Source organism: Clostridium tertium (genome assembly GCF_017873245.1).
GTDB classification, from domain to species: Bacteria; Bacillota; Clostridia; order Clostridiales; family Clostridiaceae; genus Clostridium; species Clostridium tertium.
The window spans coordinates 57,672-115,342 of sequence record NZ_JAGGJY010000013.1 but is presented as its reverse complement, the minus strand read 5'-3'; the positions used below and the strand labels follow the sequence as shown (position 1 = coordinate 115,342).

49 protein-coding genes and 1 riboswitch (2 of these 50 cut by a window edge) are annotated in these 57,671 nt (G+C 29.0%); of the genes, 46 read left to right on the top strand and 3 right to left on the bottom strand.

Annotation, left to right across the window (positions count from 1 at the left end; genetic code table 11):
• A protein-coding gene (locus J2Z25_RS14195; protein WP_209741062.1) for a cyclase family protein crosses the window boundary here: on the top strand, nt 1-423 show its 3' portion. Its footprint begins 210 nt before the window's first position; 423 of the gene's 633 nt are visible here — the last part of the coding sequence; its start codon lies beyond the left edge, outside the window; it ends in the stop codon at nt 421-423.
• 171 nt (nt 424-594) lie between these two features.
• Here the strand turns inward: J2Z25_RS14195 and J2Z25_RS14190 are convergent, their stop codons facing one another.
• Nucleotides 595-1,473 (bottom strand): aldose 1-epimerase family protein, encoded by an 879-nt coding sequence (locus tag J2Z25_RS14190; protein ID WP_209741061.1) that lies wholly within the window; start codon nt 1,471-1,473, stop codon nt 595-597.
• Nucleotides 1,474-1,698: 225 nt separating this feature from the next.
• Between J2Z25_RS14190 and J2Z25_RS14185 the strand changes: the two genes are divergently transcribed.
• Nucleotides 1,699-2,541 carry a YihY/virulence factor BrkB family protein gene (locus J2Z25_RS14185; RefSeq protein WP_008676230.1) on the top strand — a complete coding sequence of 281 codons (843 nt, stop codon included), beginning with the start codon at nt 1,699-1,701 and terminating at the stop codon, nt 2,539-2,541.
• 146 nt (nt 2,542-2,687) lie between these two features.
• Complete coding sequence (locus J2Z25_RS14180; protein WP_008676231.1) at nt 2,688-3,059, top strand: single-stranded DNA-binding protein; 372 nt, start codon at nt 2,688-2,690, stop codon at nt 3,057-3,059.
• 95 nt (nt 3,060-3,154) lie between these two features.
• Here J2Z25_RS14180 and J2Z25_RS14175 read toward each other — a convergent pair whose 3' ends face one another.
• Nucleotides 3,155-5,788 carry an FAD-dependent oxidoreductase gene (locus J2Z25_RS14175; RefSeq protein WP_209741060.1) on the bottom strand — a complete coding sequence of 878 codons (2,634 nt, stop codon included), beginning with the start codon at nt 5,786-5,788 and terminating at the stop codon, nt 3,155-3,157.
• A gap of 486 nt (nt 5,789-6,274) precedes the next feature.
• Here J2Z25_RS14175 and J2Z25_RS14170 point away from each other — a divergent pair, with 486 nt between their 5' ends.
• The 39 genes from J2Z25_RS14170 (at nt 6,275) to J2Z25_RS13980 (ending at nt 52,708) form a co-directional block, all read left to right on the top strand.
• Nucleotides 6,275-6,580, top strand: a complete 306-nt coding sequence (locus J2Z25_RS14170) for a DUF6514 family protein (RefSeq protein ID WP_142419327.1) — start codon at nt 6,275-6,277, stop codon at nt 6,578-6,580.
• A 69-nt stretch (nt 6,581-6,649) separates the two neighbouring features.
• Entirely contained in the window at nt 6,650-7,018 is a 369-nt protein-coding gene (gene acpS, locus J2Z25_RS14165) for a holo-ACP synthase (RefSeq protein WP_142419326.1), read from the top strand.
• Nucleotides 7,018-8,514: an NAD(P)H-hydrate dehydratase gene (locus tag J2Z25_RS14160; RefSeq protein ID WP_209741059.1), complete on the top strand. Its 1,497-nt coding sequence runs from the start codon at nt 7,018-7,020 to the stop codon at nt 8,512-8,514. The genes acpS and J2Z25_RS14160 overlap by 1 nt, the downstream gene beginning before the upstream one ends.
• 73 nt (nt 8,515-8,587) lie before the next feature.
• Nucleotides 8,588-9,199, top strand: coding sequence for a germination lipoprotein GerS-related protein (locus J2Z25_RS14155; RefSeq protein WP_209741058.1), 612 nt, complete (start codon nt 8,588-8,590; stop codon nt 9,197-9,199).
• A gap of 332 nt (nt 9,200-9,531) precedes the next feature.
• On the top strand, nt 9,532-9,774 hold the full coding sequence (locus J2Z25_RS14150) for a hypothetical protein (RefSeq protein ID WP_008676240.1): 243 nt from the start codon (nt 9,532-9,534) through the stop codon (nt 9,772-9,774).
• Between the two features lie 8 nt (nt 9,775-9,782).
• Nucleotides 9,783-10,136 carry a type II toxin-antitoxin system PemK/MazF family toxin gene (locus J2Z25_RS14145; RefSeq protein ID WP_035284811.1) on the top strand — a complete coding sequence of 118 codons (354 nt, stop codon included), beginning with the start codon at nt 9,783-9,785 and terminating at the stop codon, nt 10,134-10,136.
• A gap of 260 nt (nt 10,137-10,396) precedes the next feature.
• Nucleotides 10,397-11,221 carry a transketolase gene (locus tag J2Z25_RS14140; protein WP_195624176.1) on the top strand — a complete coding sequence of 275 codons (825 nt, stop codon included), beginning with the start codon at nt 10,397-10,399 and terminating at the stop codon, nt 11,219-11,221.
• Complete coding sequence (locus J2Z25_RS14135) at nt 11,221-12,165, top strand: transketolase family protein (protein WP_209741057.1); 945 nt, start codon at nt 11,221-11,223, stop codon at nt 12,163-12,165. Before J2Z25_RS14140 ends, J2Z25_RS14135 begins: the two co-directional genes overlap by 1 nt.
• A 238-nt stretch (nt 12,166-12,403) precedes the next feature.
• Nucleotides 12,404-13,249, top strand: a complete 846-nt coding sequence (locus J2Z25_RS14130) for a YitT family protein (protein ID WP_008676250.1) — start codon at nt 12,404-12,406, stop codon at nt 13,247-13,249.
• Between the two features lie 45 nt (nt 13,250-13,294).
• On the top strand, nt 13,295-14,131 hold the full coding sequence (locus J2Z25_RS14125) for a YitT family protein (RefSeq protein WP_008676253.1): 837 nt from the start codon (nt 13,295-13,297) through the stop codon (nt 14,129-14,131).
• A 153-nt stretch (nt 14,132-14,284) separates the two neighbouring features.
• Nucleotides 14,285-14,971, top strand: coding sequence for a cell division ATP-binding protein FtsE (ftsE, locus tag J2Z25_RS14120; protein ID WP_209741056.1), 687 nt, complete (start codon nt 14,285-14,287; stop codon nt 14,969-14,971).
• Nucleotides 14,961-15,851: a permease-like cell division protein FtsX gene (ftsX, locus tag J2Z25_RS14115; RefSeq protein ID WP_209741055.1), complete on the top strand. Its 891-nt coding sequence runs from the start codon at nt 14,961-14,963 to the stop codon at nt 15,849-15,851. The genes ftsE and ftsX overlap by 11 nt, the downstream gene beginning before the upstream one ends.
• A gap of 138 nt (nt 15,852-15,989) precedes the next feature.
• A complete protein-coding gene (locus J2Z25_RS14110) occupies nt 15,990-17,252 on the top strand; it encodes a S41 family peptidase (protein ID WP_008676257.1) in 1,263 nt (420 codons plus the stop codon).
• An 11-nt stretch (nt 17,253-17,263) separates the two neighbouring features.
• Nucleotides 17,264-18,532: a PDZ domain-containing protein gene (locus J2Z25_RS14105; RefSeq protein WP_099346682.1), complete on the top strand. Its 1,269-nt coding sequence runs from the start codon at nt 17,264-17,266 to the stop codon at nt 18,530-18,532.
• 235 nt (nt 18,533-18,767) lie between these two features.
• Nucleotides 18,768-20,738 (top strand): excinuclease ABC subunit UvrB, encoded by a 1,971-nt coding sequence (uvrB, locus tag J2Z25_RS14100; protein WP_209741054.1) that lies wholly within the window; start codon nt 18,768-18,770, stop codon nt 20,736-20,738.
• A 15-nt stretch (nt 20,739-20,753) separates the two neighbouring features.
• Nucleotides 20,754-21,650 carry a radical SAM protein gene (locus tag J2Z25_RS14095; protein WP_209741053.1) on the top strand — a complete coding sequence of 299 codons (897 nt, stop codon included), beginning with the start codon at nt 20,754-20,756 and terminating at the stop codon, nt 21,648-21,650.
• 298 nt (nt 21,651-21,948) lie between these two features.
• A complete protein-coding gene (gene uvrA / locus J2Z25_RS14090; protein WP_209741052.1) occupies nt 21,949-24,774 on the top strand; it encodes an excinuclease ABC subunit UvrA in 2,826 nt (941 codons plus the stop codon).
• 76 nt (nt 24,775-24,850) lie between these two features.
• On the top strand, nt 24,851-25,303 hold the full coding sequence (locus J2Z25_RS14085) for an FHA domain-containing protein (protein WP_008676267.1): 453 nt from the start codon (nt 24,851-24,853) through the stop codon (nt 25,301-25,303).
• 10 nt (nt 25,304-25,313) lie between these two features.
• On the top strand, nt 25,314-26,549 hold the full coding sequence (locus J2Z25_RS14080) for an FtsW/RodA/SpoVE family cell cycle protein (protein WP_008676270.1): 1,236 nt from the start codon (nt 25,314-25,316) through the stop codon (nt 26,547-26,549).
• Nucleotides 26,550-26,695: 146 nt separating this feature from the next.
• Nucleotides 26,696-28,693 (top strand): methyl-accepting chemotaxis protein, encoded by a 1,998-nt coding sequence (locus J2Z25_RS14075; protein ID WP_209741051.1) that lies wholly within the window; start codon nt 26,696-26,698, stop codon nt 28,691-28,693.
• 159 nt (nt 28,694-28,852) lie between these two features.
• Nucleotides 28,853-30,319 (top strand): peptidoglycan D,D-transpeptidase FtsI family protein, encoded by a 1,467-nt coding sequence (locus J2Z25_RS14070; protein WP_008676274.1) that lies wholly within the window; start codon nt 28,853-28,855, stop codon nt 30,317-30,319.
• Nucleotides 30,320-30,493: 174 nt separating this feature from the next.
• Nucleotides 30,494-31,039 carry a dTDP-4-dehydrorhamnose 3,5-epimerase family protein gene (locus J2Z25_RS14065; RefSeq protein WP_008676276.1) on the top strand — a complete coding sequence of 182 codons (546 nt, stop codon included), beginning with the start codon at nt 30,494-30,496 and terminating at the stop codon, nt 31,037-31,039.
• A 215-nt stretch (nt 31,040-31,254) separates the two neighbouring features.
• A complete protein-coding gene (gene uvrC / locus J2Z25_RS14060; protein ID WP_209741050.1) occupies nt 31,255-33,126 on the top strand; it encodes an excinuclease ABC subunit UvrC in 1,872 nt (623 codons plus the stop codon).
• A gap of 118 nt (nt 33,127-33,244) precedes the next feature.
• The gene (gene murB / locus J2Z25_RS14055; RefSeq protein WP_209741049.1) at nt 33,245-34,165 is read left to right on the top strand and encodes a UDP-N-acetylmuramate dehydrogenase; all 921 of its coding nucleotides are present in this window, start codon (nt 33,245-33,247) and stop codon (nt 34,163-34,165) included.
• A gap of 187 nt (nt 34,166-34,352) precedes the next feature.
• Complete coding sequence (locus J2Z25_RS14050; RefSeq protein WP_008676283.1) at nt 34,353-34,835, top strand: LURP-one-related/scramblase family protein; 483 nt, start codon at nt 34,353-34,355, stop codon at nt 34,833-34,835.
• An 83-nt stretch (nt 34,836-34,918) separates the two neighbouring features.
• A complete protein-coding gene (locus tag J2Z25_RS14045) occupies nt 34,919-35,707 on the top strand; it encodes a TIGR00266 family protein (protein ID WP_195624178.1) in 789 nt (262 codons plus the stop codon).
• Nucleotides 35,708-35,803: 96 nt separating this feature from the next.
• A complete protein-coding gene (gene hisC, locus J2Z25_RS14040; protein ID WP_342451350.1) occupies nt 35,804-36,919 on the top strand; it encodes a histidinol-phosphate transaminase in 1,116 nt (371 codons plus the stop codon).
• Nucleotides 36,920-37,118: 199 nt separating this feature from the next.
• Complete coding sequence (rapZ, locus tag J2Z25_RS14035; protein WP_008676286.1) at nt 37,119-38,003, top strand: RNase adapter RapZ; 885 nt, start codon at nt 37,119-37,121, stop codon at nt 38,001-38,003.
• Nucleotides 38,000-39,355 (top strand): gluconeogenesis factor YvcK family protein, encoded by a 1,356-nt coding sequence (locus J2Z25_RS14030; RefSeq protein ID WP_209741048.1) that lies wholly within the window; start codon nt 38,000-38,002, stop codon nt 39,353-39,355. The genes rapZ and J2Z25_RS14030 overlap by 4 nt, the downstream gene beginning before the upstream one ends.
• Before the next feature lie 185 nt (nt 39,356-39,540).
• Nucleotides 39,541-40,788, top strand: coding sequence for a sensor histidine kinase (locus J2Z25_RS14025; protein ID WP_097033492.1), 1,248 nt, complete (start codon nt 39,541-39,543; stop codon nt 40,786-40,788).
• 95 nt (nt 40,789-40,883) lie between these two features.
• A complete protein-coding gene (gene whiA / locus J2Z25_RS14020) occupies nt 40,884-41,834 on the top strand; it encodes a DNA-binding protein WhiA (protein WP_209741047.1) in 951 nt (316 codons plus the stop codon).
• Nucleotides 41,835-41,850: 16 nt separating this feature from the next.
• On the top strand, nt 41,851-45,408 hold the full coding sequence (locus J2Z25_RS14015; RefSeq protein WP_209741046.1) for a DNA polymerase III subunit alpha: 3,558 nt from the start codon (nt 41,851-41,853) through the stop codon (nt 45,406-45,408).
• A gap of 376 nt (nt 45,409-45,784) precedes the next feature.
• On the top strand, nt 45,785-46,744 hold the full coding sequence (gene pfkA / locus J2Z25_RS14010) for a 6-phosphofructokinase (RefSeq protein ID WP_008676294.1): 960 nt from the start codon (nt 45,785-45,787) through the stop codon (nt 46,742-46,744).
• Nucleotides 46,745-46,843: 99 nt separating this feature from the next.
• Nucleotides 46,844-48,262, top strand: a complete 1,419-nt coding sequence (gene pyk, locus J2Z25_RS14005) for a pyruvate kinase (RefSeq protein WP_195959718.1) — start codon at nt 46,844-46,846, stop codon at nt 48,260-48,262.
• A gap of 470 nt (nt 48,263-48,732) precedes the next feature.
• Nucleotides 48,733-50,097 (top strand): 23S rRNA (uracil(1939)-C(5))-methyltransferase RlmD, encoded by a 1,365-nt coding sequence (gene rlmD / locus J2Z25_RS14000; RefSeq protein WP_209741045.1) that lies wholly within the window; start codon nt 48,733-48,735, stop codon nt 50,095-50,097.
• A 205-nt stretch (nt 50,098-50,302) separates the two neighbouring features.
• Nucleotides 50,303-50,452: a hypothetical protein gene (locus J2Z25_RS13995; protein ID WP_209741044.1), complete on the top strand. Its 150-nt coding sequence runs from the start codon at nt 50,303-50,305 to the stop codon at nt 50,450-50,452.
• 410 nt (nt 50,453-50,862) lie between these two features.
• On the top strand, nt 50,863-51,420 hold the full coding sequence (locus tag J2Z25_RS13990; protein WP_176494822.1) for a sigma-70 family RNA polymerase sigma factor: 558 nt from the start codon (nt 50,863-50,865) through the stop codon (nt 51,418-51,420).
• On the top strand, nt 51,413-52,120 hold the full coding sequence (locus tag J2Z25_RS13985) for a DUF4367 domain-containing protein (RefSeq protein WP_209741043.1): 708 nt from the start codon (nt 51,413-51,415) through the stop codon (nt 52,118-52,120). Before J2Z25_RS13990 ends, J2Z25_RS13985 begins: the two co-directional genes overlap by 8 nt.
• A 21-nt stretch (nt 52,121-52,141) precedes the next feature.
• Nucleotides 52,142-52,708 (top strand): hypothetical protein, encoded by a 567-nt coding sequence (locus J2Z25_RS13980; protein ID WP_209741042.1) that lies wholly within the window; start codon nt 52,142-52,144, stop codon nt 52,706-52,708.
• 100 nt (nt 52,709-52,808) lie between these two features.
• Here the strand turns inward: J2Z25_RS13980 and J2Z25_RS13975 are convergent, their stop codons facing one another.
• Nucleotides 52,809-53,018, bottom strand: coding sequence for a cold-shock protein (locus J2Z25_RS13975; RefSeq protein ID WP_008676302.1), 210 nt, complete (start codon nt 53,016-53,018; stop codon nt 52,809-52,811).
• A gap of 254 nt (nt 53,019-53,272) precedes the next feature.
• Here J2Z25_RS13975 and J2Z25_RS13970 point away from each other — a divergent pair, with 254 nt between their 5' ends.
• The 4 genes from J2Z25_RS13970 to J2Z25_RS13955 form a co-directional block, all read left to right on the top strand.
• Entirely contained in the window at nt 53,273-54,874 is a 1,602-nt protein-coding gene (locus J2Z25_RS13970; RefSeq protein WP_209741041.1) for an N-acyl-D-amino-acid deacylase family protein, read from the top strand.
• 172 nt (nt 54,875-55,046) lie between these two features.
• Nucleotides 55,047-55,230: riboswitch (Lysine riboswitch) on the top strand.
• Nucleotides 55,231-55,377: 147 nt separating this feature from the next.
• The gene (locus tag J2Z25_RS13965; RefSeq protein ID WP_209741040.1) at nt 55,378-56,202 is read left to right on the top strand and encodes a transporter substrate-binding domain-containing protein; all 825 of its coding nucleotides are present in this window, start codon (nt 55,378-55,380) and stop codon (nt 56,200-56,202) included.
• Nucleotides 56,203-56,277: 75 nt separating this feature from the next.
• Nucleotides 56,278-57,054, top strand: coding sequence for an amino acid ABC transporter permease (locus tag J2Z25_RS13960; RefSeq protein ID WP_035284828.1), 777 nt, complete (start codon nt 56,278-56,280; stop codon nt 57,052-57,054).
• A 13-nt stretch (nt 57,055-57,067) separates the two neighbouring features.
• A protein-coding gene (locus J2Z25_RS13955) for an amino acid ABC transporter ATP-binding protein (RefSeq protein ID WP_097033538.1) crosses the window boundary here: on the top strand, nt 57,068-57,671 show its 5' portion. It continues 137 nt past the right edge of the window; the window shows 604 of its 741 coding nt (coding positions 1-604); the start codon lies at nt 57,068-57,070; the stop codon falls past the right edge of the window.

The window sequence follows — 57,671 nt, the reverse complement described above, 5'->3', positions numbered from 1 at the left end:
GAATTTATAGGAATAGCATTTATGATTGATATTTCTAATATTAAGGAAGTAACAATTAGTGATTTAACTCAATATGAAGAAGAGTTAAGGAACTGTGATTTCTTAATATTAAAAACAGGATGGGAAAGGCATTGGGGAACAAAAAGCTATTTTAATGATTTTCCAAGTCTAACTGAAGAGGCAGCAAAATGGATTTGTGATTTTAGTTTAAGAGGTATAGGCATAGATGCTATATCAATTGATAAGTTTGATAGTATAGATTTTGAAATACACAATATTGTGTTATCTAGAGGCAAGCTTATAATCGAGAATTTAACAAATTTGGATGATATAAATAGTGACAAATTTACTTTAGTAGCTACTCCATTAAAGATAGAGGATGGAGATGCTTCACCTGTTAGAGCAATTGCACTAACGAATTAATGTTTAAAGTGTACAAATATAATTATGTTTTAATTATTAGGCAGGAATATAAGAAATATCGATATCATGTATAAACTTAATACTTAATATCGATATTTTAGTTTTAAAATAAGTTAATGTAATTTTAGTATTATAAATTAAAATATAGTGTATAAAATAAAATAGCTAAAATTAATCTATATATAAGTCGTAGCTGGCTTTAAATGATTCTCCAACGCTAAGTTTTTGAATTCCTTCTTTATCTTTAAATTCTCCATTAAAATTATAAAAATCTGCATGTCCATACCAAGGCTCGATACAAACAAAAGGTGCGCCTGTTGGTTTAGTCCATATAGCTAAATAAGGGAATCCTGAAAAATCCATGGATAAGCTCTTATTATGATTTTTAGATTTTAGGCTTATTATATTTGATTCCAAATCACCAAAAACTATAGCATCATCTTTAAATAAGTCTAAAGATAAGTTTATAATATTTTCATTATTGAAAAATGGCTTCTTAGTACCTGTAAAGTATCCTAAATTACTATTAAGTTCCATTAAATCAGAAGTTTCTTTTTTATTTAACTCAAAGTAATAATCTTCAAATTTTTCTCCATCCATTAATGGACACATAAATGCAGGATGGCCACCAATTGAGAAGTAGATATCTTTGTCATCAAGATTTGTTACATTATAACCAACTTTAACTCCATTATCTAAAAGTTCATATGAAAGCTTTAAAGAAAATTTATATGGATATACTTTTAATATATCTTCAGACCATAAAAGTTCAAAGACGATATAATTATCATCTTTTTCAATCATATTAAACTCTCTAGTTCTTGCTAGACCGTGTTGTGGTAATTCATATTCTTTATTATCAACAATATACTTTCCATCTTTAACTTTTCCAACTATAGGGAATAAGATTGGAGAATGATATTTCCAGTACGCTTCATTTCCATTCCATAAATACTCAATTGAGTTTTTTTTACTGAACAAGTTATTAAGTTCTCCACCAAAGGTATCAGTAGAGATTTTTATGTTTTCGTTTTCTAAAAAATACTTCATCATAAACACCCTTTCTGTTTTATATAGCTTACATAGAAATTATACTATATTGGAAGTTTTTTAGAAAGAAATAGATAGCTTTGCTTATATATTTTAAAGTATTGTAGTATTATATATAAAGTAACAGTAAAATAAGATAGAATATTATAAATTAATATATTTAATATAATTTATATGTTTGATATATAATATAAAAGATTAAATAATAAATAATGTGGTGATTTAATGAGTAAGGATAAGAAGGAGAATAAGAGATCTGTAATAGATAGTATAATATATTTCATTGTAAAAATTAATAATGATGATATATTTGCTTTAGGAGCTCAGCTTGCATATTATTTAATATTAGCCTTTTTCCCATTTTTAATATTTTTATTAACTTTAATAGGATTTAGTAGACTAAATTCAGCAGATATTTTAGATGGATTAAGGACTATATTACCAAATAATGTTTTTACTTTAGTAGATACTACAGTAGTTGAAATAGTAGATACTCAAAATGCAGGTTTATTAGGAGCATCTATTGTTCTTTCAATGTGGTCTGCATCTTCAGGATTCAGAGCTGTAATAAAGGGGGTTAACAAGGCTTATGATATTAGAGAACATAGATCTTTTATAAAAAGAGCATTTATAGCAATATTTTTTACATTAGCTTTAGCGTTAATAATAATGTTAACTTTAGCTATGTTAGTATTTGGAGAGATAATAGGTAAATATTTAATATCAGTATTTCCATTTCAGAATATATTAAGGAATATATGGAATATAAGCAGGTATATAGTAGTTATACTTGCGATGATTTGGATATTTGCATGTATATATAGATATACTCCAGCTAGAAAAATTCCTTGGAAAGAGGTCTTTCCAGGTGCCATTGTAAGTACTTTAGGATGGATAGTAGTTTCACTAGCATTTTCATATTATATAAATAATATAGCTAATTATTCTAGGTTATATGGAAGTGTGGGAGCTGTATTTATATTAATGACTTGGCTTTATATTACATCAATGATATTAATTTTAGGGGCTGAGATAAATTCAGTTTTATCAATAAGAAAATCAATGTAGATTCAAAGATTAAGAAGTTAAATAGTTTCTTAATCTTTGAGCATATAACAAAATGTTTATTAGAAATATATAATATTTTGTTTATTTTTGTATAGAAAAATACTAAGTGGATATACTCAAAGAAGAAATATTCAGGAGGTGCAAAAATGAATAAAATAGTATTATTAGGAAAATTAATAAGGGACCCTGAACTTAGAGCACTAGAGGGAAGTGATAAAGTATTCACTAGATTTATAATTGCAGTAGATAGAAATTTTAAAGCACAAGATGGAACAAGAAAAGCAGATTTAATCCCAGTTACAGTTTGGGGAAGAAAAGCTGAGGTAGTCTGCCAATATATGAGGAAAGGAAGTTATATAAGTTTAAGCGGAAGATTAAGAACTGGAAGCTATGAAGATAAGGATGGAAATAAAAAGTATATAGCAGAAGTTGTAGCAGAAGATTTTAAATTTGTAGGAAATAGAAGGACTGATAAAGAATTAGAACAAGCAGAAAATTTAGATGATTTTGCAAATTAAAGCTTAAAATATAAATTAAAATAAATAGTGTAAAAGGGTAAGCAATAACTTAGAGCTTACCCTTTTACATTTAATATAACATTTGAAATTAAGACTTAAATTGTACCTTTACTTAATACAGTTGCCTTATCTTCTTCATTTTGAATTCCATTAATTATCTTAACTGAAGAAGATATATCACCAATTAATATTCCACCTACAAGTTTATTGTTAGCAAAGAATAGTTTTGAATATTTATTATTTGTATTATCAACATAACCTATTTTTTCTAGATTAGGATCATCGAAGTTTATAGTTCCAGCAGAGAATATTTGAGTATTCATTGCTGCAAAGACTGTTGATGAAACAAATTTTTCGAATTTAATATTATCACCAGTAGAATTAGCACCAGCAACTTTTCCCATTTCTATTGCAGCTGGCCAGTTTCCATAATAAACTCCATCTAGTTCAGCTACATCACCACAAGCATAAATATCTTCTACATTTGTTTGCATATATTGGTTAACAACAATACCTCTATTACATTCAATTCCTAAAGGCTGAGCTAAGAAGATATTAGATCTAACTCCAACTGAGTATATAATAGTATCTACATCAATTAACTTTCCACTCTTCAATTGAATTGATTTAACTCCAGACTCATCTGCATTTATAAAATCAACAGCTTCTCCTAATAAGATATTTACAGGAGTTTTATTTACTAAGCTTTCAAATAATTTAGATCCTTCTGAGTCTAATTGACGAGGAAGCATTCTTTCTGCTAATTCAACTACTGTAACATTAATATTACGTTTTTGAATTTCCCAAGCAGCTTCTAATCCTAATAATCCACCACCAATAACAACAACATTTTTTGAGTTTGGTAATTCATTTTTAAGAGACTCTACATCAGAAAGCTTTTTGATTGTATGAATGCCCTTAACAGTATTATAAGTCCAAGAATTTATTTCTACTTCTGAATCATTAAATTTAACTTTAGTTGGAGGAACAAAATTGTAGCTACCATTTGCTAAAACTAGTTTATCATAACGAATTCCTTGCTTATTATCTAACTTTATTGTTTTTGTTTCTTTATCTATGCTATTTACGTTAGCTCCAAGAATTTCAATTATATTATTTTCTTTATACCAATTTGTTTTTGCAAGGTAGAAAGTATCATCAATTTCTTCAGTTATTAAATCTGAAAGTTGAGTTCTAACATATGAATGTTCTGGCTCATTTGATATAATCTTAATAATAGCACTTTCATTTCTTTCTTTTATAGCTTTTGCAGCATAGAATCCTGCAGCACCATTACCTATGATTACATAGGTTTCTTCCTTATCGATTGAGTAATTTGTATCTTCTCTCTTAATTTCAATAAATTGATCACTTCCAGCTCCACATACAGGACAAACTTCAGGAACAGTTTCAGATTCAAAAATTTCTCCACAAATTACGCATTTCCATAATTTTAAACCACCATTTGTAGGTATTTCTTCTATTGTTGTTTTAGCTTTTGTCATAGGTGTAAAAGCCTTTTTACCTACGATAATTTCTCCAAATCCTAAACCAAATTCATAAGCTTCTTTTAATTCATCATCAGATGGCTTGAAGTTTATTTTTAGGCTCGGGCCATAAAGTTTCATATTTAATTCTTTAAATCTTACTTCCATTCTAGGAATAGCTTCACCACTCCAACCGTATGATCCAAATGCAGCTGCCAATTTTCCGCCGTGAACAACTGGGTTTAACTTTGAAAGTATGTCACGAATTGGTTCAAGTAATTCACCAACTATAGTAGGTGAACCACATAATAATCCATCAGATTCTCCTATGCTGTTAACTATATCACCTATCTCATGATGTATAACGTTAAATAATCTAACTTCAATGTTACCAGCAGCCTCTATGCCTTTGGCTATTTCTTTAGCTAGTGTTTCAGTGTATCCGTATGCTGAAACATAAGGAATCGTAACAATCTTCTTTCCATCTTTGGCTGGACTTTCAGGAGTACTCCACTTTCTATAAGTTTCAACTATTTTCATTGGTTCTTCCACTAGAACTGGACCATGTCCTGGTAAAATCATATCAATTTCTAAATTTTCAATCTTCTTAATGGCTTTTAATACATATGGCTTATATGGTCCAAAAATACAATCAAAGTAGTATTTTAGTGCTTCCATGTAATGATCTTTATTTTCAACTTTACTATTTATTATTGCTTCAGATGAATAGTGAGATCCAAATGAATCACAAGTTATTAAAACTTCATCTTCAGGGACATAAGTGTATATTGAATCTGGCCAATGTAAGAAAGGAGCTGAAATAAATTGTAATGTTTTATTTCCCAAGCTTAATGTATCTCCATCACCAACAGTTATAGATTCAAAATCTCTATTTGCAATTTTTTTCATAAATTTAATCGCGGGAGCTGAACCGACTACTTTAGCATTTGGTGAAATTTCTAACAACTTAGCAACTGATCCAGCGTGGTCAGGCTCCGTATGGTCAACAACGATATAGTCAATATTAGTAATATCTAAATCTAAATCTTTTAATCTTTCTATATATTCATCAAAAAATTCAACCTTAACAGTTTCAAATACAGCGGTCTTTTCGCTACCTTTAACTACATATGAGTTATAGCTTGTTCCATAAGGTGTGTACATAATAATATCAAAAATTCTTAAATTTGGGTCAAGAGCTCCAACCCAATGTATATTTTTTTTTAACTCTAAAGATTTCATAAATCGACACCTGCCTTAAATTAATATTATATAATAATAATTATTATAAAAGTTACTATAAAAAATATTATATGTCTAATTATTAACAATATCAATAACTATTTAAAATATTTATTATAAATTTGCATTTTATATTCTTAATTCAAATAAAATATTTTTTTATATCAAAAAATTATAATTAAATGTAGTTTAACAATAATAAGCTAATATTATTACTAAATCAGCAATATAACTATAAATTAGATAAACCTAATAATAGGAAAATACTTAAATCGACAAATGAACTATAGGTTTTTTGAGTGAAAATTTAATTGAAATTAATTGATGTTATATATCTGAAATCTACAAAGAAAATATTGTAAAAATATAAAGGAATATTTTATATATGAAACAAACAATGTTTGACATTGTTTTAATATTATCTATGTTATGTTTTTAATGTAGTGGTTAATAAATTAATTAATAGCTGATAAAGGGGGGAATAAAATGTATATTGTTGATAGCTTGTACAATGTTACAAAAAATGAAGAAAAAGAAAGCAGATATGCTTATAGGATTATAAGTGAGGACTTCTATGGTGGACAAGCATTTGGTATAGAGGCAGAGAGGCAAGATTTAATAGAAGGAAATGTAGTAAATATAGAGAGGGATGAAATCAGAAAGATTTCAAATATAGAAGAAAAAGTTAAAGAACTTCTTAGTTTGATACATGATAATCAAGTATCTCCAATACACCTTGTTGACATATTAGGAGAGTATGTTGATGAATATGTATCAGATTTTAATTTATAATTTTAAAGTATGGGTAAAAATCATATAAAATCTAATATTTATAGTAAAATATATTTAGAGGTGATTTTTATGATAATTGGAATAGGAACGGACATAATTGAAATAAATAGAATAAGAAAAGCTGTGGATAAAACAAATGGGTTTGTGGAAAAGGTATTTACAAATAAAGAAATAGAAATGTTTAAAGAGAGAAATATGAGATATGAAGTAATTGCAGGAAATTTCGCAGCTAAAGAAGCAATAAGCAAATCATTTGGTACTGGTATAAGGGGATTTTCATTAAGAGAAATAGAGGTTTTAAGGGATGAGTTAGGAAAGCCAATAGTATTTTTAAGTGATAATATAGATAGATTAATAGGAAAATCATATAAATTGAATTTATCAATATCACATAATAATACATCAGCAATAGCCTTTGCTATTTTGGAGGAATCATAATGTATATAATGTCAACAAATAAATGTAAAAAGGTAGATAGATACACTATAGATGAGATTGGGATACCAAGCATAGTCCTCATGGAAAATGCAGCAAATGAGATAGTAAATAAAGTAGTCAACTTAGGAGAAAAATTTATTGTTTTTTGTGGAAATGGAAATAATGGTGGGGACGGATTAGCTATTGCAAGAAAATTAATTTTAAAAAATAAAGATGTTTATGTAGTTATTATAAACAGAGCTGGTAAATGTTCTAGCGATTTTTCTATTAATCTAAATATATTAGAAAAGATTACAACTAATATTGCCTATATAAAAACTGATGAAGATATTAAAAGTTTAATACCTACATGTAACAATTATAATATTGCGATAGATTGTATTTTTGGAGTAGGATTAAATAGAAATTTAGATTCTTTTTATATAAAATTAATTAATATCATAAATGAATGCGTTGGTATAAAAGTGAGTATTGATGTTCCATCAGGCCTAAATGCAGATAATGGGGAGATAATGGGGGCATCTATAGAAGCTGATATAACTTATACGTTTGAAGTTATAAAAAGGGGATTTATTGAGTATAAAGCATTAAGTTATTTAGGGGAGCTTAATGTTTTGAATATAGGCATTCCAGAGGATGCTAAGAAAGTTAATTCGGAAAATATATTTATTTTAGATAGGGATCAATATGCACAAATATTAAAAAAGAGAAGTTTATATGGTCATAAAGGAAAGTACGGAAAAGTTGCAATTTTAGCAGGTAGCAAAGGATATACGGGAGCAGCATATATAGCTACTGAAGCATGTGTTAAATCAGGGGCCGGTTTAACGACTTTAGTGTCTTCGAAATATGTACAAGATAAATTAAGTTGTAAGTTAATTGAAGCAATGACTTTAGATATAGAGGAGAGAGATAAGGTAAAAAAACTATTGAATGATTCAGATGTAATTGCAATAGGACCTGGCATGACTGAAGAAAAAGTATATAAAGATATATTGAGTGATATAGGGAATCATGGAGATAAGTTTTTCGTAGTCGATGCAGGTGCACTTCAATTAATAGCAAGAGATAAGAGCATGATGAATGCTTTAAAAGGAAAAGCGATATTTACTCCACACCCAGGAGAAATGGCAAGGCTTATAGGTAGATCTATATCATTTGTTGAAGATAATAGACTAGAGGTAGCTAAGAGATATGCAAAGGAAAATGAGATTATAGTTGTATTGAAGGGATATAATACTGTAATCACAGATGGGAATAATGTTTACATAAATAATTCAGGTAATAGCAAAATGGCTTCAGGAGGCATGGGGGACTGCCTAACTGGAATTATTTCAGCGTTAATAGGACAGAGTCATTCACTTATAAATTCAGCCTTGCTTGGCACATATATACATGGAGTAGCAGGAGAATTTGCATCCCATGAAAAATATTGTACAGTAGCATCTGAAGTTATAGAAAATATATCTAAAGTTATGAATTATATAGTTGGTTAAAGATTAAAGTATGAATAAAATCTGATTAAGGCTAATATTAGTAATTATAAATAGTAAAGCTTTAGGAGGGTTTATGAAAAAGAAATTATTATTAATACTTATGGTGTGTATACCTTTTATATCAATTATTTTAGTAATATTATTTAGAGCTACAGCAGAGCCAACTAATGAGGAAATAATAAAATCTTTAAAAGAGATAAAGTGTTATAGTACAAGAGTAGAATATATAATAAAAAATACGAGAGGAGAAGAACGGGAAGAAACTACACAATATTATTCAAAGGATATTGGTGGTAGAATTGATTTTGGAGAAGATAGATCAAAAATATATAGAGATAATAAAGTGATAGTAAAGGATGGTATTTCGAATAAAGAATATACTATGGAAAATGATATGGATGAGATACATTCGTTAGCCTTTTTAAATAAATTATTATCATATCCTATAGACGAAAATGGAATTAAAGAAGGACAAGAAGAGTGGGGAGATACAGCTTATATAGAGTTTACATGTGAAGTGTTTTTAAAAAATGATCATCTAGATAAAGTCAAAATTTTTATTGATAAACAAGAAAAAACTCCAATAGGAGCTATTATTTATGATAAGGATGGAAAAGACAGAATAAGAATTGTATATAGGGATTTTGAAAAATTAAAGCAATTAGATAGCGGATTGCTAGAATAAGTAAAATAAAAATAACCAGTTCAATATTTAAGTTTGATATTAGTACACGTTAAGAAATTAGAGAAAATGGAGTACATAAGTATAAACAATAGTTTTAACATTAAGAAAAAAATAAAAAGCCAGGTAGATAAGAATTAAATAAATATGGAAAGTCAAAAATAATAATAAATATCATAAAGTGATGCTATTTTTATTCTAATAAGTTATAAAAATACAAAAAAATATAAAAATAGTAAATTAATCAAGAAAAGTGAAACATAAGTTTTGACAAAGTGACATAATTTGCAATATAATTTATTCATACATAGATTTTTACTACCTGGAGGCAAATTATGTCTAAAAATGTTAAAAAACTAAATTTTATAAAAAATGCGGTTAAAATTAAAAAAAATAGTCAATTTATTGAGTGTGATTTAATAGAATATAATGAAAATCAATTTAATACGGAATTTTTTAAATTAATGAAAGCTGGCTATGAAGAGATGGCAAAAATTAATTTGGAGCTTTCACAACTTCCTTTCGAATGCGAATGTGCAGATATTAATGAATATGAGAACTGGCTTTGCGGAGTGTGATATTTCTAATGACGACTATGGTAGTAAAAAGAGGGGATATTTTTTATGCAGATTTAAGTCCTGTTATTGGTTCAGAGCAAGGTGGAATTAGACCAGTTATAATAATTCAAAATGATATAGGTAATAAATATAGTCCAACAGTTATAGTAGCAGCTATAACATCTCAGATTAATAAGGCAAAGTTACCTACTCATGTTGAAATTTCTTCAGAAGAATATGGATTAAATAGAGATTCTGTTGTTTTATTAGAACAGGTAAGGACTTTGGATAAAAAAAGACTAAAAGAAAAAATTGGGCATATGACAGATGCCGATATGAAAAAAGTTAATAAAGCTTTATTAATTAGTTTAAATCTTGCATAAAGTTTTATTTATATAAAAGAGTATATTAAATACTTAAGAAACCCATATTGGGTTTCTTTTATTTATATAGAAAATGACAAGACACAGCGCAAAGTGATATACTATAAATAAATAGAGTAGCACTTTTGCTAATAAATATTATGTTTTATGAAAAAAATAAACAATTAGTATATACAGAATAAAAATATTATGCTAAAATAATTTTAGAAAATTTAGCACAATATAGTTACAGGTAAATTAAAATCTTAGGAGGATAAAAAATGATTAAAAATATTGAAGAATTAAGGTCATTAGCTAAAACTGTACGTGGAGATATAGTTTCAATGTTGACAGAATCATGTTCAGGACATCCAGGTGGTTCATTATCAGCGGCAGATATATTAACTACATTATTTTTTGGAGAGATGAACATAGATCCGAAAAATCCTAAGGATGCAGATAGAGATAGATTTGTTTTATCTAAAGGTCATGCAGCTCCTGTTTTATATAGTGTATTGGCGAGAAGAGGATATTTCCCTGTTGAGGAGTTAAGTACTTTAAGAAAGATTGGATCAAGATTACAAGGACACCCAAGCATGAAATGCTTACCTGGAATAGACATGTCGACTGGATCATTAGGCCAAGGTATTTCAGTAGCGGTAGGAATGTCTTTAGCTGGTAAGATAGATAATAAAGATTATAGAGTTTATGCACTTTTAGGAGATGGAGAACTTGAAGAAGGTCAAGTTTGGGAAGCAGCTATGTCAGCAGCTCATTATAAATTAGATAATTTAACTGCATTTATTGATTTTAATGGTTTACAAATAGATGGAGATATAACAAAAGTTATGAATCCTTCACCAATAGATAAAAAGTTTGAAGCTTTTGGTTGGAACGTTTTGGTAATAGATGGCCATGATATATATGAAATACTTAATGCAATAGAAAAAGCTAAAAATTGCAAAGGAAAGCCAACAGTTGTTATATGTAATACAATAAAGGGTAAAGGTGTTTCATTCATGGAAAATCAAGCATCATGGCATGGAACAGCACCAAATAAAGAACAATGTAAGCAAGCATTAGCAGAAATTGGAGGTAACAATTAATGAGTAAGAAGATTGCCACAAGAGAAGCTTATGGAAAAGCATTAGCTTCATTAGCAAATGTAAATGAAAATATAGTAGTTTTAGATGCAGATCTTTCAAAATCTACCAAAACTGCAGATTTTAAAGCTGTTTGTGAAGAAAGATTTTTTAATATGGGAATAGCAGAAGGAAATATGATGGGTGTTGCAGCAGGTTTGTCTACTTGTGGTAAAGTACCATATGTAAGTACTTTTGCTATGTTTGCAGCAGGGAGAGCATTTGAGCAAATTAGAAACTCTATTTGTTATCCAAAGTTAAATGTTAAAATATGTGCAACTCATGCTGGTCTAACAGTAGGAGAAGATGGAGCATCTCATCAAGCTATAGAGGATTTAGCTTTAATGAGGAGTATCCCTAACATGACTGTAATATGTCCAGCAGATGCTGTAGAAACTGAATCAGCTATAAAGGCTATTGCAGAATATGATGGTCCTTGTTATGTAAGACTTGGAAGAGCGGCAGTAAATGTTATAAATGATGAAAATACTTATGAATTTAAAATAGGAAAAGGTGTAACATTAACTGAAGGAAATGATGTAACAATAGTTGCTACAGGAATAATGGTAGATGTTGCATTAGAAGCAAAAGAAGAGTTGGGAAAGCAAGGAATTAATGCAAGAGTATTAAATATTCATACATTAAAGCCTATAGATAAGGAAATATTAGTTAAAGCTGCAAAAGAAACAGGAGCTATAGTTACTGTTGAAGAACATAATGTAATTGGTGGACTTGGTTCAGCTGTATCAGAAGTAATAACAGAAGAAATTCCAGTACCAGTATTAAAGGTTGGAGTAAATGATGTGTTTGGAGAAAGTGGATTGCCAAATCAACTATTAGAAAAGTATGGATTAACATCAGCTAATGTTGTAGAAAAGGCTAAAAAAGCAATTTCTCTAAAGAAATAACAAGCTTACTATAATAATTTAAAATAAATCACTAAAAATAGCTATATTTACCACTAAAGCTGTAGAAATTATCTACAGCTTTTTATTTTTAAATTTTAAATTACAATTAACAAAAATAGTAATATAATAGTAAATGAAGTTTATTTAATTATTATAAGAAAATATTAGTATAAGATTTGGATAAGAAACAATAAAATGAGGAAAAATAATAAAAATTCTCGAAGAAAGGGGGATATATATGAATAATAAAATAAAAGAATATCTATTAATATTGCTAGGGGTGTTTTTGGTTGCACTATCTTTAGAATATTTCTTTATACCTAATAATATTGCTGCAGGGGGGTTAACAGGACTTGCAATAGTAATAAATTATTATATACCGGCTATATCAACTGGACCTTTAGTATTTATTATGGACTTGGTGTTGTTTGTTGTTGGATTTATTTTTCTTGGGAAAAATTTTGGGGTTAAGACTATAGTTTCAAGTTTTAGCTTAGCTGGAATGATGACTATAATTGAAAATTTCTTTAATCCTCAGGCTATAACAAATGATTTAATGTTAGCTTCAATATTTGGAACCTTTATTACAGCTGTAGGTATGGCAATAGTATTTAATGCAAATGCATCGACTGGAGGTACAGATACAATAGCAAAAATACTAAATAAATTTTTTCATATTGATATAGGTAAGTCTTTATTAGCTGTAGATTTTATAGTAACCTTATTAGGGGCTATTACTTTTGGTATAAACATAGGGCTGTATGGACTGCTTTCAGTAATAATTAACGGAATTGCTATAGATAAGGTAATAGAAGGATTCCATGCATGTAAGGAAGTAACAATTATAAGTAGTAAACATGACGAAATAGCAAAATTTATAATGAATGACTTAGAAAGAGGATGCACATATTTAAAAGGTATTGGTGGTTTTACAGGAAAAGATACTTGTGTTTTATATGCAGTCTTAGGAAGAAGTGAATTTATAAAGTTAAAGCAATATATAGGAAAAGTAGATGAAAAAGCATTTATAACAGTTGGTGAAGTTCATGAGGTTATGGGAGAAGGTTTTAAAAATATACAATAATAGTTAAGGATGGGACTATTTATTAGAAGGAGAATAAAAGGACATATGAAAAAGTTAAAAGAATATATTTTATCTACAATAGGAGTAGCAATAGTTGCCTTCGGATTAGAGTATTTTTTCTTTCCACTTGATATAGCAGCAGGAGGAGTTTCAGGATTAGCTCTAGCTATAAATCAGTTAATAGATATTAATCCAAGTGTATTAGTTTTTATATTTAATTTTATCTTGTTTGCTCTTGCATTTTTTTTAATCGGTGGGTCTTTTGGAGCAAAGAGTATATATGCTACTATAATGATGTCAGTAATAATGTGGATTTTTGAATCGTTTTTTGAACCAAAGGCAATTACAGATAATTTATTTTTAGCATGTGTATTTGGTTCAGCCGTATTAGCTTTAGGTACAGCTATCACGTTTTATCAAGATGCTTCAACAGGTGGAACTAGTATAATTGCTAAAATTATTAATAAATATTTTCATTTGCCAATAGGTCAAGGATTACTATTAGCTGATTGTACAGTAACTTTATTGGCTATTTACTCATTTGGGATAGAAAAAGGGTTATTTGGACTTTTAAGTGCGACTTTAATAGGAATTTTAGTTGATAAATTTATTGCAGGATTAAATCCAGTTAAGCAAGTATTTATAATTACAAATAAGGAAAAATTAGTTGTAGACTTTATAAATAATGATATTGATAGAGGATGTACAATATTAACTGGAAAAGGTGGATATACAAAAGAAGATATGACAATAGTGTATACTGTATTAACATCAAAACAATTTATAACTCTAAAGCAATTTATAAAAAATAAAAATCCAGAAGCGTTCTTAACAGTAAGTGAATCGACAGAGGCTTTAGGTAAAGGCTTTGCAGATTATTAAGAAATAATGAAATTTTTGCAGAAAACTGAATAAATATAGATTTTCTTAGTTGTAAAAGCATAAAAAAAGTTTTTCCTTAGACTTTGTTATGCTATAATAACGCTATGGGTTTAACAACTTTAAAAAAAATACGCTTATGCGAGGTGTTGTGAAATGATAGAATTTAAGAATGTATCTAAGCTGTATGATAATAATGTTAAGGCTTTAGCAGATGTAAATATAAATATAGAGTCAGGTGAATTTGTATTTTTAGTTGGACCTTCAGGAGCTGGGAAATCAACTTTTATTAAGATGTTAATTAAAGAAACTGATCCAACAGTTGGGGATATAACAGTTGCAGGAAAAAAACTTTCAGCAATAACAAGAAGACAAATACCTTATTATAGAAGAAAAATAGGTATGGTTTTTCAGGACTTTAGACTAATACCTACATTAAATGTATATGAAAATGTTGCTTTTGCGATGAGAGTTGTAGAAGCTTCTCAGAAGGAAATTAGAAAAAGAGTTCCTATGGTATTATCTTTGGTTGGACTTTCTCATAAGTACAAGATGTTCCCAAATGAATTATCAGGAGGAGAGCAACAAAGAGTTGCATTAGCAAGGGCAATAGTTAATAATCCATCAGTTTTAATATGTGATGAACCAACGGGGAATTTAGATCCAGAAACAGCTAAGGAAATAATGGATTTATTAGAGGATATAAACAGAGCAGGTACAACTATATTAATGGCGACTCATGCTAAGGACATAGTTGATAATATGAAGAAGAGAGTTATTGCTATAGAGAAAGGATGTATAGCAAGAGATACTAAGAGGGGGATGTACGAAAATGAAGATTAATACATTAAAGTACTTTTTTATAGACGCCTTAAAAAGTCTTAAAAGAAACAGAACATTAAGTATGGCAGCAATGATTACTGTACTAATAACATTCTTTATATTTGGTACATTTACTTTATTAGGGTTAAACTTTAATAAGGCAATAGAAGATGTTGCGTCAAAAGTAGAAATTAAAGTTTTCTTAAAAGATGATATAAAGTTATTAGATCAAAGAGAAATAGAGATGAAATTAAATGAACAAGAAGGAGCTAAAGAAGTAATATACGAATCAAGGGAAGAAGCCTTTGTAAACTTCAAAGAAAGTTTAAAGGATAATCCAGGATTATTACAAGGATATGATTTACAAAACAATCCGCTTCCAAGTTCATTTATAGTAAAATTAGAAGATCCGGAATATGCAAATGCTATTAGTAATGCTGTTAAAGATATGAGCGGTGTAGAAAATATATCAAATCAGCAAGATATGATAAATACTATAAGTAAGTTTGTCGGTGGCGTTAGAATAGCTGGCTTAATATTATTTGCTGTATTTACAGGGGTATCTATATTCTTAATAACTAATACAACAAAAATAACAGTATATACAAGAAGAAAAGAAGTTGGAATAATGAAGTTTGTAGGAGCTACTGACTGGTTTATAAGATGGCCATTTATAATTGAAGGGATGATAATCGGTACAGTAGGTTCATTACTTGCAAGCTTATTACTATTTGGATTATATAAATGGGCTTATGGCTACATAGTATCAAATATGTTCCTAGTTACATTAGTTGTTCCAGGATTTGTACTTGGAACATTAACTTGGATATTCCTTTTGGGTGGAATAATAGTTGGAGCTATAGGAAGTATAGTTGCACTAAGAAAATTCTTAGATGTATAAAATATTAAATAAAAAGAGAGAATAATTGATATGTTTTAAGTGGAGTTTATCTCCACTTAAAACATATTTAAAGAAATCTAGTAGTATAGATAATGTATATATAATCTAGGAGAGTTTTATGAAAGGAAGTATTAAGATATGGAGGATAACAATAGTAAAAGTAGAAGAAGAAATAATAAGTTTAAAAAACCATTAATTATAGTGGGGATAGTTATAGTGTTTTTATTTTCAAATATAATGTTTTTCTACATGGGAAATATATTTGCATTTAATGGATTAAGTTTAAAGAATGTAAGCGAGGATGTTGCAAAAGATTTAAATGATATCAAAGATGTGAAGAAATACGATTTGTTATTTCAAGTAAGGGATGCATTGCTTGCAAAATATGATGGAGAAATAGATGATAATATCCTTTTAGAATCTGCAATTAAAGGAATGACGCAGTCACTAAAAGATCCATATACTGTATTTATGAATGCGAGTGAATACAAGTCATTTGTAGAGCAAAGTGAAGGGCATTTTGTAGGAATAGGGGCTCAGCTTGGAATTAAAGATGATAAAGTAACAGTTGTAGCGCCTATAGAGGGTTCACCAGCAGAAGAAGCAGGGTTAAAAAGCGGAGACGTTATATTAAAGGTTGATGGTACAGATATAACAGAGCCAAATGTAGAAAAAACAGTATCTATGATAAAAGGTGAGCAAGGAAAACCAGTAACATTAACTATTGCTAGAGCAAACTCAAAAGAAATTGATATAACAATAGTTAGAGACGTGATTAAGGTAGTTTCAGTTAGAGGCGAAATAATAGATGGAAATATAGGATATATACAAATATCTTCTTTTGATGAAGATGTAGCAAAGAACTTTAAAGAAAAGATAGTTGAATTAAAAAATAAAGGTATGAAGGGAATGATTCTGGATTTAAGAGGAAATCCAGGTGGTTTCTTAGGCGAAGCAGTTAATGTAGCTTCACAATTTATACCAAAAGGAGAGGTAGTAACTTATACTGTAGATAAATATGGCAATAAACAAGAATCAAAATCTATAGGTGGAGAAGCAGAAGGGATGCCTTTAGTAATATTAATAGATGGAGGAAGTGCATCAGCATCAGAAGTAGTTACTGGAGCACTAAGAGATTATGGTGCGGGAACTATAATTGGAACAACAAGTTTTGGTAAGGGTGTAGTTCAACAATTAATAGAATTTAAAGATGGAAATGGTGGATTAAAAGTAACAACTTCAAAGTATTATACGCCTAATGGAGAAAATATACACAAAATTGGAATAAAGCCTGATGTTGAAGTGACGATTCCTGAAGAAATTTTATCAAAAGAATATGATAGAAGTATAGATCCACAATTTAATAAAGCAGTAGAGGCGATGAAAGATAAGTTAAAATAGGAGGCTCACAGATGGAGTTAATACTATATACATTGAGAACAGTAGCATATGCCATAATTGAGCCAATGCACATATTGATGCTAGTAGTTTTAGGAATAATGTTCTACTTAAAGAATAAAAGAATAACAATAATGCAGAAGATGACTATTGGGGAGAGTATTAACTCCCCTTTAGAACTTACTTTATCACAGATTTCTTTAGGAATAATAGGTGGGGTTATAGTAAGTTTAATGATGAGTAGTTTAGGAATCATATTTAATGAGAATTCTGGAATAGAAATAATGTTTATGATATCAATTTTATTACTATTTATAAAAAAGAGATTTATATGTTTTTCTTATTCTGGGGCAGTTTTGGGAATGATAAGTATTTTGTCAGGTATTTTATCTAATATAACTAATACTGAATCATATATTAATGTAAACATATTATCACTTATGACGTTCGTTGGAATTATGCATGTAGTTGAAGGAGTTCTAGTGATTTTTGATGGTGGTAGAGGAGCTATACCCGTATTTTCTAATAGGAACGATAAAATAGTAGGTGGATTTGCATATAATAGATATTGGGCTTTACCAGTAGCTATATTTATAGCTTTTTCAGGAAGTATTTCAAGCGTTACGACATCAGTTGTTGATACCCCTAATTGGTGGCCAATAATAAATAGAGCAGAAACATTATTGATATTAAGTACTGCTATAATAGGTGCAATACCATTATATGGAGTTATAGGGTATAACTCTGTATCATTTACTAAAGATAAGATTAAAAAGCCTATTTATTCAGGAGTTGGAATATTAATTTATGGAGTTTTACTAACATTGATAGCACAAGTTTCACAGTTTGGTGTAGTTGGACAAATTGTTGTTATAGCTTTTGCACCATTAGGACATGAAATAATGATTAGAATTCAAAATAAAATTGAGGAAGCTGGAAAATATATTTATGTAACTGATAATGATGGAGTTTCTGTATTAGAAGTTTCACCAACATCACCTGCATATGAAGCGGGGATAAGACGAGGAGATAAAATAATAGAAGTTAACAATGTAAAAACTGTTTCAGAAGTAGAAATATTTAAAATAGTTAGGGATAGTATTGAAGAAATTTCGGTTAAAATTAGAAGGATTTCCGGGGAAATGCTCGATTTAACTATAATACCAAAGAATAAAAGGTTAGGATTACTTCTTGTACCCAAAATGGTTAAAGTGGATGATGCATTAAGTGTAGATAATGATGACTTTAAAAAAGTATTAGAGCAAATGAAGAGAAAGCGATAAGCTTTCTTTTTATTTCTATAATTATTTTTAAATTAATGGAATATAGAATTTAAAATTTAAAAATGTAATTATTTAAGATGTTGAAATTCTAAGTTTTAGTGATAAATAAAGAGTTTAGGAACATCTATTTTTATTGTTAATACTTTATTTAATAAAAAGATTATTATTAATTGTATAAGGCAAGTATAAAGGATAAAATATAAACATAATAAATAAAATTTATGGGGGTGAAAAAATGCCACAATTTAAGATTGAATCAAAATTTAAGCCAACTGGAGATCAGCCACAAGCTATTGAGAGCTTAGTAAATTCAATAGAAAGAGGAGATAAAGGTCAAACTTTATTAGGAGTAACTGGATCTGGTAAAACATATACGATGGCTAATATAATAGAGAGAGTTCAAAAACCAACAATTATTTTAGCTCACAATAAAACATTAGCAGCTCAATTATGTTCTGAGTTTAAAGAGTTTTTTCCTAATAATATTGTAGAATACTTTGTTTCATACTACGATTACTATCAGCCTGAAGCGTATGTACCACAAACGGATACATTTATAGAAAAAGATGCATCTATAAATGATGAAATTGATAAACTTAGGCATTCTGCTACATCGGCTTTATTGGAAAGAAGAGATGTAATAATAGTTGCATCTGTATCTTGTATATACGGTTTAGGTAATCCGGAAGAATACAAAAAGTTAACTATTTCTTTAAGGACAGGAATGGAAAAAGAGAGAGATGAGATAATTAGAAAGCTTATAGAGATACAATATGAAAGAAATGACATAGATTTTGCAAGGGGAAGCTTTAGAGTTAGGGGAGATTCTTTAGATATAATTCCTGCCTCTTCATCAAATAAAGGAATTAGAGTGGAGTTCTTTGGAGATGAAATTGAAAGAATTAGAGAGTTTGATGTTTTAACTGGAAATATACTAGGAGAAAGAAATCATGTATCTATTTCTCCAGCATCTCACTTTGCTACTTCTCCAGAAGTTTTAGAAAAAGCTATAAAAAGTATTGAAGATGAATTAGAAGATAGATTAAGAGAACTTAATAGTCAGGAGAAGTTATTAGAGGCTCAAAGATTGAGACAAAGAACTAATTATGATATAGAGATGATTAGAGAAATGGGATATTGTAGTGGAATAGAAAACTATTCTAGAATATTAGATGGTAGAGATCCAGGAACTCCACCTCAAACATTACTTGATTATTTTCCAGATGACTATTTAATGTTTATAGATGAAAGTCATGTTACTTTACCACAATGTAGAGCAATGTATGCAGGTGATAGATCAAGGAAAGATACGTTGGTGGAATATGGATTTAGATTACCGTGTGCATATGATAATAGACCATTAAAGTTTCCAGAATTTGAAGGAAAAATGAATCAAGTAGTTTTTGTAAGTGCGACTCCAAGTCAATATGAAATAGATCATTCAACAAATATAGCTGAACAAGTTATAAGACCAACAGGATTGATTGATCCGGTTATAGAAATAAGACCAGTGCAAGGTCAAATAGATGATTTATATGCAGAAATTAAGAAAACTACAGAGAAAGGCTTTAGGACTCTTATAACAACGCTAACTAAAAGAATGGCAGAAGATTTAACTAAATACTTGAAAGACCTAGGTATTAAAACTACATATATGCATTCAGATATAGAAACAATAGAAAGAATGAAAATTATAAGAGATTTGAGACTTGGAGAATTTGATGTATTAGTTGGAATTAACCTTTTAAGAGAGGGATTAGATATCCCAGAAGTTGCATTAGTAGCAATATTAGATGCTGATAAAGAAGGCTTCTTACGTTCAGAGACTTCATTAATTCAAACTATAGGAAGAGCAGCAAGAAACTCTGAAAGTAAAGTAATAATGTATGCGGATAATATTACTAAGTCAATGAATAAAGCTATAAAGGAAACTGAACGAAGAAGAGAAATTCAAATTAAGTATAATGAGGAGCATGGAATTACTCCTCAAACTATAATTAAAGAAGTAAGGGAAGTTATTGAAGCTACAAAAGTAGCAGAAGAAAAAGTTGAATATAAGGTTGAAGGTGCTAAGAAAGTTTCGGAAAAGGATAAGAAGAAATTAATCAAGAAATATACTGAAGAGATGATGGAAGCAGCTAAAAACTTACAATTTGAAAGAGCTGCAGAATTACGTGACATAATTAATGATTTGAAAAGTAAGTAATTAGGTGATAATGTGATGAATTTATTAGAAAACTGTAAGTTATGTCCTAGAAATTGCGGTGTAAATAGGATAAACGGCAAAAGAGGGTTTTGTGGAGCTGGAGATAGAATAAGGGTAGCAAGAGCTGCCCTTCATTATTGGGAAGAACCATGTATATCTGGAGATATTGGTTCTGGAACAGTATTTTTCTCTCATTGCACATTAAAGTGTGTATTTTGTCAAAATTACAATATAAGCCAATGTGAATGGGGAAAAGAAATAACTGTAGAACGGTTAGCAGAAATATTTATAGAGTTGCAAAATAAAGGAGCCTTGAATATAAATTTAGTTACTCCAACTCATTATGTTCCTCAAATAATCGAAGCTATTGTTATATCTAGAAAAAACGGACTAAAACTCCCTATAATTTATAATAGTAGTGGATATGAAAAAGTAGAAACTATAAAGTTGTTAAAAGGATATATAGATGTATACTTACCAGATATGAAATACTTTGATACAAAATATTCAAGTAAATACTCTAAGGCTAAGGATTACTTTAATTATGCTAAGGATGCGATTAATGAAATGGTAAGTCAAGTTGGTGAAGTTGAGTTTGATGAAAAAGGAATAATACAAAAAGGAGTAATAATAAGACATCTTATGTTACCAGGATTATTATTCGATTCCAAAAAGATAATAGAGCACATTCATAATATATATGGAAATAAAGTTTATATTAGTATTATGAATCAGTATACACCACTTGAAAATGTAAAAACTTATCCAGAATTAAATAAACCATTAAATCAAAAGCACTATGATACAATGATAGATTATGCATTGAGTATTGGGGTGGAAAATGGATTTATACAAGAAGAAGGAACCGATAAGGAAAGTTTTATCCCATTATTTAATTTTGAAGGAGTTTAGAAAAGGGCATTAAGCCCTTTTTGATTTTATATTTTAAATTTTAATATTAAATTTTAATGAAAGAATGAAAAAGTTAACGATGTTTTGCTAAGAGAAACTTAAAATTAAATTGGTAAGGATATAAAAGTAGGGTATTTACAGTAATAAGTAAAGTTAGTCAAAGTATTTATAAATATTTATTATATAATTGACAATAATTATAATAAAATTTAGAATATAATAAAGAACATTTGTTCGAGATTAATTTTAGAAAAGAAATGAAACACTAATGTTATAAAATAAGAAGGGGCAAATTAGTATGAAAGATAAAATTATTATAAGAGGTGCAAAAGTACATAATTTAAAAAATGTATCATTGGAAATTCCAAGAGATAAATTAGTTGTATTTACTGGTTTATCTGGATCAGGAAAGTCTTCTTTAGCATTTGATACTTTATATGCAGAGGGACAAAGAAGATATGTAGAATCATTATCATCATATGCAAGACAGTTTTTAGGACAGATGGATAAGCCTGATGTAGAGTATATAGAAGGTTTATCTCCTGCGATATCTATAGATCAAAAAACTACAAGCAAAAATCCACGATCAACGGTTGGAACTATAACTGAAATATATGATTATTTAAGATTATTATATTCAAGAATAGGAAAACCATATTGTCCAAAATGTAAAATTCCAATAGAACAGCAATCTGTTGATCAAATTGTGGATAGTGTAATGTCTATTGGGGATAAAACTAAAGTTCAAGTTTTAGCTCCTATGATAAGAGGAAAAAAGGGACTTCATGAAAAGGTGCTAGATAACATTAAGAGAAGTGGATTTGTTAGAGCAAGAATTGATGGGTCTATATATGAATTAGCCGAAGAAGAAGTTACATTAGATAAGAATAAAAAACATAATATAGAAGCAGTTGTTGATAGAGTTATTATTAAAGATGGTATAGAAGGAAGATTAACAGATTCCATCGAGACAGCATTAAAATTAGCAGATGGTTTAGTAATTATAAATGTAATAGATGGAGAGGATATATTATTTAGCGAAAATTTTGCATGTCCAGAATGCGGAATGAGTATAGATGAATTAGCACCTAGATTGTTTTCATTCAACTCACCTTTTGGAAAATGTGATTACTGTGATGGATTAGGAACTTTAATAGAATTAGATGAAGATTTAATAATTCCTAATAAGGACTTAAGTATATTAGAAGGTGCTATTGCTACATGGGGAGAAGGTAGATTGAAAGAAGATTCTTGGACTTATGCAATATTAAAAGCATTAAGTGAAGAGTATGATTTAGACTTAAGTAGACCGGTAAAGGAACTTAGTAGAAAAGAATTGGATTTATTACTATACGGAACTAATGGGAAGAAAATGAAAGTCATTTATACTAAGGATGGTGTTAAGTCACAATATTCATATGCATATGATGGTGAAATAAATTCTTTAAAAAGGAGATATAGAGATACTAACTCTGATATTATAAAGACTGAAATTGAACAATATATGAGTAATAATAAATGCCCTAAGTGCAAAGGGGCAAGGTTAAAAAATGAAGCACTAGCAGTTAGAGTTGGTGATAAAAATATTTATGAATTCACAACATTATCGATAAAAGAAGAGTTTGAATATATTAATTCTTTGATTTTATCTGAAAAAGATCAAATAATAAGTGATCAAATAATTAAAGAAATTAAAAACAGACTTAAATTTTTAATTGATGTAGGGTTAGATTATTTAGACTTAGCAAGAAATTCTGGCACATTATCTGGTGGAGAAGCTCAAAGAATAAGACTTGCAACACAAATAGGTTCGGCTCTTATGGGAGTACTGTATATTTTAGATGAACCAAGTATAGGACTACATCAAAGAGATAATGATAGATTGATAAGTACACTGAAGAACTTAAGAGATATAGGTAATACTGTAATAGTAGTTGAACATGATGAAGATACTATAAGAGAAGCAGATTTTGTAGTAGACATAGGACCAAGGGCAGGAGAACATGGAGGAGAAATAATTGCAGCGGGTACTGTTGAAGATATAAAAAAGTGTAAAAATTCACTAACAGGTCAATACTTAATAGGGGAAAAGAAAATTGAAATTCCAAGAGAGAGAAGAGTAGGAAATGGAAATTTCATAACTATTAAGGGGGCTAAAGAAAATAATTTAAAAAATGTAAATGTAAAAATTCCTTTAGGAACATTAACTATGGTAACTGGAGTATCAGGTTCTGGAAAAAGTACATTAGTTAATGAAATATTATATAAGGGATTAAATAGGTTAGTTAATAGAAGTAAAACTCCTGTAGGAAATCATAGAGAAATAATTGGATATGAAAATATTGATAAAATAATAGATATAGATCAAAGCCCAATAGGAAGAACTCCAAGATCAAATCCTGCTACTTATACAGGTGTTTTCGATATAATAAGAGAACTATTTTCTACTACTCCAGAAGCTAAAATGAGAGGATATAAACCAGGAAGATTTAGCTTTAATGTAAAAGGTGGTAGATGTGAAGCGTGTGCAGGAGATGGAATAATAAGAATAGAAATGCAATTTTTATCTGATGTATATGTTCCTTGTGAAGTATGTAAGGGTAAAAGATATAATAGAGAAACTTTAGAGGTTAAGTATAAGGGAAAATCAATAGATGATGTACTTAATATGACTGTTGAGGAAGCTTTAAAGTTCTTTGAAAATCTTCCAAGAATAAAGAATAAGTTAGAAACATTAAATGATGTTGGACTTGGATATATAAGACTAGGGCAGCCTTCAACTCAATTATCAGGAGGAGAAGCTCAAAGAATAAAGTTAGCATTTGAACTTTCAAAGAGAAGTACAGGTAAAACATTATATATTTTAGATGAACCAACAACAGGACTTCATATAGATGATGTAAGTAAACTTGTTGAAATACTTCAAAGGCTTGTTGAAGCAGGAAATACAGTAGTAGTTATAGAACATAATTTGGATTTAATAAAGTGCGCAGATCATATAATAGATTTAGGTCCAGAAGGCGGAGATAAAGGTGGAAGTATAGTTGCAACAGGAACTCCAGAACAAATAAGTGAAGTAAATAATTCATATACTGGGAAATATCTTAAAAACATGTTAAGATAAGTTAAGTATACTTGTTATTTTTAACTAGAAGTTTTAATATATAATGGTAATAAAATACTAATTTTGAGGTGAAGAGATGGGTTTTTCAAAGCTAATGACATTAGTTTTCGGTGTGGCATTTATGATAATACTTTATTTTATAATATATTATGCACTAAAAATAATGTACAAGGATGTAAAGGGAAGTGGAAGAAGAAAACAATCTTCTGCTAAAAAGAATTATGGAATAGAAGTGCTAAGTACAGGTGAGAACTCAAACTTAGAAGAGGGATCTATTTTATTGTTAAGAGGAACTATAACTATAGGCAGAAAAGAAGGAAATACAATAAAATTAGATGATCAATATGCTTCAGGAAATCATGCGAAAATTATAGTTAAAAATAATGAGATAGTAATAGAAGATTTAAATAGTACTAATGGTGTTTTTATAAATGATGAAAGAGTCAACGGATATTCAAAGATAAGAGCTAATGATCTTATAAGAATAGGCAGTGCTATATTTAAGGTTATAAGAGCAGATAAGAACTAGGGGTGAGTTTATGAATAGTACATTAAAGTTAGAAAAAAGAGTTCTGAAATTAATTTATCTACTATGTTTACTTCTGTTTACTAATTTAGCACTACTAAAAAAACCTTTTGATACTAAAGCGTTAATAATAGGTATAATTCTATGTATAATCATAGGATTTTCCCACTATCTAATAAGACGTTTTTATCCTGATGGGGATAAGTTTATGCTTATATTTTCAAGTATACTAGCTGTAGTTGGAATTGCGGTATTATATAGATTAGATCCTAATTTTGCTATAAAGCAATTAATATGGGCTGTACTTGGAATAATAGCATATATAGCTATAGTTGTAGCATTGCCAGATCTAAAAGGCTTTGCTAAGTATAAAAAAATATATATGATTATTACTTTAATATTTATGCCTATGGCATTAATATATGGTCTTATATTTAATGTGGAAACAAATGGGGCGATGAACTGGGTTTATATAGGACCTTTTGGGTTCCAGCCATCAGAATTCGGAAAGATAGCATTAGTTTTATACTTAGCTTCTTCCCTTATGACATATGAAAGTAAAAATGTAATTAAAGAGGACTTTAAGCAATTAATAGAGCCAGCTGTTATTGTTATGTTCTCATTAGTATGTATGGTTCTGCAAACAGATTTAGGATCAACTTTAATATTTTTTGGAATATCTGTAACTATGCTATATATTGCGACTTCAAAGAAAAAATATGTATTTACATGTTTAGGGCTTTCGGCAATAGGAGCAGTAGGGGCTTATGGCGTTTTTGGACACGTACAAAGAAGAGTGAAAATTTGGCTTGATCCATGGAAATATGCTAGTAATGAAGGGTACCAAATAGTTCAGGGCTTATATGCTATATCATCAGGTGGATTATTTGGTGTAGGTTTAGGTAATGGATATCCTGATTTAATTTTTGCAAGTGAAAGTGATTTTATTTTTGCTGTTATTTGCGAAGAATTTGGTATTATATTTGCAGTAGGATTAATTATAATATACTTCTTATTGTTTTACAGAGGAATAAGAATAGCATTTTTAACAAATGATAAGTTTAGTCAATTAGCTGCTGTTGGGTTTAGTACAATGATAGCTTGTCAGACTTTAGTTATTATAGGTGGAATATTTACTGTTATACCACTTACAGGTATAACTTTGCCACTGATAAGTTATGGCGGTAGTTCTATGTTAACAATGTTTTTTGCTCTTGGTATATTGCAAAAGATATCAGAAGAGTATTAAAATAAAAAAATATATAAAATTGGAATAAAATGTAGTATAATATAAGAAAAGGTAATGGTGAGAATCATTACTTTTTTTATTTTTATATAGTTTGGTTAATTTAATTTTTAGAGAGAAATATTTATAGCTTCGGGGGAGGTAGCATTTTGTCTAAAAAAAGCAAAAGGATAAATTTTGAAGAGAAAGTTAATAAAGATATCGAATTCAGAGACAGTAGAAAGTTGAAGTCTAGTAATAAAAGAAGATTAACTATAACTCAAAAAATATTAATATTTCTTATTACAATTACTTTAATATCAAGTTTATCGTTAGCTGCATATTCATCTTTAATATCGTATAGGAATGAGAAAGTTAGGGTAAATGAAGTTTTAGAGCAAACAAAGGGGTTTGGGAAAAGCTTAATCAGTAATATGATTGTTGATTTAGAAGATTTAATATATTCAGTAGAAAAGGGAATAAAAGATAAGGATAGAGCTAATAGTTTTATAGATTCATTTATGAAAAATAATTTAGATGTAACTTCGATAGCTGTTAAGAACGAGAAGAATGAATTTATAGCATATTCAGGGGGACTAAGTAGATCATATGTAGATGGACTAACTTTTGTTCAAGGGGGATCAATGGGAGTATCTTGGTCAAATGCTATAATATCAGGGGATAAGGGATTTATTGTTATAAAAGTTAACATAGATAATAAAGATTATTTTCTTCAGGTTTCAACATCTATGTTCCAAGAGCAAATTGATGCAATAAATATGGATGGAATAGAAGTTAATTTAACAGATAGTTTTGGAACAATAATGGCAAGTAATAATAAAGAAAAGATAAATACAAAGCTTAATGATGAATTAAGTAAAATAATTGAACAGAATAAAGAGGAAAATGAGGTGAAAATAGGTAATAATAGTAAAATATTTACTTATCATAAATTTACAAATGATTTTAAGATTACAAGTATTTATGATAAAAGTAGTTTAAATAAAAGTATTATTACAAGTATAGTATATACATTAATAATTACTATAATATTCTCTGTAGTAATAATATTAGTTGCTTCTATCATAATAAAAAAGTATTTAAATGCTATAATTGATATAAATAATATGAGTAAATCCATGGGAGAAAAAGACTTTACTAAAAGATCAAAAATAGATTTGGATGACGAAATTGGTGATGTTATAAGGGAGTTAAATAATTCTTTTGGTATTCTTACAACAGTAATGAAGGATAATCTTTCTTTATCAGAAGTTTTAAATGAGAATACTACAAAGATAGATGAGTCATCTAATGAGATGTATGAAGCTTCTAAGCAAGTGGCTACTTCTATTGAAAATATCTCAGTAGTAACACAACAGCAGGCTGATAGCATGGTCAATATATCTAATAATGTTAATGTTTTGGGGGATTCTATAAAGGAAGTTTCTAAAACCATTAATGTGCTAAATAATTTATATTCGGTATTAAGTACGAATGCGAAAAGTAATAATGAAGGAATGCAAGAACTATTAGTAGATAATTCAGATCTTCAAAAATCTATAAAAGATTTATCTAATGATATATTAGATATCTCAGCAAGTACAAATAAAATAAATGATTTTGTAAATATAATAGATGATATAGCAAATAGTATAAATTTAATATCTATCAATGCATCTATAGAAGCTGTACATGCAGGGGAGTTTGGAAAAGGTTTTGCTGTGGTTGCAAAGGAAATTAACAAGCTTGCAGAAAATTCTAAAGAGGCTACTGAGATAATAAAAATTACAACATCAGATATTCATAAAAAGATCAATAGAACAGTTGATATATTGGAGCAAACAAGAAATGTTTCTATAAAAGAAAGCAATAGTGTGAAAAATACTGCTGAGTCATTAAAAGTTATAAGTGATGAGATCATGGTTATGAGGAGTGCTATAGAATCTATAATAAACTCTAATAATGTTGTAACATCTAAGAAAGAAGAGATATTATATATAGTTGAAAGTAGTGCAGCTTCGATGGAAGAAATTGCTGCAGCAACTGAAGAAATTACAGCTATAACAGAAGAGCAATTTAGTTCTACAGAAGAAATAATGAATATGGCTGCAAATTTAAGAGAATTAGCAAAAAAGATGGAAGAGAGTATTGGTGAATTTAAGGTATAATTAAAGATTTTGATGTATAATATAAAAGGAGTATTGCAAAAAGTACAATACTCCTTTACCTATTACTTAATATGATGTGTATTTTTAATTTTACAGTTTAAATATATAGCTTTATAGTTATAATGATATTAATAGATTTTACAAAATAAGGAGGACTTTATGAACGATTTAGCAAAAAGTATAAGAAACGTTATGGTGATATTTCTTTTTTGCTTTATAGCATTAATATCATATATAGCCTATTTTCAAGTGTTTAAGGGCCCTGATATAGCAAATGATTCAGGAAATAAAAGACTTTGGGCGAGAAGAAATGAAATTTTAAGAGGAACTATATATGATAAAGATGGAAATCCACTAACCAATAGTATTAGAGTAGATAAGTTCAATCAAAGTAGAGAATATGTATATGGAGATTTATATGTTCATGCATTAGGATATATAGATGAGAGGTTTGGAATTACTGGCCTAGAGGAAGAATATGATAACGAGTTATCAAAGTACAGTAGTTTTTCTAATGGGATTAGAAGTTTATTAAAAAACTTTGATTTAAAGAAAGCATTTGAAAATAGAGATGAAGAAAAAATAGGAAATGGAATAGTAACTACGTTAGATTATAATCTTCAAAAAGTAGCTTATGATGCAATGGGAGATTTAAAAGGAGCTGTAGTTGCATTAAATCCAAAAACTGGTGAAGTATTAGCTATGGTTTCAAAACCTACATATGATCCAACTAATTTGGAGCAAACTATAGAAGATGCAAATACTGGTGTGGATACTGAAAGCAAACTGTTAAACAGAACAATAAATGGGCTATATCCTCCGGGGTCTGTATTTAAAACAATAACATTAGCAGCAGCTTTAGAAAATGATCCAAGTATAACAGGAAGAACATTTAATGATACTGGGAAAATAACTTTTGATGATGGGACAGAGCTTAATAATTATATGAAGCAAGCTCATGGAAATTTGGATCTTCAGATGGCATATAGAGTTTCAAGTAATGTAGTTTTTGGAACATTATCAATGGAAATGGGAAATGAAAAGTTGAAGGAAGTATCAGAAAGATTTGGATTTAACTCTAGGGTTCCAGGTATAGGAATGTCCATATCTGAAAGTAGATTTCCTTCTTTAAAAGATTATGAATTAGGAAACATAGCACAAAGTGGTATAGGTCAGGCAAGTGTATTATCAAGTCCAATGCAAATGGCAATAGTAGCTGCAACTGTAGCTAATGATGGAGTGCTTATGGAGCCTAAGCTAGTAAACAAGATAGTAGATAAAGACGGAAATACAATTAAGGAAATACAAAATAAAACTTTACAAAGTAATGTTATTTCGAAGGAAATAGCAAACACAATAAAAGATTACATGGGCTATTTAGTTTCTAATAATATATACAGATGGCCAGCTTTTGAAGGAACTAACGCTGGAGGTAAAACAGGTACAGCAGATTATATGCTAGATGATGGCTCAGAGGGAGTGCCACATGGATGGTTCATATCAGCAGCTCCTTTAGATGATCCTAAAATTGCAGTTGCAGTAATAGTAGAGCAAGGTGAAAATGGTGCAGGTTCAGCAGCTGATATAGCTTCAAAAGTTGTAAGGGCGGCTGTACTTGGAGAATAATAGAGTAAAAGGTCGAGAATTTATTTCTCGACCTATTTTTCTACAAAGTTTTAGTTTTTACTATTAGTTTTTCACTATTTATCTTTTACCTCATATATTAAAATAGAGACTTAATTCTTAGGCTTTCTTGTAGAAAGCTAAATAACTTCAGAGGTTAAAAGGAGATATTAGACTATGTTTAGAGTAAAACAATTAGATGTTGAAGGATGTTATTTAATAACACCAACTGTTTCAATGGAAAGCACTTGTGATTTAATTAAAATTTTTAATGATACTCAATTTAATATATATGGATTAAGCACGGAATTTAAGGAAGAATATTATGCAATAGCAAAGCCAGGAGTTGTAAGAGGAATGCATTTTCAGTTACCTCCAGAGGAACATGATAAACTTATAACATGCATAATAGGAGAAATACAAGATGTAGTAGTTGATTTAAGAAAGGAATCTAAAACTTATGGAAAATATACTATGGTTGAATTAAATGAAAGCAATAAGAACCTGATATATGTTCCAAGGGGGTGTGCACATGGATATTATATAAAAGGTAAAAAAGATGCCTTAATTTATTATAAAGTAACAAAACCATTCATTAGAGAGTTACGTGGGGGAATACATTGGGATTCTTTGAATATTCCTTGGGATTTTAGCAATGAAGTTGAGGTTGAAAGTGAAGATAAAGTTTGGCCTAAATTTGAGGGATTTAATTCACCTTTTTAATAATGAGCAGTTAAGAATAGATAATGAATAATTAAGAGAATAATTTAGAGAGGTTAAATTATGAAATCTAACTTTTTAAACATCTCTAGAAGTTTAATACTTAATTGTTCATTATCAACTATTAAGTATTAATTGTAAAGAAATTCCCTTTGTTTACTTTCTTATATAGTGATAAAATTTATATTACAAGAAATACAATTGAAGGGAGGATTTTGATGTTTGATTTTGATTATCATCTTAAGAACTTGCCAGAAAAACCAGGTGTCTATATAATGAAAAACTTTCTTGGTGAAATTATTTATGTTGGGAAGGCAAAAATTTTAAAAAATAGAGTAAGAAGTTATTTTCAACATTCAAAAAACCACTCAGAAAAAGTTAAAGTTATGGTTAAAAATATTTCTGAGTTTGAATACATAGTGACTGATTCTGAAATGGAAGCTTTAATTTTAGAATGTAATTTAATTAAAAAACATAGTCCGAGATATAATATAGCGTTAAAAGATGATAAATTTTATCCCTTCATCAAAATAACTACAAATGATGATTATCCAAGGGTATTTGTAACGCGAAAGTATGCTAAAGATGGAGCAAAATACTTTGGACCATATACAAATGGAACTGCAGTCTATGAGACAATAACTTTGATTAATAAGATTTTTCCTATAAGAACTTGTAAATTGTTAATAAATGAAGGTGGAGAAAAAGTTAGACCTTGCTTAAATTACCATATAAAAAAATGTGTTGCGCCTTGTGCTGGATATGTAACTAAGGAACAATATAGTGAAATGATTAATGATATCATGGATATACTTAATGGTAAGGATAAAACAATAATAAAGACCTTAAAAAAAGATATGGAAGATGCATCAATGAATCTTGAGTTTGAAAAAGCTGCTAAGTATAGAGATAAAATACTTGCCATCGAAGCAATAGTAGAAAAACAAAAGATATTTAAAACTATGGAAGGCGATGAAGACTTTATAAACATATATCAAGATGAAAAGGACAGCTGTATACAAATATTCTTTTCGAGAGAAGGAAAGATTACTGGGCGTGAACATTTTATCTTTGAAAATACAGCGGATGATAAAATTGGGGAAGTATTAGAAGATTTCATAACATCTTTTTATGGTGGAACAGCTAAGATACCTAGAACTATATATGTGCCAGATATAGAAGATTCAGAGCTTATAGAAGATTTCTTAACAATAAAAAGAGGGGCTAAGGCTTGGATTAAGATACCTCAAAAAGGCCAAAAGAAAGATATGCTAGAGATGGTAAGGAATAATGCAAAAATAACTTTAGAGCAATTTAAGGATAAGTTCCTTAAAGAAAAGGAAGTAAATAGAATATCTTTAGAAGAATTGCAATATTTATTGGATTTAGATGAATCTCCTTTTAGAATAGAAGCATATGACATTTCTAATATACAAGGTGTAGATTCAGTTGGTACAATGGTTGTTTTTGAAGAAGGAAAGTCTAAGAATAGCGATTATAGAAGATTTAAAATTAAATCAGTAAAGGGTGCTAATGACTATGATAGTATGAGAGAAATATTAGAAAGAAGATTTTCTCATGGGCTTGAAGAAATAAAGAAGATTCAAGAGAGAAATTTAAATTTCTCAAGTGGTAAATTTTCTAGTTTCCCAGATCTTATAATGATGGATGGGGGAAAGGGGCAAGTAAACGTGGCTTTAGAAGTTTTAGAAAAGTTAAATATAAGTATTCCGGTTTGTGGTTTGGTAAAAGACGATAAACATCAAACAAGAGGAATTATATATAATAATAAAGAACTTATAATAAATAGAAGCTCAAACTTAATGCAAATGATTAGAAGAATACAAGATGAAGTGCATAGGTTTGCTATCACTTATCATAGAACATTAAGAGATAAAAGAACATTACACTCTATTCTTGAAGATATTCCTAATGTAGGAGAAAAAAGAAGGAGAAATCTATTAATGAAGTTTGGAAGCGTTGAAAACATTAAGAATGCAACTTTAGAGGAATTGCTAGAAACGCCAAGTATAGATAAAAAAGCAGCTCAAAGTATAGTGGATTATTTTACGACTAAGGAAAAACAGTAACAAAAGGGTTACAATTTAAGTATTATATATAAATATGCATTTAATGGGTTGTTTATTCATGAGTTTTAATTTATACTATGAAAAGATATTACTACGTGTATTTTATAAGGAGTTAGGTATGAATAAATATAAAGTATTTGAAAACTTATTTAAAGAATTTTACAAAAGCGAAAATATTATTCTTGATGCAGAAATGAAAAATTATGTTCACTTTAGAGTAGGTGGACCAGCGGATATCCTTTTGATTCCAGAAAATAAGGAACAAATTATAAGAACAATAGAAATTTGTAATGAAAAGAACATACCTTTCTACGTAGTTGGAAATGGATCTAACTTATTAGTAAAAGACGGTGGAATAGAGGGCGTTGTTATAAAGTTAAATGATGTAAAGAACATAAATGTTTACGGAGATATTGTTGAAGCTGAGTGTGGAGCTATGTTAAAAGATGTTTCTAATGCAGCTTTAAAAAGTTCTTTAACAGGATTTGAATTTGCTTGTGGAATTCCTGGAACTGTAGGCGGTGCTGTATTCATGAATGCAGGTGCCTATAATGGTGAAATAGCTAATGTGATAGATAGTGCAGAAGTTATTGACAATGAAGGCAAAATATTATCTTTATCAAAAGATGAGCTTGAATTAGGATATAGATCTTCTATAGTAATGAAGAAAAATTATATTGTTTTATCAGCAAAATTTAAATTGCAAAATGGTGATGAGAAGGAAATTAAAGAGGTAGTTAATGATTTGACTTGTAAAAGAGAATCAAAGCAACCGTTAGAATATCCTTCAGCCGGAAGTACATTTAAAAGACCTGAGGGATATTTTGCAGGAAAGTTAATACAGGATGCAGGACTAAAGGGATATAGTATAGGTGGAGCAGCTGTTTCTGAGAAGCATTCAGGGTTTGTTATAAATAAAAATGGTGCTACAGCTAAAGATATATTAGATTTAATAGCATATATACAAAGTGAAGTAAAAAGGCAATTTGATGTAGAATTACATCCAGAAGTTAGAATAATAGGCGAAGATAAAAGATAAATATAGAGTAATAAAAAGGTTCAAGAGGATTCTTGAACCTTTTTATTTTAGTAAACATAAATAGATAAATGCTAATTTATAAATATATAAAAAGTGATTAATAAAATATTGACAATAACAATATGGTATAATATACTATATTTAAAGTTAAATAGAATTATATTATAATTTAAGGAGTGCAAGATTTATGAGAAGGTTTTATATTAAAGAAAGGTTATTTTCAATAGGAGCTAAATTTGAAATCTTGGATGAAAGTGACAATATAGCATTTATTGCAGAGGCAGATAAGTTTGATATAGGGAAAAATATTAGTATATATGATGCTAATAAAAGAAAAGTTCTTTATATGAGACAACAAATAAGGTTGGGAGCACATAAATATATAGCTTATGATGAAAATATGAGAGAAATAGCAACTATAAAAAAAGAATTTATGGTACCAGAGTATAATATTACTGGAATTGTAGGAGTAATTAGTATGGAGTCAAATAGCATGTTAGGAAGGCATTACATAATAAAAAAAGATGGAGTAAATATCGGAAAAATTGATAAGGAGCTAACATTCGGAAGAGATAGATATTCTTTAGAAGTATTAGATGAAAGATATAATATATTTTTTATAGGGTTGTTAGTAATGATAGATATGGTAAGATTCCATGATGATAATTAACCGTAAATAGTATCAATATGATTATAATAAAATAGTATGATTAATAAAATATTATAAAATTTAATAAAAAAGGGGAAATAATAATGGCTCATGAAGTAGATTATGAAATTTTAGGCAATGAAATGCAGTATGTAGAAATAGAACTAGATCCAAGGGAAAGTGTGGTTGCAGAAGCTGGAGCAATGATGATGATGGATAATAGTATTACTATGGAAACAATTTTTGGTGATGGAAGTCAAAAGTCTCAGGGCGGCTTTTTAGGAAAACTTGGAGGTGCGGCAAAAAGAGTAATAACAGGTGAAAGCTTATTTATGACGGAATTTACAAACTCCGGAGTTTTGAAACAAAAAGTAGCATTTGCTGCTCCTTATCCAGGAAAAATAATTGCAATGGATTTAAGAAAACTTGGTGGTAGATTAATTTGTCAAAAAGATTCATTTCTATGTTGTGCAAAAGGAATTAGTGTAGGAATAGCATTTACAAAGAAGCTAGGAACAGGATTCTTTGGTGGAGAAGGATTTATATTGCAAAAACTAGAAGGTGATGGTTTAGCATTTATACATGCTGGGGGAACTATTGTAAAAAAGACATTAATGCCAGGAGATACTATAAAAATAGATACAGGTTGCTTAGTTGCTATGACTCAAAATGTAAATTATGATATACAATTTGTAGGTGGATTTAAAAATGCTGTATTTGGCGGAGAAGGATTATTTTTTGCAACATTAACTGGCCCAGGGGATGTATGGATTCAAAGTTTACCATTTAGTAAATTAGCATCAAGAGTATATTCAGCTGCACCGCAAAACATGGGGAAACAGGTTGATCAAGGAAGTGTTCTTGGTTCATTAGGTAATCTTTTTGAAAATTAATACTGGAATATTTATTATAACGTATGTATAATTATTTTAAGTTGTTAAATAAATTGAAATTATAGCAATAAATAACAAAGGGGGATAGTCCAGGAATTGGACAGAAAAATGAAATATAGGATTAGAGATGAAGTTAAAAGATTAGGTAAGTATGTAGCAGGAAAGCCAATAGATGAAGTGAAAAGGGAATTTGGAATAGATAAAGTTGTTAAGCTTGCATCTAATGAAAATCCTTTAGGAGCTTCCAATAAAGTTAAAAGATTAATGGCTGAATTAGTAAATGAGATGAATATGTATCCGGATTCATCTTCATATGATTTTAAGCAAACTTTAAGTAGCAAGCTTGGGATAAGTAAAGATATGATATTCTGTGGGGCGGGATCAGATTCTTTAATAAATGTAATATGTGAAGTATTTCTGGATAAAGATGATGAAAGTATAATGGCGGAAATTACTTTTCCAAGATACGAGAGTAACACAATTCTTATGGGAGCAAAGCCAATAAAGGTTCCATTAAAAAATAATGGATTAGATTTAGAAGCTATGATAGATGCAATAACGGATAAAACAAAGTTATTGTGGCTATGCAATCCTAACAATCCTACCGGAGGTATTTTTACAAAAGAGGATTTAGATAAAGTATTATGCAAGATACCAGAGGATGTAATTATAATAATGGATGAAGCTTACAGTGAATACGTTGATTCAGAAGATTATCCTAATTCATTGGAATTATTAAAGTCATATCCTAATATGATAGTATTAAGGACTCTATCTAAGGCTTATGGATTAGCTTCATTAAGATTTGGATATGGAATTGCTAATGAAGAGATAGTAGATTATATTAATAGAGTTATAAATGCATTTGATGTAAATTTATTTGCTCAGAAAGCAGCAGTTGTAGCTATAGAAGATGAAGAATTTATAAATACTGTTAAAATCTTTAATAAAGAACAAAGAAGTTATTTAACAAAGAAGTTTAACGAAATGGGACTAGAATGTATAGAATCACAGGCTAATTTTATAATGGTTAATGTAAATGGTGATGATAGGCCAATACATGAATATCTATTAAGACATGGATATATAATAAGACCAGGATACTTATTAGATATGCCTGAATGGATAAGAGTAAGTGTAGGAACTAAGGAGCAAAATGTAGAGTTTTGTGAGTTGTTATATAATGCTATAAAAGAAAGAGATAAAGAATAGTTTTGGTAGAGAAGAGTGATAACTTTTCTCTATTTTTATTTTAAAACAAAATTATTTTAAGTATCCATATAGATATTTATTCTGTATATAATATATGCATATTCAACTGTAAGTATAATATTTATTATAACTTATATAAATAAGCTTGATATGTTATAATTTAACTATACAATCTTCGAATTAAAAAGGAGGCATCATCATGAGATTTATAATAGTTACAGGACTATCAGGAGCAGGTAAAACAGAAGCAACAAGAAGCCTTGAAGATATGGGATACTTTTGTGTAGATAATCTTCCTCCAAAGTTAATACCAAAGTTTGCGGAAGCCTGTGTTCAAAGCCAAGGAAAAATAAATAAAGTTGCATTAGTAATAGATATAAGAGGCGGAATTTTCTTTGATGATTTATTTGAAAGTTTAAATTATTTAAAAAGACAAGATTTTAAATATGAGATACTATTCTTAGATGCAGCAGATGAAGTATTAGTAAAAAGATTTAAAGAATCAAGAAGAAGCCATCCATTAGCACCTGGAAGTAGAGTTATTACAGGTATTAATGAGGAAAGAAATAGATTAAGGGAAGTAAAGGATAGAGCAGATATAATTATAGATACATCAAAGTATGCAATTAGGGACTTAAGAGAAGAAATGAATAAGAATTATGGAGATGTAAAGCAGCCAGAACAGCAACTTTCCGTGACTATCTTAAGCTTTGGGTTTAAATATGGAATACCAGTTGATTCAGATTTAGTATTTGATGTTAGATTTATACCAAATCCATTTTATATTCCAGATCTTAAGCCATATTCAGGTAATGATGAGCCAGTAAAAAAATATGTTCTTGATCAAGAGGAAACTAAAGGTTTTATAAAAAGAGCAGATGATATGTTGGACTTTTTGATACCTAATTATAAGAAGGAAGGAAAGAGACAACTTATAATATCAGTTGGTTGCACAGGAGGAAGACATAGATCTGTAGCTATAGCGAATGCTTTATATAAGAAGTTGCTAGAAAGAAATTACAATGCTTCTGTTGAACACAGAGATATAAGAGAAGATGTACATCAAGGAGCTAAAAAGCTATGAGTATAAAAGATTGGTTGAAACCAGGGGTTAGAATTAAAAGATGGCTTTTCTTTGGAATATTTGGAATTCTTTTAATAGCATTTGGATTTACAGAATTAGCAGTGCGAAGAGTTTATGATTTTTATTACAAAATATTTTATATATTTTTAAATATAACAGGAGTATTCGTTATATATATATCTGTTATAGAAAGTATGAAGTCAATAATAGCACTTACAAATAAGGGATACATTCAGTTATCATTAGATAGTAGGAAAATGGAAAATCTTATATATGAAAAAAGGTTATTAGTAAAGGGGCCTAAGATTGTAGTTGTTGGTGGTGGTACAGGATTGTCAACTATGCTAAGAGGCTTAAAATACTATACATCAAATATAACTGCAATAGTAACAGTTGCTGATGATGGAGGGGGCTCAGGTGCTCTAAGAGAGGACTTAGGGATGCTACCACCTGGAGATATAAGAAACTGTATATTAGCACTTGCAGATACAGAGCCACTAATGGAGGAGTTACTTCAATATAGATTTCCAGATGGAAGATTAAAAAATCAAAGCTTTGGTAACTTATTTTTAGCAGCTATGGATGGAGTAAGTGATAATTTTGAAGATGCTGTTCAAAAAATGAGTTCTGTATTAGCTGTAACAGGAAAGGTATTGCCAGTTACATTAGAGGATATGAAATTAATTGCAGAACTTGAAAATGGTAATAAAGTAGAGGGAGAGTCTCAAATCCCAGATGAAGTATTAAAGCAAAATTCAAGAATAAAAAAACTTATGATAGAGCCTAATGATGCAAAGCCTCTGGAAGATGCTATAAAAGCAATAGAGGAAGCTGATGCAATAGTATTAGGACCAGGGAGTCTATATACAAGTATAATACCAAATTTATTAGTAAAAGATATTTCGGAAAGCATAAGAAAAAGTGATGCAATAAAGATATATATATCGAATATAATGACCCAACCAGGAGAAACACATGGGTTTAAAGCCTCTGATCATATAAAGATATTAAAAAAATATGGCGGAAGAGGAATTGTAGATTATGTAATTGCTAATAGAGGAGATATTCCTAGTGATATAAAGAAGAGATATTCATTAGATAACTCACAATTAGTAGAGTTAGACACAAAAGAAATAAAAGGCTTAGGGGTAGAGGTAGTTGAAGCTTCTTTAGCAAAAATAGAAAAAGGTTATGTTAAGCATGATTCAGAATATTTAGCAGAAGTTTTAGTAGATACAATAATGGAGAAGAAATTGTTATATGATAGAAAGAAAATAATAGAATATATGTATGTATCACAAAGAATTAAAGAGAGAGATAAAAGGAATAAGATTGATAAAGAAAATAACTAAGAGGAGTAAAACTCTCTTAGTTATTTTTTACTTTAAAGCAATATATTGTAATATTAATGTATAATATGGAAAAATATATAATAATTTGTTAGAATATAGTATATAGCTGGGAAAAACATATGAGGAGGTTAAAGTTAAAATTCAATTTACTCCAAGCAAATTTATTGGTATAGAGGATGTATTTTATGGATGTATTGATGATATTTATAGAAATGATGTTAGTGGTTTTATTGTATAATGCATTATTTAATAAAAATAAGAAAGAGAACTTATTAAAGTATGCTATTATAATAGCAATTTGTAGTGTATTATTTTATAATTTTAAAAATATAAATGTTTTGTTAGTGTATGTCATATTGTTATTAGCAGAAATTATTGCAATAGCAATAGTTGATAAAAAAGACAAAAATTTAGTATTAACGGAAATGGTAATATGCGTTGTTATAACTTTTGCATTACAAAGTACATTAGTAACGGTATTGTATTTATTTACTAAAAAAACAAAGGAATTAGCTTTTGTTCAGCTACTATTTTTTGCTATTAGTATATTATTAATTATTATATCTTATAGAAGATATACAAAAAAGAAAAGTTTGGATTTTGAAGAATATATTGAAGATAATCTTTTAATATCAAATATATTTTTAAATATATTTATGTTTTTTATGATATATAAAATTATTTATGATAGCGGAGAATTTTCAAATTTAATTGTTATAGAAATAAACTTACTTATTCTTATAAATATATTTTTAAATGTAAATTTTTATAGGTCATTACATAAAACTGTACTAAAGAATAAAAGTATAGAAGTAAAAAATGCTTACAATCCATTATTAGATGACATAATAGAGAATATAAGAGCAAATGAGCATGAATATAAGAATCATATAAATATACTATATTCAATGATACAGGTATCAAAAGATATTCCGGAGTTAAAGAACAGAGCGAAAAAGTATATAGGTGAATTAGATAACACAAATATATTAATTTCTGTAATAGACATCGAGAGCACGATGATTAAAGCTATTTTATATAGTAAACTAGTTGAATGTGAACAGCATGGAATAAAGTTAAATTATTTTATTGATAGTAATATAGAAGAAAGTTGCTTAGATGAATCAGAGATAACAATAATACTAAGTAATTTATTAAATAATGCTATTGAAGCTACTAAGAATTCGCTAAAAAAAGAGATTACTATAAGAATTAATAAAAGTGAAAAAAACAAAATAGAAGTTATAAATAGTATTTGCGGATTAGATATATCAAATGAAGAAATAGATGGCTTTTTTAAAAAGGGATTTTCAAGTAAAGGGAAGGGCAGAGGGTACGGCTTATATAATGTAAAGAAAATAGTTAAAAAATATAAAGGTGATATAAAGGGAAGAATAATCGAAGAAAACTTAGTTATAGAAATATTAATCTAAATTAATAATTAAAGCTATAATTTACATATAAATTTTTATTATGATTTGTGATATAATTACATGATAACAATAGATAATAAGGAGAAATAGGCCATATGTCATTTTCATCAAAGGTAAAAGGAGAAATTTGCAGACATTCTGAATTAACAAAAGAAGAAGCATTAGCTGAGATTTCAGCAATAATGAAAGTAAGTGGAACAATATCCTTTAGTGGCTTAGGGTTAGCGTTTAGGATTACCACTGAAAACCCAGCATCTGCAAGACATATATTTAGTTTACTAAAAGAACATTTTAATATACATTCAAAACTTATGGTTAAGAAAAGTAATTCATTAAAGAAAAATAATATATATATGGTACTTATAGAGGAATCTATGGGAGTTAGAGATCTTTTAAGAGATACTGGAATACTAACAGAGGTAAAAGGAGTATTAACTTTAGACTACAGAATAGATGAAAATATGGTTAGGACAGAAGAATTAAAAAGAGCATATGTAAGAGGAGCTTTTATAGGTGGTGGAAGTATAAGTAACCCAGAAAAAACTTATCACCTAGAATTCGTTACTCATAGTGAAGATTATGCTAAGGATTTATCAGTTTTAATAAATACTTTTGGATTAAATTCAAAAGTAATACAAAGAAAAAATAGCCATATTATTTATCTAAAAGAGGGAGAGCAAATTTCAAATCTTTTAGGAATAATAGGTGCACATACATCATTATTAGAATTAGAAAATATAAGAATAATGAAAGAAATGAGAAATAACGTTAATAGGCTTGTAAACTGTGAAACAGCAAATTTAAGTAAAACAGTAAATGCTGCAGTAAGACAAGTTGAAAGCATAAAGCTTATTCAAAGAGAAATAGGGCTTCAAAGATTACCAAAAAACTTAAGAGAAATAGCAGAACTTAGATTAAGCTATCCAGATGAGTCACTTAAGGAACTTGGAGAAATGTTGGATCCTCCTGTAGGAAAATCAGGAGTTAATCATAGACTGAGAAAAATAGAAAAGATAGCTGAAGAAGTTAGGTCGGGAACATATTAAAAGAAAGGCGGTGTTTTTGTTGAGTAAAAAATTTACCCATCTACATCTCCATACTGAATATAGTTTGCTTGATGGTTCAGGAAAAATTAAAAAAATAATAAGTAGAGCTAAGGAATTAGGGATGGACAGTATAGCAATTACTGATCATGGTGTTATGTATGGTTGCGTATCTTTCTATAAAGAAGCTATAGAACAAGGAATAAAACCTATACTTGGATGTGAAATATATGTAGCTGCAAAGTCTATGGATATTAAAATAAATGATAAGGAAAATAGCACCCATCACTTAGTATTATTAGTTAAAAATGAAGAGGGATATAAAAATCTTATGGAAATTGTATCTCAAGCATCTATAAGAGGATTTTATTATAAGCCAAGAGTTGATCATGATTTTTTAAGAAGCCACAGTGATGGACTTATTGCTTTAAGTGCTTGCTTAGGGGGAGAGGTTCAGTCATGGCATCTTAAGGATAATTATGAAAAAGCTAAAGAAGTGGCTCTTTTGTATAAAGATATTTTTAAAGATGGATTTTACCTAGAGATACAAAATCATGGTATGGATGAACAAAGAAAAGTTATAGAAGGAAATATTAAGTTATCAAAAGAAACAGGAATTCCTCTAATAGCAACAAATGATGTACATTACATAAATCAAAGAGATTCAGAGTCACATGATGTACTTATGTGTATTCAAACAGGAAAGACGATTGATGATCCGAATAGAAGGAGGTATCCTTCAGATCAATTTTACTTAAAATCCCCAGAGCAAATGTGGGATATGTTTTCACATATTCCAGAGGCTTTAGAAAATACAATAAAAATTGCGGAAGAATGTAACTTTGATTATGAGTTCCATGTATCAAAACTTCCTAAATTTCCAGTTCCAGAAGGTATAGAACCGTATGAGTACTTAAAAAATGTATGTTATTCTGGATTGATAGAAAGATATGAGGTATTTAAGGAGTTCTTAAATAGACCACTAAATGTGGAAGAACTTGTGGATTATTATAAAACAAATGAAGAAGCCTGTGGATATATTGAAAGATTAGAATATGAATTATCAGTAATCAAACAAATGGGATATGTAGATTACTTTTTAATAACTTGGGATTTTATTAGATTTTCTAATGAAAATGGAATTCCAACTGGACCAGGGCGTGGATCGGCAGCAGGTTCAATAGTTGCTTATACTTTAGGTATAACAAAGATAGATCCAATAAAATATAGTTTGCTTTTTGAAAGATTTTTAAATCCAGAAAGAGTAAGCATGCCCGATATAGATTCGGATTTTTGCTATGAAAGAAGACAGGAAGTTATTGATTATGTTGTTGAGAAGTATGGAATAAATAATGTTTCACAAATAATAACCTTTGGAACAATGGCACCTAGAGCATGTATAAGAGATGTAGGAAGAGCTATGAATTATTCTTATGCAGAGGTAGATAGAATAGCTAAAATGATACCAACTATGCTAGGTATTACTATTGATAAGGCTTTAGAAATAAATCCAGAACTTAAAGCAGCATATAATAATGAAGAAAGAGTAAAAGCTTTAATAGATGTAAGTAAGGACTTAGAAGGATTGCCTAGGCATTCATCAACTCATGCTGCAGGAGTAGTTATAGCATCTAAGCCATTAGTTGAATATGTACCACTTCAAAGAAATGAAGATTCTATAGTAGCTCAATTTGATATGACTACATTAGAAGAGCTTGGACTACTTAAAATGGATTTCCTTGGATTAAGGACATTAACAGTTATGAATGATGCTGTTAAAATGATAAAAGAAAACCAAGGAATTGATATAAATCTAGATAAGATTAATTTTGAAGATAAAGATGTATATAATATGATTGGAGAAGGAAAAACAGCAGGTGTATTCCAATTAGAATCTCCAGGAATGACTTCGTTTATGAAGGAATTAAAGCCAGATTGCTTAGAAGATATAATTGCAGGAATATCATTATATAGACCAGGTCCTATGGGTGAAATTCCAAGATATGTTGAATGTAAGCAGAATCCAGATAAAGTTGAATATGAAGTTCCAGAGCTTGAAGATATTTTAAATGTTACTTATGGAGTAATGGTTTATCAAGAGCAAGTAATGGAGATAGTTAGAAAGTTAGCTGGATATTCTATGGGCAGAAGTGACCTTGTAAGAAGAGCCATGTCTAAAAAGAAGCATAAGGTCATGGAGGAAGAAAGAAAAAACTTTATATATGGAGTTGTAGATGATAATGGAAATATAGAAGTTCCAGGATGTAAAAGAAACGGTATATCAGAAGAAGCCGCAAACAAAATTTTTGATCAAATGATGGATTTTGCTTCCTATGCATTTAATAAATCCCATGCAGCTGCATATGCAGTTATAGGATATCAAACTGCATATTTGATGAAATACTATCCTGTTGAAACTATAGCAGCAATGCTTAATTCAGTTATGGGAACAAGTGAAAAAGTAGCTCATTACATAAATTTTGCAGAAAGTCTTGGTATACAAGTATTACCGCCAGATATAAATGAGAGTTATTCCAAGTTTACAGTTAAAGGCGATAAGATTATATTTGGTTTAGCTGCAATAAAAAATGTAGGATATAATGTTGTAGAAACTATTGTAGTGTCTAGAAATAATAAAGGAGAATTTGAGTCCTTGATGGATTTCATAAACAAAATAGATTTATCATCTGTAAATAAAAGAGCAATAGAAAGTCTTATAAAGGCTGGAGCACTTGATTGTTTTGATGTATTTAGATCAAAGCTTTTGGCAGTGTATGAAAAACTGATGGATAGTGTATCCAGTGAAAGAAAAAGAAATATAGATGGACAAATAAGTTTATTTGGTATGGAAGAAGAAATTGAGCTACCTGAAATTAATTATCCCAATATAAAAGAGTTTGCAAAAAAAAATATTTTAGCAATGGAAAAGGAAATGACAGGATTATATTTATCAGGGCATCCTTTAGATGAATATGCTGATAGCTTAAAAGTTCAAACTACTACCAATATAGATAAGGTATATAAATCATATGAGATAATAAGTGATACCTTCAATCAAACTGACTTGCCTGAGGACATAATACATGATGAAGAAAGAGTTATACTTGGAGGTATAATTGCTGAGTCAAATCAAAAAATAACAAGAAGTAATACAATGATGGCATTTTTAAAGCTTGAAGATTTAACAGGTATTATAGAGGTAATAGTATTTCCTAAGACATTAGATAAGGTTAGAGAATCGATTAAGGAAGATAGTTTAGTGGTTATTAAAGGTAGAGTAAGTATAAAGGAAGATGAATTACCAAAACTTATATGTGAAACAGTTGAACCTTTAGAAAAAATAAATACTTCTAAGGTATATATTAGAGCAAATAATTTAGACGAGGGAAGAAACTTAATGAAGGAATTAAGAGTAATGCCTTCAGAATATAAAGGAGATACTACTGTTTATATCTTTACTGCTAATGATAGAAAAAATTATAGAATGCCAAAAGATATATGGATAGATTTGGAATCTGAAGCTGTTAGTTATTTTAAAGAAATAGCTGGAGAAGAAAATGTTAAAATTATAGAATAATAAAGGAAGGATTAAAATCTTTCCTTTTTACTTAATTGTATTTTTTAATTAAATATAAAATAATATTATTATGAAAAGTTAAAAAAAATTTACAATATTAATTAAGAAAAAATTATTATTTAAGCTATAAATAATAATTAATTAGGTTATAATATAAGTAAGAAAGTATAAAAAAGTCGATAAAAATCATAATATTGTATTTATTTTAGTTGCATAAACTTTAAGTAGCAAGTAAAATAAATAAGGTGATAAAAATTAGTAAAAAACTTAAATTAATATAGTGCAATAAATAAAATTATTATAGTAAATAAAAAAATGGATAATTCCACAGAAAGTGGGACAACCTTTGTCCCGGTGGTGTTAAGGAGGAAACAGCATGAAAAAAATAGCTATTTTAACTAGTGGTGGAGATGCTCCAGGAATGAATGCAGCAATAAGAGCCGTTGTAAGAACTGCTTTACATCATGGCATAGAAGTAATGGGCGTTCAAAGAGGATATAGTGGTTTAATTAATGGAGAATTATTTACTATGGATAGATCATCAGTATCAGATATTATCCATAGAGGAGGAACTATCCTAAGAACTGCTAGATGCGTTGAATTTAAAAAAGAAGAAGTAAGAGTTAAAGCTACTAAGATATTGAAAGCATATGGAGTAGATGCATTAGTAGTAATTGGTGGTGATGGATCATTTACAGGAGCTAAACTTTTATCAAAGTTAGGTGTAAAAACTGTAGGATTACCAGGAACAATAGATAATGATTTAACTTATACTGATTTTACAATAGGATTTGATACTGCATTAAATACAGTAATTGATGCAATAGATAAAATTAGAGATACATCAACTTCTCATGAAAGAGTTTCAATAGTAGAAGTAATGGGAAGAGATTGTGGTGATTTAGCTTTATATGCTGGTATAGCAGGTGGAGCAGAATATATAATAACTCCAGAAAAAGGATTCTCAAAAGAAGAACTTTGCAAAGTAATATTAGAAGGTAAACAAAAAGGTAAAATTCATAACTTAGTTTTACTAGCAGAAGGAGTAGGCGGAGCACAAGAGTTAGCTAAATATGTTGAAAGTGTGACAGGTATTGAAACAAGAGCAACAGTTTTAGGTCATATTCAAAGAGGTGGAAGCCCAACAGCAACTGATAGAGTTTTAGCATCTAGAATGGGTTCTAAAGCAGTAGAAGTTCTATTAGAAGGAAAAACATCAAGAGTTATAGGAATAAAAAATAATGAGATAATCGATCAAGATATAGATGAAGCCTTATCATTAGATAGAAAATTTGACGAAAAGTTATTTGAAATAGCAAATGAAATTTCATCTTAGAATTAAATCTTTGATTTATTACTCAACTATATAAATATATTAATAATATTTTACTAAGCTAAAATAAAATATATACTTAAATTAAAGGAGTGTTATTACATGAGAAAAACTAAGATGATTTGTACTATTGGTCCAGCTAGTGAAAATCCAGAAATATTATCAAAAATAATTGAAGCAGGAATGAATGCATCAAGACACAATTTCTCACATGGAGATCATGCAGAACATGCAGAAAGAATAAATTTAGTTAAGGATTTAGCTAAAAAACACAATAAAGAAATAGCAATAATGCTAGATACTAAAGGACCAGAAATAAGAACTGGAAAATTTGAGCCAAAGAAAGTAGAATTAAAATCAGGTGATGATTTTGTAATATATGCAGGCGGAGATGTAATTGGAGATACAACTCAATGTACAGTTACATACGAAGGATTAGCAAATGACGTTAAACCAGGTAATGTTATATTAATAGATGATGGTTTAGTTGGTTTAGAAGTTCAATCTATTGAAGGAAATAAGATTAGCTGTAAAGTTATGAATACAGGTTTTGTAGGAACTCATAAAGGAGTTAATGTTCCAGGAGTTTCAATAAAATTACCAGCATTAACTGAAAAAGATATAGCTGATTTAAAATTCGGTTGTGAAATTGGAGTTAATTTAGTTGCTGCATCATTTATAAGAAAAGCATCAGATGTAGAAGCTATAAGAAAAGTATTAGTTGAAAATGGTGGAGAACACATTCAAATATTCTCAAAGATAGAAAATCAAGAGGGTGTAGATAATATAGATGCTATATTAGAAGCTTCTGATGGAATAATGGTTGCTAGAGGAGATCTAGGAGTAGAAATTCCTATGGAAAATTTACCAGCAGTTCAAAAAATGATAATAGAAAAATGTAACAATGCAGGTAAACCAGTTATAACTGCTACACAAATGCTAGATTCTATGATAAGAAATCCAAGACCAACAAGAGCAGAAGTATCTGATGTTGCTAATGCTATATATGATGGAACAGATGCTATAATGTTATCAGGAGAATCAGCAAATGGAGATTGGCCAGTAGAAGCTGTTCAAACTATGGCTAAGATAGCAATAGAAGCAGAAAAACAATTAGATTATGAAATAGCTACTTCAAGAGCTAAGAAACATATACCTGCTATAGCAGGAGTTATTTCAAGAGCTGCTGCAAATGCTGCTTATGAATTAAAGGCCTCAGCTATAATAACATCTACTCAAAGTGGAGCAACTGCAGGAAGATTATCTCAATGCAGACCAGATTGCCCAATAGTTGCTGTAACTCCAGATGAAAAAGTGGCTAAGAAGTTAGCGTTATGCTTTGGCGTTTATCCAGTTGTTTCAGGACAAATGCAATCAACTGATCATATGATGGAAGAATCAGTTAAAGTTGCGGAAGCTAATGGATTTGTTAAAACAGGTGATACAGTTGTAATTGCTGCTGGAGTCCCTGTAGATAAGATAGGAGCTACTAACTTATTAAAGATAAGCGTAGTAGAATAATAAAAAAAGAAGCCTTTTGGCTTCTTTTTTAGTTTTTAAACAAAACCAAATTAAATGATAATAAATATCAATTAATTTAAGTAAAGTTATATATTGGTTAATATTTAGTGTTAAAATGGTATAAATATAGTTAAAAAATAGATAATTAACAAAATGTTAATAATTATATTGATAATATTTAAGTTATAATGTATATTATTATATAAATATTGTAATAATATTAAATGGAATTAAATGGCAACTAATTCTGACTTAGGCATCTTGTGATGCCATTTTTTTTGCCATAAAATAAATATATGATTTATCAAATATTATGCATATAATTTATTTAAAAGTCTAGGTGTATATTATCTTAAAGAATATATTAGAAATATGCACCTTTTGTATTTTACATATTTTTATGCTATTATAAGGTGAAACTTTAGAGAATAGTTAAAATTTTATATATAAGATTTTAAGAGGTGATTATTTTGATTGAAAAAAATAATGAATATATATTAGATATAATAGGCGTAGGATATGAAGGAGAAGGAATAGCTAAAATAGATGGATATCCTATATTTATAGAAGGAGCTATACTTGGGGAAAAGGTAAGAGTTCTAATAGTTAAAGCAAAAAAAAGTTTTGCATATGGTAAACTTTTAGAAGTTATAGAACCTTCTAAAGAGAGAGTAGAGCCAAAATGTAAAAATTATAAAAGATGTGGCGGATGTTCTATTCAGCATATGAATTATAAAAAGCAATTAGATTATAAATATGAAAGAGTTAAAGATTGCATATATAAAATAGCTGGATTATCAAAAGATATTGTTAATTACCCTATAGGTATGGATACACCAGAAAGATATAGAAATAAAGTTCAATTACCTGTCGGAATGGTTAAGGGAAAGCTTTCAATTGGTTTTTATGCACCAAGAAGTCATGATATAATAGATTTAGATACATGCTTAATTCAAGATAATATAGCTGATGAAGTGACTAGAATAGCTAGAGAATGGATGGAAAAGTATAATATATCTCCTGCGAGTATAGATGGAAAATTTAATCCTCAAGGATTAGTAAGACATATAATGATACGTAGGGGATTTAAAACAAATGAAGTTATGGTTGTATTAGTAACAACGAAAAATAATGTAAGACACATAAATGATTTTGTAGAACTTATAAAAGAAAATGTTAATGGTATAAAAAGCATTATACAAAATGTTAATGAAGCAGATACAAATGTAATTTTGGGAGAAAAGTGCATAACCTTATGGGGAGAAGATACAATAACAGATTATATAGATGAATTTAAATTTAATATATCACCTCTTTCATTTTTTCAAGTTAATCCAAAGCAAACAGAAGTATTATACTCAAAAGCATTAGAGTATGCAGGCTTAACAGGAGAGGAAGTTGTTTTTGATGCATATTGTGGTACAGGAACAATTACGTTATTTCTTTCTCAAAAAGCAAAAAAAGTTTATGGAGTAGAAATAATAAAAGCAGCTATAGATAATGCTAATGAAAATGCAAAGATTAATAATGTTAAAAATGCAGAATTTTTTGTGGGAAAATCAGAAGAGATAATCCCAGATTTAATTGATAAAGGAATTATAGCAGAAGTTATAGTTGTTGACCCACCACGAAAAGGATGCGATATAAAATTATTAGAAGCGATAGGTGATGCTAAACCTAATAGAGTTGTTTATGTTTCCTGTGATCCTAGTACCTTAGCTAGGGATTTGAAAATATTAGAGGAAAAAGGATATAAAACAGCAAAAGTGCAGCCTGTTGATATGTTTCCACATACAAGTCATGTTGAATGTGTAGCTTTGTTGAAAAATAAATAATTAATTTTTAATAAATAAGGTCTTCAATTTATAAGATATATTCTTAAATTGATGACCTTTTAAATTTTATATAATAGGTATTAAGGATATACTTAAAGTTATATTTAGTTAATATGAGGGGGAAAACTTAGTACGTTGTTTAAAAGTGGGGATTTTTAGGAAAATCTGATTATTATTGAAAGTATGGGAGTTATGGAATATAGTAATGATAAGATTAAAAGTAGAATTTGACATATATTTATTAACCAAGATTTTATCATTGCTATTGTTAGGGAAAGGAATAGAAAAGGAAAAAAGCAGAAAAAATAGAGAGGCAGGCAAAGACTTGATATTGAAGGTAATATTTATAAGATAGGCTCAATAGTTTGTTTTATTGCTACACCAGAATATAGAGGGAAAGGGATAGCCACAAAATGCTATAAATGATTTTAAAGAAAATTATTATAATATAATTAAGGCTTATCCTAAGTCAATAGGTAAAGCTAACGCTGAAAATAATCATGATCCATTAAAAATGTATTTAGATAATGATTTTGTATAAGTCGGTGGTAATGGAATTTTTGCTATTGTAAGAGAGGAAATATATTAAAAGGACTTGCTTAGACTTTTGTATTGTGAAGAATATTAGATAATTAGTTATAGCCATCAATTTAGGGGACTACTCCTAGACTGGTGGCTTTATAAATATTAACTAAAAACAGGGAGCGAAAAAACAATTTGATACGTCTAATAGGTGTAAGCGCGCCATAAGAGAGGAGGTAACTTATGGATTTCCTTTTGGTACCAGAGGAGAAGAAATCGGTTAAAGAACAGAATATAGAAAAAGAAATGCAAAGATTAATGGATACTTATGGCAATGATGTGCTAAGGACATCATATATGTATCTGAGAAATCTACAGAATGCTGAGGATGCTTTCCAAGAAGTGTTTATTAAGGTTTTTAATAAGCTTGAAAGTTTTAAAGGGGAAAGCAGTGAAAAAACTTGGATTATTAGAATAACAATTAATGTATGTAAAGATATGCTACGCGGTTCATGGTTTAAGAGAGTGTTGCTTACGGATAAGTTAAAAGATAAAAAAATAATTATAGGAATTGAAAATAGAATTATTAAAATAGAAGAGAATAAAATTTTATTTGAAGAAGTAATATCCCTATCACAGCGGTTTAAAGAGGTTATTATACTTTATTACTATCAGGATTGTAATACAACAGAAATAAGTAAAATTTTGAATGTTGCTGAAGGAACTGTAAGAAGTAGACTACACAGAGCGAGAGAGATACTTAAAACCAGGTTAGGAGGGAGGATTGACTTAAGTGAATAAGATAAAAGACTTTAAAAATATAGCAGATGATATTATGAGAGATATAAAAGTTAATGAAGAACTTAAGCAAAAGACTTTGATAAAATATGCAAATAAAAAGAATATTTCAATCAGTAAATTACTAATACCAGCTGCATGCTTTATATTAATTCTTGGAATCATAAATATATATCATATTCTAAAGCTAGAAAATAAAGAAAATCAAGATGAAGGTTTCACGAATAATATTATGATGAACGGTGAGCATAGTGAGTCAATTCTGGAGAGTTTTGGTAATAATATACTAAGTACTAAGGAGGAGAAAAAGTGGGCTATAGGTACACTTGATGATGCAAAAATAGATTTTGGAAGCTCTTTTATTATACCTACTTATATTCCACAAGACTATAAGCTTGAACAAATTAACGCTTCAGGTTTTGAGGAAGAAAAGGCATCTAAAATTGTTATTAGTTATTTTTCTGGGGATCAGTCATTTATTATTATTCAAGAAAAGACTCAAATAGAAAGTGAATTTGATAATTATGAGAAAGTTGATATTAATGGAAGTATAGGATTGTTAAAGTCAAATGCATCAATAGATATGGAAAATGAGGATAGCATTAATACTGATTTACATTGGTTTAAAAATGAAGTCCAATATTCAATTATAGGATTAATAACACAAGAAGAAGCAATTAAGATTGCAAGATCTATGAAATAATAAATTGGAGGCGGGATTTTTATGAAAAAATTTAAAATTATAAGGGCTATTATTTTGGGAATAGTTATAACAGTATTATCATCAAATGTGGTTTTCGCTGAAACAGCTGAAGATAATAAATCTGGAGATCAAATTATGCAAATCGCTGTTGTAGATGAAAACTTAGTTAAAAAGCAAGAAGAAATTGATGAGATTATTTTTAATAACAATAGTAAGGAAATTATTGATAAAGGCTTTAATGTAATAAGTACTAGCATAGTTGGTAACTTTGTTGAGGTTAGAATAGAGCCTTACAATGAAGAAAATGCTGAGCATCTATATAATATTCTTGGTAGAGATATGATTAATGTTGTTGAAGGGGAACAAGCAATACCAATAGCAAATGAAGATAGTAATACTGATGCTGAGTTTAAAATAACAAGTAGCGAAGATAATGTTCAAGATGCCGAACTTTATACCTCAAATGATATTAAGGTAAACGAGAATAAATATAATGGATTTATTGTGCTAGGGTTAGTATTAACGGTTGGTGCACTTGGTGGAGTTGCTATTTTATCTAGAAAGAGAAAAGTTAGCTTTAGAAGATGATTTTAAAGGGATGGCGGTAGTAATTTTTTGTTGCCAATATTTATAATGAGCAAAAAGATTTAAAGATAAAAAGCATCTCATAAGAGGTGCTTTTTATAAATTATAATTTTTGTACATTTACGGCCATAGGGCCTTTTTCATTTTCTTGTATATCAAAAGTTATGTTCTCTCCTTCGTGAAGATCTTTTTCAGGGCCTTTCTCTTTAATTTGAGAATGATGAACGAAAACATCATTTCCTTCATTACATGAAATGAAACCATATCCTTTTTCCATGCTATACCACTTTACTGTTCCAGTATATTTAGACATAAAAAACCTCCATTAATTTAATTATCATTACATAGTATCTATAAAAAAATATATTTTAAACTTTAAAATGAAATATTTTTTGTAAATTTGTAAAAACATCTACTATTTCATGCCTATATCAATAATAAGGGGAAGTTAGCCAATTTATGGGTAAATATAGATAATTAATAAAATGAAGAATTAAAAATAAAGGACTATAATATAAGGAGATTTATAAAAAAGATATTGAGAATTTATTAGGGGAGATGTTAAAAGTGTTAGATATCTTAATAAAAAATGGATTAATAGTAGATGGAACAGGAAATCCCGCTTATATTATGGACTTAGGAATTAGAGACGGAAAAATAGTTAAAATTCAAAGCAATATAAATGATGATTCCAAGAAGATTATAGATGCAGATGGACTTGTAGTTTCACCAGGATTTATAGATGTTCATAGTCATAATGATTTAATTCCTTTTATGGATAAAGATATGCAAAGTCTTAAAATAAGGCAAGGTGTTACTACGGAATTAGTAGGACAATGTGGATTAGGTGTTATACCTTGTATAGAAGATGAAAGTAAGCTTTGGAAAAATTATATAAAAGGAGTTGTAGGATGTCCTAATATAAAATTTGATTTTAGGGATGTTAATGATTATTTTAAAAAGATAAGTGGAAAAGGGATAAAAAATAATTATGCAGTACTTATATCGCATGGAGCAATTAGGGCTAAAGTAATGGGATTTAATCCTTCAGAAGCTTCAAATTATGAAATTAAAGAAATGTGTGTCTTAATTGAAGATGCAATGAAGCAAGGGGTTATAGGCATGTCTTTGGGCCTTCAATATATGCCCGGAATTTATAGTGGGAGAGAGGAATTAATAGAGTTATGTAAGGTTATTGAAAAATACAATGGTATAGTTATGGTTCATGTAAGAAATCATGATAGAAACATAATAAAAGCTATAAATGAAGTAATTGATGTATCTAAGGTTTCAGGGGTAAAGATTCATATATCTCATATGAGGTCTTATGATTCAAAGGAGCTTGGATGTATTGCAGATAAATTAATTAATTTAGTTGATAATGCCATAAAAGATGGAATTAATATTACTTTTGATGAGCATCTTTATACTTCAGGAAGTACTTTAATGACTCAGCTTCTACCACCATGGATAACTGAAAAAGGAAATGAAGCCATGTTAGATATGCTTAAGGACAATGAAGTTATAGAAAATATAAAGAAGGAACTTGAAGATTTAGATACTAATTATGAGGGATGGGATAATTATAGTGCTATTGCTACTTGGGATGGAATACTAATAACATCATTAAATAAAGAAGAAAACTTGAAGTATATGGGTAGAACAGTTGAAGAGTTAGCAAGAGAACAAAATATTCATCCAGTTAATTTTATTGCTAAGTTACTTATATCTGAAGAAGGCGGGGTTGGAATAGTAACATTAAATATTTTTTCAGAAGAGGATACCATAAAGCTTATAAAACATCCTCTTGGAATGATTGGTTCAGATAGTATTCCCGCTGGAGACCCACATCCTAGATTATATGGAAACTATCCATTATTTATAAGTAAATATGTTAGAGGTAAAAAAGCGCTAACTTTAGAAGAAGGAATTTATAAGTGCACCTTATTACCAGCAAAAACCTTAGGATTAAAACAGATAGGAGTGTTAAGAGAAGGGAAAAATGCAGATATAACTATATTTGATTTTAATAATATAGTTGGGTATGAAGACTATATTATTAAATCTAAGAGTCCTAAAGGAATAAAATATGTGATAATTAATGGAAAGTTATCTATGGATAATGAGTTAATACTAGACAATAAAAATGGGAATATAATCAAAAAATAAAACTATTTTATAGTAGATGATTATATATATTCAAATACTATAGAGCATTTTGTATCCTGTTTATTTGTATTAGTTTTTATAATATTTTGAAATGTAATTTAATATATGTATTGACAGATATATGAAAAGGGTATAAACTATATTTAAAATTTAATAAATGCCTCACTTTTATATGTGGGGTAGAGGCGCAAAATTTAACAGTCTTTAGTGGAGCTTGAGAAGGTGATGAAACTATTGAGAAGGAAATTTTGCCGAAGCTTGTAATATTTCTCAGTATTACTTGCTGGGTCTGCAATTAAGAGTTGCAGGACTGTCTTAATAAACTTCCCGGTTTATTAAGTTGTGCTATCTCAAATGGGAAAGATGAGGATTAGGTTATCTGTAAGATTGGACCTGAGCTTTGCTCAGGTATTTTTTATAGAATCTTATCTGAATATTTAAGATAGCACCAACCCAAGAATTAAGGGTTGGTTTTTTTATTATAAAAAAGGAGAGGATTCAATATGAAGAAAAAATTATCACTATTAATTTCACTATCATTAGTAGCAATACTAATACTAACAGGTTGTGGCTCAGGAAAGTCAGCAAAAAATGAAAATGTATTTAGGGTAGGCATGGAAGCTGGGTATCCGCCATTTAATTGGACACAAATGGATGATTCAAATGGAGCAGTAAAAATAGAAGGAAGTTCAGAGTACGCAGGTGGATATGATGTTGAAATTGCAAAGAAAATAGCAGAAGGGCTAGGCAAAGAATTAGTAATTGTTAAAACTGAGTGGGACGGACTGGTGCCTGCATTAACTTCAGGAAAAATAGATGCAATTATTGCAGGGATGTCTCCTACAGAAGATCGTAAGGAAACAATTGATTTTTCAAATAACTATTATCAATCACAATTAGTTATGGTAGTTAAAAACAATGGGAAATATACAAATGCTAAAAGTCTAGCAGATTTTAATGGAGCGAAAGTTACTGCTCAATTAAATACATTCCATTATTCAGTAATAGATCAAATTGAAGGCGTAAAGAAACAAGAAGCTATGGATAACTTTCCAGCAATGAGAGTTGCACTTGAATCAGGAGTAATTGATGCATATGTATCAGAAAAGCCAGATGCTACAAGTGCTCAAGCTGCAAATTCAAACTTCAAAATGATTGAACTTGAAAATGGATTTGTTACAAATCCAGAGGATACACAAACAGCAGTGGGAATTAATAAAAACAGTGATTTAACTGAAAAAATAAATGAAATTTTATCAGGAATATCAGAAGAAGAGCAAGTGAATATAATGGCAGAAGCTGTTAAGAATCAACCAGCAGCTCAATAAATTTTATAGAATGGGTTATAAAATATAATAACCCATTCTAAACTTACAACTTGCTTTTATTTTAGGAGGATTGAAATGAGTATTGAATGGATAATAAAAATACTTCAAGATAATTTACCGATGTTCTTACGAGGGGCAGGTATGACACTTTTAATTTCCATAATAGGAACCTTGATAGGAACTTTAATAGGTTTATTAGTTGGTGTTATAAGAACAATTCCTGTTCCAGAGAGGGGTATAAAGAAAGTATTTCTTAAAATAATAAATATAATTCTTTCTATTTATATAGAATTCTTTAGAGGAACGCCTATGATTGTACAAGCTATGGTAATTTATTATGGGTCTGCACAATTTTTAGGAATAGATATAAATAAAATAGTAGCAGCATTATTTATAGTATCTATTAATACAGGTGCATATATGTCAGAAATAGTAAGAGGTGGTATAGTATCAGTAGATAAGGGACAATTTGAAGCAGCTCAAGCTATTGGAATGACTCATTCTCAAACGATGATTAATGTAGTATTACCACAAGTAATTCGTAACATTTTACCAGCAACAGGCAATGAATTTGTAATTAATATTAAAGATACATCAGTTCTTAATGTAATTTCTGTTTCTGAGTTATTTTTCCAAACTAAATCAATTGCGGGAAATAACTTCAGATATTTTGAATCTTTCTTTGTTGCATGTTTTATTTATTTCATAATGACTTATACAGTAACTAGAATATTAAGAGCAATAGAAAGAAAGCTAGATGGGCCAGATAATTATATTATGGCAGGAAATCAAATGCAAGTAGAAAGACCTGAAGATATGTTGCGTAAATCAAAAGACAATGTAGTGGCGTAATGGAGGAAAAGTTATGAAAAAAGTAATTGATATAAAGCATTTAAATAAATCTTTTGGATCTCACGAAGTATTAAAGGATATTAACTTTTCAGTAGATAAAGGAGAAGTTGTTTGTATAATAGGTTCTTCTGGATCAGGAAAATCAACATTATTACGTTGTATTAATATTTTAGAGAAACCAACTGGTGGTGAAATAATATATAATGGAGAAAATATTTTAGATGATAATCACAATATATATAAATATAGAACTAAGCTAGGAATGGTTTTTCAGCAGTTTAATTTATTTAATAATCATAATGTATTAAGTAACTGTGTAGTTGGACAAATGAAAGTCCTAAATAGATCAAAAGAAGAAGCCGAAAAAGTTGCTATGAAATATTTAGATGTTGTCGGAATGGGAAATTTTATTAATGCTAAGCCTAAACAATTATCAGGTGGTCAGAAACAACGTGTTGCTATAGCAAGGGCTTTATCGATGGAACCGGATGTTATTCTTTTTGATGAGCCAACATCAGCTCTTGATCCAGAAATGGTAGGAGAAGTTCTTAAAGTTATGAAAGAGCTTGCTGAAACTGGTCTTACAATGTTAGTTGTAACACATGAGATGGGATTTG

What these genes read in the sequence shown, in the direction of transcription:
- J2Z25_RS14190 (WP_209741061.1), bottom strand. Translation starts at nt 1,473, where the DNA reads ATGAAGTATTTTTTAGAAAACGAAAACATAAAAATCTCTACTGATACC.
- J2Z25_RS14185 (WP_008676230.1), top strand. Translation starts at nt 1,699, where the DNA reads ATGAGTAAGGATAAGAAGGAGAATAAGAGATCTGTAATAGATAGTATA.
- J2Z25_RS14180 (WP_008676231.1), top strand. Translation starts at nt 2,688, where the DNA reads ATGAATAAAATAGTATTATTAGGAAAATTAATAAGGGACCCTGAACTT.
- J2Z25_RS14175 (WP_209741060.1), bottom strand. Translation starts at nt 5,788, where the DNA reads ATGAAATCTTTAGAGTTAAAAAAAAATATACATTGGGTTGGAGCTCTT.
- J2Z25_RS14170 (WP_142419327.1), top strand. Translation starts at nt 6,275, where the DNA reads ATGTATATTGTTGATAGCTTGTACAATGTTACAAAAAATGAAGAAAAA.
- acpS (WP_142419326.1), top strand. Translation starts at nt 6,650, where the DNA reads ATGATAATTGGAATAGGAACGGACATAATTGAAATAAATAGAATAAGA.
- J2Z25_RS14160 (WP_209741059.1), top strand. Translation starts at nt 7,018, where the DNA reads ATGTATATAATGTCAACAAATAAATGTAAAAAGGTAGATAGATACACT.
- J2Z25_RS14155 (WP_209741058.1), top strand. Translation starts at nt 8,588, where the DNA reads ATGAAAAAGAAATTATTATTAATACTTATGGTGTGTATACCTTTTATA.
- J2Z25_RS14150 (WP_008676240.1), top strand. Translation starts at nt 9,532, where the DNA reads ATGTCTAAAAATGTTAAAAAACTAAATTTTATAAAAAATGCGGTTAAA.
- J2Z25_RS14145 (WP_035284811.1), top strand. Translation starts at nt 9,783, where the DNA reads ATGACGACTATGGTAGTAAAAAGAGGGGATATTTTTTATGCAGATTTA.
- J2Z25_RS14140 (WP_195624176.1), top strand. Translation starts at nt 10,397, where the DNA reads ATGATTAAAAATATTGAAGAATTAAGGTCATTAGCTAAAACTGTACGT.
- J2Z25_RS14135 (WP_209741057.1), top strand. Translation starts at nt 11,221, where the DNA reads ATGAGTAAGAAGATTGCCACAAGAGAAGCTTATGGAAAAGCATTAGCT.
- J2Z25_RS14130 (WP_008676250.1), top strand. Translation starts at nt 12,404, where the DNA reads ATGAATAATAAAATAAAAGAATATCTATTAATATTGCTAGGGGTGTTT.
- J2Z25_RS14125 (WP_008676253.1), top strand. Translation starts at nt 13,295, where the DNA reads ATGAAAAAGTTAAAAGAATATATTTTATCTACAATAGGAGTAGCAATA.
- ftsE (WP_209741056.1), top strand. Translation starts at nt 14,285, where the DNA reads ATGATAGAATTTAAGAATGTATCTAAGCTGTATGATAATAATGTTAAG.
- ftsX (WP_209741055.1), top strand. Translation starts at nt 14,961, where the DNA reads ATGAAGATTAATACATTAAAGTACTTTTTTATAGACGCCTTAAAAAGT.
- J2Z25_RS14110 (WP_008676257.1), top strand. Translation starts at nt 15,990, where the DNA reads ATGGAGGATAACAATAGTAAAAGTAGAAGAAGAAATAATAAGTTTAAA.
- J2Z25_RS14105 (WP_099346682.1), top strand. Translation starts at nt 17,264, where the DNA reads ATGGAGTTAATACTATATACATTGAGAACAGTAGCATATGCCATAATT.
- uvrB (WP_209741054.1), top strand. Translation starts at nt 18,768, where the DNA reads ATGCCACAATTTAAGATTGAATCAAAATTTAAGCCAACTGGAGATCAG.
- J2Z25_RS14095 (WP_209741053.1), top strand. Translation starts at nt 20,754, where the DNA reads ATGAATTTATTAGAAAACTGTAAGTTATGTCCTAGAAATTGCGGTGTA.
- uvrA (WP_209741052.1), top strand. Translation starts at nt 21,949, where the DNA reads ATGAAAGATAAAATTATTATAAGAGGTGCAAAAGTACATAATTTAAAA.
- J2Z25_RS14085 (WP_008676267.1), top strand. Translation starts at nt 24,851, where the DNA reads ATGGGTTTTTCAAAGCTAATGACATTAGTTTTCGGTGTGGCATTTATG.
- J2Z25_RS14080 (WP_008676270.1), top strand. Translation starts at nt 25,314, where the DNA reads ATGAATAGTACATTAAAGTTAGAAAAAAGAGTTCTGAAATTAATTTAT.
- J2Z25_RS14070 (WP_008676274.1), top strand. Translation starts at nt 28,853, where the DNA reads ATGAACGATTTAGCAAAAAGTATAAGAAACGTTATGGTGATATTTCTT.
- J2Z25_RS14065 (WP_008676276.1), top strand. Translation starts at nt 30,494, where the DNA reads ATGTTTAGAGTAAAACAATTAGATGTTGAAGGATGTTATTTAATAACA.
- uvrC (WP_209741050.1), top strand. Translation starts at nt 31,255, where the DNA reads ATGTTTGATTTTGATTATCATCTTAAGAACTTGCCAGAAAAACCAGGT.
- murB (WP_209741049.1), top strand. Translation starts at nt 33,245, where the DNA reads ATGAATAAATATAAAGTATTTGAAAACTTATTTAAAGAATTTTACAAA.
- J2Z25_RS14050 (WP_008676283.1), top strand. Translation starts at nt 34,353, where the DNA reads ATGAGAAGGTTTTATATTAAAGAAAGGTTATTTTCAATAGGAGCTAAA.
- J2Z25_RS14045 (WP_195624178.1), top strand. Translation starts at nt 34,919, where the DNA reads ATGGCTCATGAAGTAGATTATGAAATTTTAGGCAATGAAATGCAGTAT.
- rapZ (WP_008676286.1), top strand. Translation starts at nt 37,119, where the DNA reads ATGAGATTTATAATAGTTACAGGACTATCAGGAGCAGGTAAAACAGAA.
- J2Z25_RS14030 (WP_209741048.1), top strand. Translation starts at nt 38,000, where the DNA reads ATGAGTATAAAAGATTGGTTGAAACCAGGGGTTAGAATTAAAAGATGG.
- J2Z25_RS14025 (WP_097033492.1), top strand. Translation starts at nt 39,541, where the DNA reads ATGGATGTATTGATGATATTTATAGAAATGATGTTAGTGGTTTTATTG.
- whiA (WP_209741047.1), top strand. Translation starts at nt 40,884, where the DNA reads ATGTCATTTTCATCAAAGGTAAAAGGAGAAATTTGCAGACATTCTGAA.
- pfkA (WP_008676294.1), top strand. Translation starts at nt 45,785, where the DNA reads ATGAAAAAAATAGCTATTTTAACTAGTGGTGGAGATGCTCCAGGAATG.
- pyk (WP_195959718.1), top strand. Translation starts at nt 46,844, where the DNA reads ATGAGAAAAACTAAGATGATTTGTACTATTGGTCCAGCTAGTGAAAAT.
- J2Z25_RS13995 (WP_209741044.1), top strand. Translation starts at nt 50,303, where the DNA reads ATGATAAGATTAAAAGTAGAATTTGACATATATTTATTAACCAAGATT.
- J2Z25_RS13990 (WP_176494822.1), top strand. Translation starts at nt 50,863, where the DNA reads ATGGATTTCCTTTTGGTACCAGAGGAGAAGAAATCGGTTAAAGAACAG.
- J2Z25_RS13980 (WP_209741042.1), top strand. Translation starts at nt 52,142, where the DNA reads ATGAAAAAATTTAAAATTATAAGGGCTATTATTTTGGGAATAGTTATA.
- J2Z25_RS13975 (WP_008676302.1), bottom strand. Translation starts at nt 53,018, where the DNA reads ATGTCTAAATATACTGGAACAGTAAAGTGGTATAGCATGGAAAAAGGA.
- J2Z25_RS13965 (WP_209741040.1), top strand. Translation starts at nt 55,378, where the DNA reads ATGAAGAAAAAATTATCACTATTAATTTCACTATCATTAGTAGCAATA.
- J2Z25_RS13960 (WP_035284828.1), top strand. Translation starts at nt 56,278, where the DNA reads ATGAGTATTGAATGGATAATAAAAATACTTCAAGATAATTTACCGATG.